Origin of the sequence: Micromonospora sp. NPDC047738, from assembly GCF_040642675.1 — a bacterium.
Taxonomy (GTDB): domain Bacteria; phylum Actinomycetota; class Actinomycetes; order Mycobacteriales; family Micromonosporaceae; genus Micromonospora.
Window position 1 is genome coordinate 1 of the sequence record NZ_JBEYSO010000014.1, and the last position, 54,197, is coordinate 54,197.

A 54,197-nucleotide genomic window follows, 5' to 3' on the forward strand; every position below is an offset into this window, starting at 1 on the left:
CGGGGGAGCAGGTCGGTGCCGGTGACCCGCCAGCGGCGTACGGGTTCGTTGATGACCACGGCGAGGCGGTTCAGCTCGCCGGTCCATTCGACGGCTGGTGGGAGGACTCCGTGTTCGATGACGGTGGTGCGGGTGGCGCCGTTGTCCCAGAACAGTTCGTTGAAGTGGGTGACGTGGGCGATGCTCAGGTCGTCCCGGTCGGCCATCGGGTGGCGGGTGTTCGGCACGTCGCCCTTGGGGGTGTTGTGCTCGACATAGATCGCCGGCACGTCGCGGCCCACCCGGCGGCCCAGCCACTCGCAGGCCAGGTCGAATTCCTCGGGACGCTGGAGCAGCACCAGGTCCACCTCGGACCGGCGCAGCTGCTGGGGAGTCACCTCGACGGCGTTGTCCGGCCACGGGTAGGTCCGCGCCCGCCCGAGGCCGTACGGACCCCGGTCCGGGGTGACCGGCACCAGATAGCGGTGCTTGCCGTGGACGAACGATGTGGTCCACGACCCGTGCACGTGCCACACCAGGATGTTCATCCGACCACCCCGCCGGTTCGGGTGGCGACCGGGCCGGCGAGGACGGACTCCGGCGCGTCGGCGGGTACGCCGAGCAGCCGCAGCGCCTCCAGTACGCGCCCCGGCTCCACGGCGGACAGGCACGGGTGGCCGGGGACCGGGCAGCGGGTGGCCCGGGTGTCCCGACACGGCGCCCCGGCGTCGCCGAGCCGGACGGTCGGCACCCGGTACGGTCCCCACTGACCGAACGGGACGGTGGGGGCGAAGAGGCTGACCACGGGCACGCCGAGCGCGGCGGCCAGGTGCGCCGGCCCGGTGTTGCCGACCACCAGGGCGCCGGCCCGGGCGATGACAGCGGCCAGTTCGCCGAGTCCGGTACGCCCGCCCAGGTCCACGCCGCCGGCGGCGGCGACCCGCGCGGTCAGGTCCCGCTCGTCCGGGCCACCGGTCACCACCACCCGGTAGCCGGCGGCGCTGAGCACCCGGACGATCCGGGTGGCCAGCTCGGGCGGGCAGGCCCGGGTCTCCACGGAGGAGCCCGGGTGCAGCACGACATAGCCCGGCTCGCCGCCCCCGGCCGGGACGGGCGGCAGCCGGTCGGTACGCAGTCGTAGTCCCGGTTCGTCGTCGGTGGGGAGGGTGTATCCGGCGGCGGCGGCGAGGGAGAGGGCTCGTTCGGGTTCGGGTATGCCGGTGGGTACCCGGTGGCGGATGTCGAGCAGGGTGCCGGGGTAGTCGTCGCTGATGGCGCTGATGCGGGGTATGCCGGCGATGCGCAGGAGCAGGGCGAGGGGTAGGGGGGACTGGTGGAAGGAGGTGAAGATGATTGCCTCGTCGGCGTGGATGGTGGTGAGGCGGGTGGTGAGGTGGTGCATGTCCTGTGGGTCGACGGGTTGGGGGTTGCCGTCGATCCAGGGCAGTGGCCATTCGATGATCTCGTCGATGCCGGGTAGCAGGTCGGCGGCTGCGCGGCCGCGTGGCCCGCAGAGCAGTACGACGCGGTCCGCGCCGGCCGCGACCGCGCGGATGCCCGGGCCGGTGACCAGCACATCCCCGGCCGCGTCGCTCCGGGCCACCAGGACGGCGCCCCGCCGTGGCGGGGACCCGGGGGCGGCCACCAGCCGCACCCGGCGCAGGATCTCGGTCGCCGCCTCCGGCAGGTCGCGGGTGACCGTGGGCGCGGCAGCCACCTCAGCCGCCCGGGTGGCCGGGGTGGGGACCAGGATGCCGGCCGCGCCGGCCGCCGCGGCGGCGGTCATGTCGGCGCCGATGTCGCCGACCAGCACGCACCGGGTCGGCGTGGTGCCGAGCGCCCGGGCGGCGGCGTGCACCAGACCCGGCGCCGGCTTGCGGCAGACACAACCGTCCGGCTCGCCATGCGGGCAGATCTGCCAGCTGTCGAAGGGCCCGAGCAGCTCCTCCACCCGGGCGTTGACGGCGCGCATCTGCCGCTCGGTGAAGTAGCCCCGGGCCAGCCCGGACTGGTTGCTGACCACGGCCAGACGCAGCCCGGCCGCGCGCAACCGGTCCAGCGCCTCCCGCGCGCCGGGCACCGGGCGGACCTTCTCCGGGTCGCCGTTGTAGGGCACGTCCTCGACGAGCGTGCCGTCCCGATCCAGCAGCACCGCGTCGTACAGGCCGGACGGGAACCGGTCAGCACCCGGGTCAACCCGGGCTGACCTGCACTGATCCCGCTCGTGGTCCCGTCGCACGGGCGGCGGGTTCCCGACCCCCCGAGGAGTAAACATCAACTTCGGCGGAGCCGCCTCCGCCGGTGCTGCCACGGCCGGTGCGTCCCGCACTCCGCCGGCCCGGTCCGGCGATACCCGCCGCCACCGAGAAGCTAACCCGGAGTCGTCGTTAGCCGTGGCGGAGGCGGGGTACGGGGTTGGCGTGGCGTTTGTGGAGAAAGTGATCGACGCACCCCCGCAGCAGGTCTTCGCCGTGCTCGCCGACGGGTGGACGTACAGCGACTGGGTGGTCGGCACGGCGCACGTGCGGGGGGTGGACGACAGCTGGCCGCAGGTCGGCAGCCGGCTGCACCACCGGGTCGGGCCCTGGCCCTTCTCGCTGCAGGACTGCTCCCACGTGCTGGCCTGCGAACCGGCGCACCGGCTCGTGCTCCGCGCGAGGCTGTGGCCGGCGGGCGAGGCGATCGTCGACTTCACCCTGGAACCGCTCGACGGCGGCCGGACCCAGGTCCGCTTCCGCGAGGATTTCGCCGCCGGGCCGTTGCGCTGGGTCTGGACCGGGCTCAACGGCCTGGTCCTGCGTCAGCGCAACAAGGAGATGTTGAACCGGCTCTCCGACATCGCCACCAGGCAAAAGACGATGCGCTGACGCCACCCGCGGTGACCGCCGGTCGGCACGGTCGGTTCCGCCGGCCCGCAACCCCCGAAACGGCGTTTCCGGCCCGCCGAGCGGGCGTCTGTGCGGACCTGGCGCGGGCGACTGGCTACCCTCTCAGGTGAACCATGTCGGCCGACCGAGGATGTCCGTGATGATCGAACCCGTGCAGTTGCCCGCCCCGTGGCGCGACGCACGCCTGACCGTCGTCGTTCCCACCTACAACGAGGCGGGCAATCTCCCGGTGCTGGTCGAGCGGCTCCTCGCCCTGCCGCTGCCCGGATTGAAGGTGCTCGTCGCGGACGACAACTCACCGGACGGGACCGGCGAGGTGGCCGACAAACTGGCCATCGAGCACCCGGACCGGGTGCTCGTGGTGCACCGCCCGGGCAAGGAGGGACTCGGCCGGGCGTACGTGGACGGGATCGGGCGGGCGCTCGCCGGCGACGCCGAGTTCGTCGCGCAGATGGACGCGGACCTGTCGCACCCGCCGGAGGCCCTGCCCGGCATGCTCGGCGCGCTGCTCTCCACCCAGGCCAGCGTGGTCATCGGCTCCCGGTACGTGCCCGGCGGCGAGTTGGACGAGAACTGGCCGCTCTACCGGCGTGCGCTCAGCGGCTGGGCCAACCTCTACGTGCACACCCTGCTGCGGGTGCGGATCCGCGACCTGACCGCCGGCTTCAAGATCTGGCGGGCCGACGCGCTGCGGGACATCGGGCTGGACCGGGTGCAGTCCAACGGCTACAGCTTCCAGGTGGAGATGCACTACCTGGCCACCAAGCTGGGGCACACCATCCTGGAGGTGCCGATCCGCTTCGAGGAGCGCCGCGACGGCGCCTCGAAGATGACCACCGCCACCAAGATCGAGAGCGCGTTGATGCCGTTCATGCTGCGGGCCCGGCACCGCAACCTGCCGGACTGACGGCAGCGATCCACCATCTCCAGCCTCACGCTGCGTCATCGTGACGTAGCGTGAGGTCTCTGCCGCTGCCCTGCGGTGCCTGTCGCCCGCCTTTGCTCTGCAGCCATCCACGCAACACCGCGATGACCTGGGACATTGGATCAGCGACCACCGTCGCCCGACTTCGCGTCATGTACCGACCGTGACCGCTGCGTATCTGGCTGCAGAGCAAAGGCAACGCGCGGCATGGTGCCGGCGGGCCACATGGCTCACGCACCGTGACCGCGCGCCGTTGCCCGCACACCGCCGCGCCGTTGGCCCGCACACCGCCGCGCCGCTGCCCGCACACCGCCGCGCCGACGAACCGTCGCCGCCGGCAGGCCGAGTGCGCCGTGGGCGGCGAGCGCCACCCGCTTCCGGCCGCCGAACTTCGCGGCCACCGGCACGCTGAGCACGCACGGTGCGCGCCGAGCGTTCCGAACCCCGAGCACGCCGAGCGCCCGGACCGCCGAGCACGCCGAGCACACCGAGCACGGCGGGCGTCAGCGGTAGACCGCCCGGTGCGCCGCGCCGATCGCGCCCGCGTACAGGCCGCCGGTGAGCGCGCGGTCGCGCGCCAGGGCGGCCCGCGCGGCGTTCGCGCCGGGCGCGCCGTGTACGCCGCCGCCGGGATGCGCCGAGGCACTGGCCAGGAAGAGCCGGTCCACCGGAGTGTCCGCGCGCCCCAGGCCGGGGATCGGCCGCAGGAACAGCTGCTGGTACGCGGCCGCGGTGCCGCCGGCGAGCGCGCCGCCGACCAGGCTGGGGTCGCCCGCCTCCAGCTCGGCCGGGCCGGCCACGTGCCGCCCGACGATCAGCGAGCGGAACCCGGGTGCGGCATCCTCCAGCACCCCCTCCATCCGCGCCACCTGTGCGGCGAGTTCCTCGCCCCGCCAGTCGTGCCGGAACGGCAGGTGGGTGTAGGACCACAGCGACTCGGTACCCGGCGGGGAGTGGCTCGGGTCGGCCACCGACATCTGCCCGACCAGCAGGAACGGGTCCCGGGGCACCTCGCCGCGGACCAGCGCCGCCGAGTACGTGGTGAGCCCGTTCAGGTCGGCGCCGAGGTGCACCGTGCCGGCGCCGGCCACCGCCCGGTTGCGCCAGGGCACCGGCGCGGACAGCGCCCAGTCGACTTTGAGTGTGGAGCCGTCCCACCGGAAGTGGGCCAGGTCCTCGACGAGGCGGGGCGGCAGCGCGGCCGGGCCCACCAGGTCCAGGTAGAGCGCCGGGGCGGGCACGTCCGCGAGCACCGCTCGCCGGGCCCGCCAGCTGGCGCCGCCGACCGTGCGGACACCCATGGCCCGCCCCCGGGCGGTGAGCACCCGGTCGACCCGGGCGCCGTAGTCGATCCGGCCGCCCCGTTCGACCAGCCGGGCCACCAGCGCGTCGGTGATCTTCTGGGCGCCGCCGACCGGCACCGGCCAGCCGACCTGCTGGCCGAGCATGGCGAGCAGCCACCCGTACACCCCGGAGCCGGCCTCGTCCGGCGACAGGTCGGTGTGCAGCGCGCAGCCGGCGAGCAGTACCGGCCCGCCCTCGCCGGCGAAGAGCTCGTCGCCGAGCCTGCGGACCGGTACGACGAGCCGCCGGGCCAGCCGCAACGCGCCCGACAGGTGGAGCCGGCGCAGCAGGGTCAGCCCGCCACGGACCGGCGGAAAGGGGCTGGTGATGACGCCGAGCATCGGCTCGGCCACCTCGCACCAGGCCGCGTAGGCCTGCCGCCAGCTGTCCCCGTCGCCGGGGGCGAACGCCGCCAGCGAGGCCGCGGTCACGTCCAGGTCCCGGTTGACCACCGCCGCCCGGCCGTCCGGCAGCAGATGGGCCAGCACGTCCGGGGCGTGCGTCCAGGCCAGCCCGTACCGGTCGAGGCCGAGCCGGCGCAGCACCGGGGAGGCGTAGCCGAGCGGATAGAACGAGCTGTAGAGGTCGCTGAGGTAGCCGGGGGCGGTGACCTGGGCCGAGCGGATCGCTCCGCCCGGCGCCTGGGTGGCCTCCAGCACCAGGACGTCCCAGCCCGCGTCGGCGAGCAGGTTGGCGGCCACCAGACCGTTGTGGCCGGCGCCGATGACGACAGCGTCCGCGCTCTGCGCGCCGGGCGGGCTCATCCGATCCGCCTACCCGGCCGGTTACCGGGCAAAACGCGTTTGCCTCGGCCGGGTCGGGGCATCCACCGCCGCATGTACACGGTTTCGCAACTCATAGGTGGAGTGTGGGGCGCGGGTGGTGAGGGGGGCGAACTGGTCGTACGTGATCCGGCCGACGACTCCCCGGTGGCCACCGTGCCGGTGGCGACGGCGGACGAGGTGGCGAAGGCGGTCGAGGCCGCCCGGGGCGTGGCGGCGGACTGGGCGGTGATCGACCCGGCGGACCGGGCGGCGGCGCTGCACCGGGCGGCGGACGCGGTCGAGGCCGCCGCGGAGGAGCTGGCCCAGGCCACCACGGCCGAGATGGGCAAGCCGCTGGACGACGCCCGCGGCGGCGTGGCGGCCGGCATCGGCACCCTGCGCCAGTACGCGGAGCTCGGCCCGCTGCGCGGCGGGCGGACGCTGCACGGCGGGCACGGCGCCCTCGACTTCATGACCCCCGAACCGCGCGGCGTGGTCGCCGCGATCACCCCCTGGAACGACCCGGTCGCGGTCTCCTGCGGCCTGCTCGGCGCGGCGCTGGTGACCGGGAACGTCGTGCTCTACAAGCCCAGCGAGCGCACCCCGGCCACCGGCTGGCTGCTGGCGCGGGCCCTCGACGCCGCGCTGCCGGCCGGGGTGCTGTCCCTGCTCACCGGCGGGGCCGACGTGGGCGCGGCGCTGGCCGGCCAGGACGTGGACGTGGTGGCCCACGTCGGGTCCACCGCCACCGGCCGGGCGATCGCCGCCGCCGGCGCCCGCACCGGCGCCAAGGTGCTGCTGGAGAACGGCGGCAGCGACCCGCTGGTGATCGACAATGGGGTGGATCCGGTCTGGGCGGCCGATCAGGCCGCGCTGGGCTGCTTCGCGAACGCCGGGCAGATCTGCGTCGCCGTGGAACGCATCTACGTGCACCGGGACGTGGCCGAGGACTTCGTCGACGCGCTGATCCAGCGGGCGGAGGCGCTGACCGTGGGCCCCGGCCGGGAACCCGGTACGCAGCTCGGGCCGCTGGTGGACCGGCGGCACCGGGACCACGTGCACGGGCAGGTCACCGCGGCGGTGGCCGAGGGGGCGCGGCTCCGCACCGGCGGAGAGCTCCCGGACGGCCCGGGGGCGTTCTACCCGGCCACGGTGGTGTCGGACTGCCGGCACGAGATGGTTCTGGTGCGGGAGGAGACGTTCGGCCCGGTCGCCCCGGTGGTCGTGGTCGACTCGTTCAGCGAGGGGCTGCGCTGCGCCGCCGACTCGCCGTACGGACTGGCCGCCACGGTGCTGACCGGCTCGATGAGCCACGCCCACCGGGCCTGGCGGGAGCTGCCGGTGGGCACCGTCAAGGTGAACGCGGTCTTCGGGGGCGCGCCGGGCGGCGCCGCGCAGCCGCGCCGCGGCAGCGGCCAGGGCTTCGGGTACGGCCCGGAACTGTTGGACGAGTTCAGCACGGTGAAGACGGTGCACATCGAGGCGCCGGGCGGCGGCCACTGGTGACCGACCTGGAAAGGGTGGCTGTCCGAGGGACAGCCACCCTTTCCGGTGGTGCGGTCAGCGGCCGCGGGACTTGGCGCTCTCGCGGGCCTTGGTGGTCTCGCGGGCGTTCGCCTTCTGGATCGCCTTGACCAGTTCCGGCTTGGTCATCCGGGACCGGCCGGGCACCTCCAGCTTCTTGGCGACCTCCATGAGGTGCTCCTTGGGCGCGTTGGCGTCCACTCCGGCGGCGGTGGGTGCCCGCCGCGCCGGGCCACCTCCGGCGGCCTGGCGGTCGCTCGGGCCCTTGCGTCCCTTGGGCTCCCAGTGGTCGCCGACCTTCTCGAACTCGTGCTTCACCGCGGCGAACGCGGTGCGATGCGCCCGCTGTCCCTCGCCGTACGTCTCCACGGCCGAGTCGTGCGTCTTCTCCCAGGTCCGCTGCGCCTTCGCCGGGGAGCGCCGCAGCGTGCTGGGCAGTACCTCGCGCCCGGGCATCTCGTCCTCCTCCGTCTCGATGGGTTCCTATGACCGTTCCCCCGCGTTCCGGCCGCAAACCGCCACCCGGTTTGTCGATTTCCGCGCCGGGGTACCGCCGGGCCACGCGCGACGGGCGCGCCCGGGTCGAGGAGGCGGTCATGGCGGCGACGACGGAGCGGGCGGTCCCGGCCCGGAAGCGGGCCCGGATGCCCCGCCGGGTACGCCAGCTGAGCTGGGCGACCTGGTGCGGGGTGCTGGTCCGCAGCGGGCGGAACTTCGTCCAGGACAACTGCGCCGACTGGGCCGCGGCGTTGACGTACTACGGAGTGCTGGCGCTCTTCCCCGCGGCCGTCGTGGTGGTCGCCCTGGTCGGGCTGGTTTCCGACGGCGAGCGGACCGTCGACACGGTGATCGGCCTGGCGCGGGAGATCGGCGCCGGGTCGGTGGTCGGCAACGACGGCTTCGTCAGCGTGGTCCGCAGCGTGGTGGAGCAGCAGGGCTCGGCGAAGGTGCTGCTCAGCTTCGGTCTGCTCGGCGCACTCTGGTCGGCGTCCGGGTTCATCGGCGCGTTCACCCGGGCGTCCAACGCCGTCTACGGCGTCGCGGAGGGGCGGCCGTTCTACCGGCTGCGCCCGCTGCAGATCGGCCTGGCCGGGTTGTCGCTGGTGCTGCTCGCGGTGGTCGCCACCGGGCTGATCGTCAGCGGCCCGGTCACCGACGCGGTCGGCGACCGGCTGCACGCCGGCGGCCTGACCCGCACGGTGTGGACGGTGGCGAAGTGGCCGCTGCTCGCCCTGGTGGCGATGACCCTGCTGTCGCTGCTGTTCTGGATCGCCCCGAACGTCCGGCAGCCCCGGTTCCGCTGGCTCACCCCGGGCGGCGCCCTCGCCCTGCTGGCCTGGGTGCTCGCCTCCGCCGGCTTCGGCCTCTACGTCGCCAACTTCGGCTCGTACGACGTCACGTACGGCAGCCTCGGCGCGGTCATCGCCTTCCTGGTCTGGCTCTACCTGTCCAACTGCGCCCTGCTGCTGGGCGTGCAGGTCAACGCGGAGCTGCAGCGCGGCCGGGTGCTGCAGACCGGCGCCACCGACCCGGGCGAGCCGGTGCTGCCGCCCCGCGCGCCGGCCGATTCGTGACCGGATGACCGGCTCTGCCGACCACCCCGGTTTACCGGCGGTCCCCTCGGGCATGTCTGTCGGCATGGAACGTGGCAGCAGCAAGCACTCACCCAGGGTCGACGACAACATGAGCCAGGACGTCAGCGGCCTCATCCAGGGTCCGGGGGCCGGTGGCTCGCGCGTCGAGGAGTCCCGCCAGCCGGAGCCGGCGGGTGAGGACCAGCCGGAGCCGAAGACGCTCACGGCCGGCGCGAGCCGCGGCGGCAACCCGCAGGGGATGAGCATGGACGATGTCGAGGCGCGCAGCCGCCTCGGCCGGTTCATCACCATGAGCGCGCTGCCTGGGGACCGCGACGCGCTGGTGGCCAACGCGCGGGAGAACCAGGCGCCGGCGGACATCGTGGCCGCCCTGGAACGCCTGCCTGACGACACGCGTTACCAGACGATTTCCGAGGTGTGGGCCGCACTCGGGCACAAGAACGAGACGACGCGCTGGTGAGCGGATCGGCCCACGTTCCGTGCGACGACACCGGCGGGAACAGGAGGATTCGACGATGAGCGGCGTGATGGAACACGTGGACGTTTCCGTTCCGATCCGCACCGCCTACGACCAGTGGACGCAGTTCGAGGAGTTTCCGCACTTCATGGAGGGCGTCCAGGAGGTCCGGCAGCTCTCCGACACGCTGACGCACTGGACGGTCGAGATCGGCGGCGTGAAGCGCGAGTTCGACGCCGAGATCACCGAGCAGTTGCCGGACGAGCGGGTGGCCTGGCGGTCCACCGGGGGCACCCAGCAGGCCGGCGTGGTGACCTTCCACCGCCTCGACGAGGGGAACACGCGGGTCACCTTGCAGATGGAGTTCGAGCCGCACGGCGTGGTCGAGCAGGCCGGCGCCAAGCTCGGCGCGGTGGACCGCCGGGCCAGGGGCGACCTGGAGCGGTTCAAGCAGTTCATCGAGCGGCGCGGCCAGGAGACCGGCGCCTGGCGCGGCACGGTCGAGCGACCCACCCCCTGACGTCGCGCTCCCCGGACACGACAGCTCCGATGGCCGCCGGTACGTTCCGGCGGCCATCGCCGTGCCCGCCGCCCGCCACCCGGGCCGTTTGCGATCACCGGGTCCGGGTACCGCTGGAGAATGACCGAAAAAGACAGGCACGTGTGGCGCGACGAGGATCGCACCTCCCTGCACGAACTGGACCGGGCGATCGCCCGGTCGACCGTCGACGGGCAGGCCGACGACGTCACCGGCAACGACGCCGGCGAGGAGTCCGCGTTCGGCCACGGGCCCGAGGCGGTGGACCGGGGTGCCGGCCCGGAGGCCGAGCGCCAGGAGATGACCGACGCCGACCGGGCGTACCGGCCGTCGACCACCGGCCGGACCGGCCCCGACGCGTGAGCCCGCCTCCGGGCGTCGCGAGGCGCCCGGAGGCCGACCCGTGCGGCGATGACGCGCGGTTCGCCCGAAACGACAAGAAGTGAGGTACGGACGGTCGGAAAAACGGACAGCCCATCCAGAATCGGCCGAACGGGGGACGGCGATCTTCCCGTCCCACGTAAGACTTTTCGGATGCAACAGGGCACCGGCTTCCTCACCACCCGTCAGCGTCGCTTGGCCTGGCTGGGCTTCCTGCTCGTCGCCGCCCAGGCGCCCGTCGCCGCCAAACTGGTGGCCGACAGCTCGTGGCTGTTCAGCCTCGTGGTGGCGCTCATGGTGGCGACCGTGATCATCGCCGACGACGCCATGCGGCGCCGGCCGGCGGACGCCCGCTCGTCCGACTAGCCGTCCGCGCCGGGCCGCGCCTCGTGACCCGGCCGCCCCCGGGTGCGCCGGCGTTCCTTCATCTCCGCCTCGTAGAGGTGCCGCCGGCCGCCGACCAACTCGTCGCGGGCCCGGCGGTCCAGCTCCCGGAACAGCGCGTAGTACCCGTCGTCGAAGTCCTCGACGAGCTGGAAGGTCCAGCGCCCGGCGATCACGTTGCGGCCGAGCAGGTCCTGCTCGATCCGGTCGGCGATCCCGTCGTGACCGGCGGACCGGAACAGCGCCACCGCGTCGTCCAGCATCAGGTCGGCGTGGCCGATCAGCTGGTGCACCGAGTAGAAGTGCCCCCGGGCCCGCTCCACGCACTCCAGGGCCTCGCTGAGCTTGCCGAGCGCCTCGACCGTGGTGTCACTCACGCCCGCCGGCCGCCGGTGCGCCTCGTCCGGTCCGTCCGCCTGCTGTGCCAATTCCAGCTCCTCCACGGGTCCGCCGCACGGTTCGCCCCTTTCCCATCTGCCCCCTAGCGGTCGGCTCAATCCCGGCGGGCGGGACCGGACCGCGCCCGGTGGACCCCGGCATCGGCCGGTCGGCCGAGGCCGCCGCGCTCGCCGCGCGGTTAGCCTCGGTCACCATGCGCGTGCCGAACAACCGGGTGGTGTCCCGCTCCGCGGCGGAATCCGCGCGGTCCACCCTCGTCAGGCTCACCGCCTCCGTCGGCGCCACGGGGCTCACCGCGGCCGCCGCCAACCCCGGCCTGCTCGCCGCGGTCGACCAGCACGCCGCCGCCGTACGCGACAGCCTGCAGGGCGACAGTCGGGCGCTGACCGTGGCCGCGCTGGCCGGGTACGCCGAGGGGGTCCTCGCCGCGGCGCTGGAGCACGGCTGGCGGCCACCGGTCGAGCCGATCGACTGGGCGCAGCCGGACTGGCTGCTCACCCGCCTGCTCGCCGTCTGTGCCCTGGCCCGCTCGCTGGACCCCCGGCACCTGGCCTGAGACACGGCGGAGCCGCCCTCCCCCGTCTTGGCCTGTGGCTCTGACCTGCGCGAGCCTCCGTACCGGGCGATTCGGCGACCCGGCCCGCCGCGCGTGATCGAAACCGGTACGACACTCTCCGGATAGGCTGCGGTCATGCCAGGCACGGTCGGGCGGGTTCCCACGCCATCAGCCCCCACCTCGGGGGCGCCCATGGGCTCGGGCGCCGCCGCGTCCCCCGCCGGGGCGGCGCACTCATGGGCCGGCATGCCGCTCGGCGCACCCGAGCAGTGGGACCCGGCCGTCCGCGCGGTGGTCGACCTCGTGCTCGCCTCGCCCGTGCCGATGGCCCTGCTCTACGGCGAGGACCTGGTCCTGCTCTACAACGAGGGGTACGCCGAACTGATCGGCGCGCGGCATCCGGAGGCGCTCGGGCGGCCGGCGGCGGAGGTGTTCGCCGACATCTGGCACGAACCGGACGCCGGGGAGGTGATCGGGCGGGCGTACCGGCAGGGCGAGCCGTTCCTGGAACGGGAGGCCGTGCTGCCGGTCGACCGGCACCGGGCCGGGGCCGCCGAGCCACCGGTGTTCACCCGCGGCTATTCGCCCGTCCGGGACAGCGCCGGCCAGATCATCGGCGTGCTCAGCGTGGCCGCGCAGACCACCCACGTCACCCAGCAGTTGCAGAGCCTCAGCGACTTCGCCGCCGCGCTCTCCGGCACCCTCACCCTGGACGACGTCGCCCGGGTCACCCTCCGCTACTGCCTCGACTCGTTCGACGCCGACCGGGTCTCCTTCATGGTCGACGACGGGTCGGCCTGGCGGATGGTCCGCCGGGTCCGCGGCGAGTTGCTGGACGAGGCCGACGAGCGGCTGCCGCCGCTGTGGCGCCGGATACCGGCCGAGTCGCCCGTCCCGATCGTGGTGACGTCCCGCAGTGGCGTGCCCGTGTTCACCACCGACGGGCAGCCGCTGCGGGACACCGCGGCTGACCGGCACGACCAGAAGATCCGGTCGCTCGCTTCGCTGCCGCTGCGCTCGGCGGTGATCCGCGGCGCGGTCACCGTGGGCTACCAGTCCCCGCACCCCTGGTCGCCGGCGGAGCGCGCGCTGCTCGCCGCGTCTGCGGAGCTGGTCGGCCAGGCCGCCGAGCGGGCCCGCCGCTTCGAGACCCAGCACGGCACGGCCCAGCTGCTCCAACGCAGCATGCTCCCCGAGCAGCTACCGGACCTGCCCCGGCTGCGGATCGCCGCGCGGTACGACCCCGGCGTGGACGGCAACGCCGCCGGGGGTGACTTCTACGACGCGTTCCTGCTGCCCAGCGGCGCGCTCGGGGTGGTCCTCGGCGACGTGGCCGGACACGACGTGCAGGCCGCCGCCCGGATGGGGCAGGTCCGCGCCGCGCTGCGCGCGCTGGCGCTCACCGACCCGCGGCCGGACGCCGTGCTCGCCGGCCTGGACCGGCTCGTTGCCAGCCTGGGCGCCGAGCGCGGGACGCAGGAGCTGTTCGTCACCGTAGTGTTCGGGGTCATCGACACCGACCGGGAACGGATCACCCTGGCCAGCGCCGGCCATCCCGCCCCGCTGATCCGGCGCTGCCCGCCGGTGGGCGGTCCGGCGGCCGAGTACGTCGAGGTACCTCCCAGCCCGCCGCTGGGGCTGGGCCACCAGTCGGGGACGGCCACCGTGGCGTTCCACCCCGGCGACACCCTGCTGCTGTACAGCGACGGGGTGGTGGAGCGGCGCGGTCAGGACCTCGGTGCCGGGCTGGCCGGGCTGGCCGCGGCGGTGACGGCGGCGACCAGCGGTGACCCCCGGGCGCTCTGCGCGGTGGCCACCGCCGCCGTGCCCGGCACGACGGAGGACGACGTGGCGGTGCTCGCCGTGGAGCACGCGGTCAAGCCGAGCCGCTCGGCCAGCATGGCGGTGCCGGCGGAGCCGACCGCGCCGAGCCGGGTCCGGCACTGGTTGACCGCCCAGCTCGTCGAGTGGCAGGTGCCCGAGTCGGTGGTCGGCGCCGCCGTGCTCTGCACGAGCGAGCTGACCACGAACGCCCTGCTGCACGCCGGGACCGCCGCCCGGGTGGAGATCGACCTGACCGCGGAACGGCTGCTGGTCTCGGTGGCCGACTCGGGCACCCGGGGTCAGGTGACGCGGGCCCAGACCGACACCCTGAGCAGCCGGGGGCGCGGGCTGGGGCTGATCGAGGAGCTGAGCGACGCCTGGGGCACCGACCCGACGGTGCGCGGGTCCACCGTCTGGTTCGAGATCCTTATTCCCGCGACCTGAGTCGCGCGTCGGCGACGGCGCGGGCGGGTAGGAGGGGAGCCATGCCGAGCGACAACCGCCGAGGTGTCCTCTTCGACGTGGACGGCACCCTGGTCGACACCACGTACCTGCACACGGTGAGCTGGTGGGAGGCGCTGCGACAGGCGGGCCACCGGGTACCGTTGGCCACCATCCACCGGTCCATCGGCATGGGCTCGGACAAGCTCCTCGACCACCTGCTCGGGCCGGAGCGCGACCGGGACGCCGACGGCAAGCTGCGCGACGGGCACGACGTCAGCTACGCCGAGTACTGGGAGCGGCTGACACCGCTGCCACGGGCGGTGGACCTGCTGCGCGCCTGCGCGGCGCGCGGGCTGCGGGTGGTGCTGGCCACCTCGGCGGCCGAACCCGAGGTGGCCGCGCTGAGGGCCGCGCTCGACGCGGACGACGTGATCGACACCGTCACGTCCTCGGCCGACGCGCGGGAGAGCAAGCCGGCTCCGGACATCCTGGTCGCCGCACTGGACCAGTCCGGGCTGGCCGCCGAACGCGTGGTGTTCGTCGGCGACTCGGTCTGGGACGTCGTGGCGGCCGGCCGCCTGGGCATCCCCTGTATCGGCCTGACCTGCGGCGGCACCAGCCGGGCGGAGCTGGCGGCGGCCGGCGCGGTGGCGGTGTACGACGACCCGGCGGCGCTGCTCGACGGGCTCGGTGAGAGCACCCTCGCGGCCCTGGGCTGAGACCGGCGGGACGGTGGCGGGTCGCACCCGGGACAAGCCGGACCCGGAGGCATGGCGGACCGGATTACGGGGCACTGGTGACCACCTGGCCGCCGCGGGCGGCGGGAGGGTGGTGCCGTGGAACCGGTGGATGTCGCGATCGCGCTGCTGGGCGCCGGTGCGCTGCTCGCGGGGGTGCTGCCGCGGGTCCTGGAACGCCGGCCGCTGTCCATGCCGATCGCCTTCCTCGGGCTCGGCATGCTGGTGTTCCTCCTGCCCACCGGGCTGCCGACGCCGGACCCGCTGCGCTGGCCGGAGGTAACCACCCACCTCACCGAGATCGGCGTGATCGTGGCGCTGATGGGCGCCGGACTGAAAATCGACCGGCCGCTGAGCCCGGTCCGCTGGGCGTCGACTTGGCGACTGCTGGCGATCGCCATGCCGTTGTGCATCGCGGCGGTGGCGCTGCTCGGCTGGTGGTGGGCGGGCCTGGTGCCGGCGGCGGCGCTGCTGCTGGGCGCCGTGCTCGCCCCGACCGACCCGGTGCTCGCCGCCGATGTGCAGGTGGGCGAGCCGACCGACGTGGAGGATTCCGAGGACGAGGTCCGCTTCGCCCTCACCTGCGAGGCCGGGCTGAATGACGGCCTGGCCTTTCCCTTCGTGTACGCGGCCATCGCCATCGCCACCACCAGCCTCGCCCCGGCGGACTGGCTGGCCCGCTGGTTCACCGTGCACGTGCTCTATCAGATCGCTGTCGGGTTCGCCGGTGGGCTGCTGATCGGCTGGCTGCTCGGCAAGCTCTTCTTCCGGGCGCCGAGCCAGCTGCGGCTCGCCCGGCACGCCGAGGGCTTCCTGGTGCTGGCCGCCACCTTCCTGGCGTACGGGCTGGTGGAGGTGGCCGGCGGATACGGCTTCCTGGCCGTGTTCGTGGCCGCCCGGGCGATCCGGGCCGCCGAGCGGACCCACGAGTTCCACTCCGTGTTGCACGACTTCGCCGAGCAGGTCGAGCGCCTGCTGACCGTGCTGTTGTTGCTGCTCTTCGGCGGTGCGGTGGTCGGCGGCCTGCTCGCCCCGCTGACCTGGCCGGCGGCCGTGGTCGGGCTGGCCCTGCTCCTCGTGATCCGGCCGCTGTCCGGGTGGCTGTCGCTGCGCGGCGCCCCCGGCCGGCCGGCCGAGCACTGGGTGATCGCCCTGTTCGGCATCCGCGGCGTCGGCTCGTTCTACTACCTGGCCTACGCGACCAGCCAGATCGACTTCCCGCAGGCCGAGCTGCTCTGGGCGACGGTCGGCCTGGTGGTGATCGTCTCGGTGGTGGGGCACGGCATCGCGGCCACCCCGGTCATGCAGCTGCTCGACCGGGCGGGCGAACGGAGCCACGACGCCGCGGCGCGCGACCGCGCGCCCGAACCCACGCTGGACGGCGTCCCCGCTGGCCGGGGGCTGCCAGCAACTTCGGGGAGGTTGCCGCCTCAGCGCGCCGGGACGCAGCAACCTCCCCGGAGGTAGGCGGATCTTGACCGGGCCCGGTCAGCGGCGGTCGGTGCGCAGCCGGGTCGCGAGCGCTCGGCCGAGGTCGCGGCCGGAGCGCCAGGCGCTCTGCACCCGGGGCCGCCCGAACGCGTCCCCGGCAACGCCGATCCCGTCGTCGTCCAGGTGGTAGGCGCCGTCACCGCCGTCGGTGGGGGTGGCGTACGTCCAGCGGTGCACGTGCACCAGCTCGGCCGGCTCGGGCAGGCCGAGCAGGTCGCGGACCGCCTCCTCGATCGACGGGCCGGCGGCGGTGGGCTGCAGCAGGTGCGCCGCGGCGAACTCGGGGGTGGTGTGCGCGACCAGCACCGGCGCGGCGTCGCCCCGCCGGTCGCCGTCGTCGCAGACCAGACGCAGCAGCGGGTGGCCGTTGACGAAGGCGCCCCGAAAGTCGGGCCAGCGGCGGGCCGGGAAGCGCAGCACCGCGGCCAGCGCCGACGACCAGCGCTGCGCGGCCACCGCCCGGGTCGCCGCCGCGAGTGCGGGGTCGAGCAGCAGGGCTGCCTGTGGGCCCGGCATGGCCAGCACCGCCGCCTCGCACGCCCGGCCGTCCACCCGCGGCCCCGGTGCCACGGTCATCACCAGCCGGTCGTGCACCACGGTGAGGTCCCGGGCCAGGTGTTCGACCAGCGAGCGCAGCCCGTGCGGGGCCGCCCAGCGCACCGGCCCGGCGACCTCGCACCGCCCCTCTGGGCCGTACGCGATCAGGGTGTCGGTCCACGGCCGGATCAGGCCGGCGGCCCGCCAGCCGTCGACGACGTCGGCGAAGTCCGGGTCGTCGACGGTGAGGTACGCAGCCCCCAGGTCGGCGGGGCGGCCGTCGAAGCGTTTGCTGGCCATCCGCCCGCCGGTGACCCGGGCCCGCTCGCGGACCTCCACCGGAATGCCGGCCCGAGTCAGCTCGTTCGCGCAGGCCACCCCGGCGATGCCCGCGCCGACCACCACCACACCCGCCCGGTCCGCCGCCACCGCATGATCGTAAGCGGCGGGCGGCGTGCCGGCCTCCGGACCGGAGGGCTGGCCGAGGCGCCATCCCGGCGGATCGACGAGCTCCCCCGGTCGCGGCCGGTGCGAGTCAGCGCGGGGGCAGGCGGTGCAGCTCCACCCGGTCGAGCCGCCCCGCCGCCACCCGCGCGGTCAGGTACGTCGCGTACGGCTGGGCCCGACGGTCGGTGGGTGAGCCGGGGTTGAGCAGGCGCAGTCCGTTCGGGGCGACGCTGTCCCACGGGATGTGGGAGTGCCCGAAGACGAGCAGGTCGCAGTCGGGGTAGGCGGCCGCGCAGCGCTCCTCCCGGCGGGTCTTCGGCCCGGTCTCGTGCACCACCGCCACCCGCAGCCCGGCCAGTTCGACCCGGGCCACCTCGGGCAGCCGGGCCCGCAGCGGCGGCCCGTCGTTGTTGCCGTAGACGCCGATCAGTCGGCGGGCCCGGGCCGCCATCGCGTCCAGCAGCGACACGTCCACCCAGTCCCCCGCGTGCAGCACCACGTCGGCGGCGTCGATCGCCGCCCAGAGCGTCGACGGCAGATCCCGCGCCCGCTTAGGCACATGCGTATCCGCGGTAACCACCAACTCCACCCCCCGATCCTCCCCCACCCCGCCCGTCTCCGCGTCGATCATGAGGTTGGCGGCACTCGGGGAGATCCACTCCGCCGCCAACCTCATGATCGCCGGCGCGGGCGGGGCGACGGGCGGGGCGGGGCGGCGGACGGGGTCAGGCGCCCTGGCCCTGGTTCTGCATGAGGCCACCGTCGATGAAGTACGTCGACCCGGTCACGTAGTCGGCGTCGTCGCTGGCCAGGAAGACCGCCACCTTGGCGATCTCCTCCGGCTTCGCGGCCCGCTTCCAGGGGATGCTCTGCACCTGTTCCTCCAGGTACTTCGGGTCGTCGATGGCCCGCTGGTTGAACGGGGTGAGCACCATCCCGGGGCCGATGTTGTTGACGTTCATGTGCATCGGCGCCACCTCGAGGGCCAGGCTCTTGGCCAGTTCCAGCATGCCGCCCTTGCTGGCGTCGTAGTCGGAGCCGCCGGCCCGGGCCACCTCCTGGTGGATCGAGGTGATGTTGATGATCTTCCCGTGCCCGCCCTGGTCACGCCGGTGCCGGACGAACCGGCGGCAGCAGAAGAACATCCCGTACAGGTTGGTCCGGATGCACCGGTCCCAGGTCTCGGTGTCCAGGTCCGCAACCGGAATGCCGGAGGCGTCGACGCCCGCGTCGTTCATCAACACGTCCAGGGTGTCGAACTCGGCCAGCGCCTCTTCAAACATCGCCTCCACCTGGTGCTCCACGCTGATGTCGCCCTGCACCACCACGGCCCGCCGGCCGGCCTTCTCGATCTCCGCCTTGGTGTGGTTCGCCCCGGCGTGGTCGTGGAGATAGTGCACCACCACGTCGGCGCCCTCCCGGCCGAACTCGATGGCGGTGGCCTGGCCGATGCCCGAGTCCGAGCCGGTGATCAGGGCGGTCTTGCCCGCCAGTCGTCCCGTCATCCGCGTGCTCCCTCCGTGGTCGCCGTACCGGTCGGCACGGCCTCCCGCTCGAACCGTTCGGCGGCCTCGGTGATGTGGCCCGCGGCGTTGATCAGGCCGATGTGCGAGAAGGCCTGCGGGAAGTTGCCGAGCTGCTCGCCGGTGGCCTGGTCGATCTGCTCGGCGTACAGGCCGAGGTCGTTGAGCCGGGCGGCGAGCTGCTCGAACAGCCGCCGCGCCCGGTCCAGCTCGCCGGCCTCGGCGAGGCAGCTGACCAGCCAGAACGAGCAGATCACGAAGCCCGCCGGGTCGGTGTCCCAGCGCCGCAGCAGGCCATCCCGGGAGAGCCGGCGCTCCACCGCGTCCATCGTCGACCGCATCCGCGGGTCGTCGGCCGGCAGGAAACCGACCAGCGGCATGATCAGCACGGAGGCGTCCAACTCGTCCGAGTCGAACGCCCCGGTGTACGCGCCGAGCCGGTCGTTCCAGCCCCGGGTAAGCACCGCCTGGCGCACCTCGTCCCGGGCCGCCGCCCAGCGGGCCACGTCGGCGTCGTCGCCAATCCGCCGCCCGAAGCGGACCGCCCGGTCCAGCGCGGTCCAGCACTGCACCTTGGACGACAGGTAGTGCCGCTCGGCGTCGCGCGCCTCCCACATCCCGGCGTCCGGCCGGTGCCAGTCCCGGACCGCTCGGACCGCCAGGGCGTGCAGCAACTGGCGGACCTCGGGGGACATCGGGTCCAGGTAGTGCCGCATCAACCAGGCGGCGTCGAGGATCTCGCCGAGCACGTCCGTCTGCCGCTGCCGCCACGCGTCGTTCCCGATGAAGACCGGCCGACTGCCGGCGTATCCGGAGAGATGGTCCAACTGGTGTTCGGTGAGGTCCCGCTCCCCGTGCACGCCGTACATGATCGGCACCGGCTCGTCGCCGATCCGGCCCATGGCCCGGGACACCCAGGCGAACTGCCGGTTGGCCTCGTCCGGACAGGCGGCCCGCCAGAGCGCCTGGAGGGTGAGGCTGAAGTCGCGTACCCAGACGAAGCGGTAGTCGTAGTTGCGGTCACCGCCCAACTCCTCGGGGAGCGAGGTGGTGGCCGCGGCGACCACCGCGCCGCTGGGCTGGTAGATCATCCCCTGCACCACTATCGCGCTGCGCTGCACCTGCTCGCGATACTCGCCCTGGTACTGGTCGCGATGCAGGTCGGCCCAGGACCGCCACCCGGCGACCGTGTCGGCCACCACCCGGTCGGCGTCGGGCACGTCGGGTGGACGGCCGGAGTAGGTGTCGGCGTGGCCGAGCGTGAAATGGTGGCGGCTGCCGGCACGAGCGGTGAACCGCCCGGTGGCCTCACCGTCCCCGAGGTCCAGCGGAACGTTGGCCCGCAGGTTCAACCGGCAGGTGCCGGCGGTGGCCTGGATCTGCCCGTCGGATTCGGTGAGGTACGCGCTGACCCGCCCGTACTCGAAGCGGGGCTGGTACTGCACCCGCATCGGGACCTCGCCGGTGAGTCCCTCGACCAGCCGCGCGAGAACACGCGGTGAACGCAGTCCGATCTCGTGGCCGCACGCCCCGGACTCCAGCGCCAACGCGTCGGTCACCGCCACGGAGCCGGTCCGGGTGGTGAAGACGGTACGCAGCACGAGCGTGTCGTCCAGGTAGGACCGTTCCGTGGTGAAGTCGTCCTCGGGGCGAATGGTCCAGTGCCCGGCGCGGTCGTCCAGCAGCCGCCCGAAGACGGAGGGCCCGTCGAAGCGCGGTGGGCACCACCAGTTGACCGCACCGGCCCGGTCGACCAGTGCCGCGCTGAGACCGTCCGCCAGGAACCCGTGCTCGGCTATCCGCCCGCTCTCCACGACCCTGCCTACCCGGCTGGACCGGCGGCATGTGCGGCGACGGCCCCGGCGTTACCGCCCGTCATGGGTGGGAAACCGGGCGGTCGACGAAGGAGGACGCTCATGACCAGACCCTCGACTCCGTCCCCCGCCTGGCGGCCCGGGATGCCGGGCGGCTCCAACCTCCCGTCCGGCCCGGGCGGACAACCGGCCGCGCCGAGCGGGGACGGCCACGGGCCGGAGCCGGGTCCGCCGACCGTCACGATCGGCACGTACCCGGACTATCCGTCCGCCCAGCGCGTGGTGGACTATCTGGCCGACAACCGGTTCCCGGTGGAACACGCGGCGATCATCGGCACCAACCTCACCCTGGTGGAGACGGTGATGGGCCGGATGACCACGGGCCGGGCCGCGCTGATCGGCGCGGGGACCGGCGCCTGGTTCGGGCTCTTCATCGGCCTGCTGTTCGGCATCTTCACCGCCGGGAACTGGCTCGCGGTGATCGTGGTCGGGTTGGTGATCGGCGCGATCTGGGGTGCCGTGTTCGGCGCGGTGGTCCACGCGATGACCGGGGGCCAGCGGGACTTCACCTCGGCCAGTTCGCTGCGCGCCAGCCAGTACGCCGTGACCGTGCACGCCGACCTGGCCGACCAGGCCCGACAGTTGCTCGGCCGGATGCACCTGACGCCGACCGGCGCGACCGCCCGTTAGCCGACCGGCACCAGCCGAGAGGGCCCCGCGCGGGGCCCTCTCCTCAGTCTGTCGACAGATCCGGCCGGTGCTCCCGGATCCACTGCTCCACGTCCGACTTCCGCCACACCTTGCCCATCGCCAAAACGGCGACCGGCTCGGGGAAGTTCCGCTGGTTGGCGATCACCGAGGCGCGCTGCCGGGAGACACCGCCGAGCATCACCCGGATCTCCGACACGCCGACAAGCTCCACATGTTGACGATGACAGCGGCGATGTGCCTAGACGACGACAACTACGCAGGCCGTTGACGTAGTCAACACCTTGCATCACCATGAGCAGGTGACCGTCCCCCTGCACGACCGCCAGCGTCGGGCCGTGCGCCCGCACCTGCCCATGCGGCCCCGGTGGCTGTGCCGGATCTGCGCCGCACCCTGGCCGTGCCAGCCAGCCCGGCTGTTGCTGCTGATGGAGTACCGGCGGGATCGGGTGGCCCTCTCGGTCTACCTGGCGGGCCTGCTCTTCGACGCCACCGGAGACCTGGTGAAGCTCAACCCGAATGCCACCCCGTCCCCGGCGGAACTCTTCGACCGCTTCCTCGCCTGGGCCGCCCCCGAAACCCGCAACCGCCGCCAGGTTGATCATGAGGTTAGCGGCACTCCTAGAGATCAAACTCCCCGCCAACCTCATGATCACCGCTAGAAATGGACAGCGGGCCAGGTCTCAGGGGCGGTACGCCAGTTCGCCTGCCCGGATCGGGACGTCGAGGCGGTTCTCCGGCGGGGCGAGGGGGCAGGCCCAGCGGTCGTCGTACGCACAGCTCGGGTTGTAGAGGTAGTTGGCGTCGAGGCGGACCCGCCCGCCGGGCAGCACGGTCAGGCCGCGCCCGAAGGTGCCCTTCACCGTGTCGGTCAGGTAGCGCCCACCGCCGTAGGTCTCGGCGCCGCAGGTGGCGTCGCGCAGGGGCGCGAACAGCCCGCCCCCGTACGCCTCGATCCACCACACGGTGAGCGGGCCCCACGGGGTCTCGGCCACCGCGACCCGGCGGTACCGGACGACCCCGTCGGGCCCGCCGGTGTCGATGGTCTCCGCGCCTGAGGCGGGCCGCAGCGGCGCCTCGACCACGGCCGCCGGATCGGGCGGAAACCAGCGCAGCCCGGGGAAGCCGGCCCGGTCGGCGGCCGGCAGCGGGCTGCACGGGTGCGAGCGGAACAGGTCGTCGCGGGCGGCCCGGAACCCGGCCAGGTCCAGGTCGGAGAGGTAGAGCCGGGCCACCCGCTCCCGCCAGTCGAGCAGGTCGAGATCATCCACCCCCCGACCCTAGCCCGGGCAGCGGCGTTCGGATCTGTTTCAAATTCCAAACTCCTTCCCAGCACCACTCGCTGTCGCGCCGCTCACACGCACTCCACGGCACTTGTTTAAATTTGAAGTAGTGCTACTCTCGTAGCCGTGACCGAGAGCCTGAGCCCCGAGCGGATGAACGCCTGGCGCGCCTACATCGAGGCGAGCCAGCGGCTCTTCACCCAGCTCGAGGACGACCTGCGCGCCGACAGCGAGCTGAGCTTCGCCGACTACCACGTGCTGGTCCTACTCTCCGAGGCGCCGGGGCAGCGGCTGCGGATGGGCGAGCTGGCCAGCCGGTTGGTGTTCTCGCCGAGCCGGCTGACGTACCAGATCTCCTCGATGCAGAAGCGCGGCCTGGTCGCCCGGCAGTCCTGCCCGGAGGACCGACGCGGCAGCGAGGCCGTGCTGACCGCGGCCGGCCTGCTGGCGCTGCGCGGGGCCGCGCCGGACCACCTGCGTTCCGTGCGCACCCACCTGATCGACGACCTCGACGACGCCGAGGTCGCCTGCCTCACCCGGGTCTTCGAGCGGCTCGGCCGGCGCCTGCGCGCCGACCGCGACGCGTCGTCCACCCCGGCCGACAAGTAAGGAGCCCGCGATGCCCGCCATCACCGTCGACGACGTCCTCGTCCTGCCTCGCCTGCCGCGGCTGGACGAGTCCACCACATTCCGTCCGGTCCGCCGGCTGACCACCGCCCCGAGCGGGTACGAGGGCGAGGGCTTCCCGGTCCGCCGGGCCTTCGCCGGCGTGCCGCTGACCGAACTGGACCCGTTCATCCACCTCGACCAGATGGGCGAGGTCGACTACGCACCGGGCGAGCCGAAAGGGACCGCCTGGCACCCGCACCGCGGCTTCGAGACGGTGACCTACATGATCGACGGGATCATGGACCACCAGGACTCGCAGGGCGGCGGCGGGACCATCACCGACGGCGACACCCAGTGGATGACGGCCGGCAGCGGCCTGCTTCACATCGAGGCGCCACCGGAGCACCTGGTGATGAGCGGCGGCCTCTTCCACGGCCTCCAGCTCTGGGTCAACCTGCCTCGGGTGGCGAAGATGAACCCGCCGCGCTACCAGGACATCCGCGGCCGGGAATCGGCGCTGCTGACCACGCCCGACGGCGGCGCGCTGATCCGGGTGATCGCCGGGGAGATCGCCGGGCACAAGGGCCCGGGCTCGACCCACACCCCGATCACCATCGCGCACGTGACGCTGCAGCCCGGCGCGGAGCTGAGCCTGCCCTGGCGGCCGGACTTCAACGCGCTGGTCTACGTGCTGGCCGGCCGGGGCACGGTGGGCAGCGACCGCCGCCCGATCCACCTCGGCCAGCTCGCGGTGCACGGCCCGGGCGACGCGCTGCGGGTCACCGCCGACGCGAAGCAGGACGGCAACACCCCGGCCCTGGAGCTCTACATCATGGGCGGGCAGCCGATCCGGGAGCCGGTCGCGCACTACGGCCCGTTCGTGATGAACACCCGGGACGAGCTGGTCCAGGCATTCGAGGACTTCCAGGCCGGCCGGCTCGGCGTGATCCCGGCCGGGCGGATGCCGCACACCGACGGCGAGGGCTCCCGGCCCTGACGGATCCGCGCCGCACGGGCGTCCCGGGGCAACCCGGGGCGCCCGCCGGCGCTCAGGAGACGGCGAAGATGCCGGCCACGCCGAGGATCACCATCACCAAGACCGCCACCAGCGCACCCCGCTCCCCCTCCACCGCCGGCGCGCGGTGCTCGGTCACGGTGTTCGTCGTCTCGGCGGACATGGTGCGGCCTCCTCCGTGGGGCGGTACAGGGTCGCGGCGGGACCCACGGGAGGGGCGGCCGACCAGGGGCGGTCAGCGCGCGGGGCCGTCTCGGGGGGCCTACCGTGAGGTCGGGGTCGACCTCGGGAGGCTGGAACGTGGCGCTGCGGGACTGGTTCCTCACCGCACCGGAACGCGCCAACCCGGGATCTGTGTTACCCGTCTGGACGAGCGGAAACCTCGCCGAGCCGCTCATTCACGGCGCTGCCCACTTTGATCGGCTGGTCCGCGAGGCGGCCACGCTAAAGGCCGGTGACCACCTGTTCTTCACCGACTGGCACCGGCCGGAGGCCGGTGGCGGCCGGCGGCTGGTCCAGCGCGACCGGCAGCGCCGGGTACGCGAACGACACCCGGGGCGAGTACAGGCCGCCGCAGATGGTGAGCGGGTTGGCCGGGCGTAACGGATAGACCGGGTGTGCCGGGACGAGGAACTCCACCGACTCGACCTCGAACGGGGTCACCGGTTCGGCCACGTACGGGAATTCGGCGCTGAGCAGCCCGCCGCCCCAGGCGGTCAGGTAGCGGTGGTGCCCGCTGAACACCTGGCAGCCGGTGTCGCCGACGCGGGCGATCGTGCGGATGAGCGCAGCCCCATCCGCGTGGGTCTCCGCGGTCAACTGCTCGCCCCGCAGGTCGAGCCGGGTCTCCCCGGGTGTGGCCGGGACGCCCCGGGCGGCGGCGTAGTCGCGGACCCGGGGGCTGGAGGCGAAGTAGTGAATCCACAGGCCGCCGGGGGTGTCCCCCGCGGCCGGCGGCTCGATGCCGTCAAGCGCGACGCCGAGGTAGGTGAGGGAGTACGCGCCGAGGCCGGAGGTCTGCGCCGCGTCGTCCACCACGTACTGACAGAAGAACACCTGGCGGTCGGGGCTCGGACACACCCCGGCGGGCAGTACCGCCGCGACCGCGTCGGGGTCCGCCGGGAGCCAGCTGAACTGCAGCATCCGGGCGTTGAGGACGAGTTGCGGAGCGGCGGGGTCGAGCACGGGGTGCCTCCGTATACGGCTACCCCGTGACGCTACGGGCGGTCTCGTCAGCGGGACAACGACCGAAAGTCGGCAATGCGAGCTGATTGTCGGCTTCTCCATTGACCCATCGGTTGAGCTGCACTGACGAAGCGGACACCCGAAACGGACTCGGACTGCGGGCCGCCGCCGGCCCGCTATGTCCGGTGCCGCCGGATAGGATAATCAAAATCCCATAAGCACATCGTACTTTCGGCTAGATTTCTTCCGGACGATCGGGTTACGGTGGCTCCCGAACGTACGAACTGAAGCTGAACCCATGCGTCACGCCTTTCCTCCGCGGACGAGGTGCAGGGAGGACCACCATGACCGCGCACACGATCAGCGAGCAGGCGACCACACCGTCCACCACCGGAAAGCTCGACCCGGGCGCGCTCACCGACAGCGCCGCCGACCTGCTCAACGCGATGGCGGCGCTGCCCGTCAACCACCCGTCGCGCCCCGCGCTGCGCGACCGGGCGATCGAGGCCTGGCTGCCGCTCGCAAACCACCTCGCCCACCGCTACAGCGGTCGGGGCGAGCCCACCGACGACCTGGCGCAGACCGCCGCCGTCGGGCTGATCAAGGCGATCGACAAGTTCGACCCCTCCCGGGGCGTCGACTTCGCCGGCTACGCCATCCCGACCATCATCGGCGAGCTCAAGCGGCACTTCCGCGACCGGACCTGGGACATCCGGGTGCCCCGGCGCCTCCAGGAGCTGCGGCTGGCCATCTCCGACGCCAACAGCGCGCTGCTGCAGACCCTCGGCCGCTCGCCGACGGTCGCCGACATCGCCGCCCACCTCAACCTCACCGAGGAAGAGGTGCTGGAGGGCCTGGAAGGCGCCCGCGCCTACAACGCGGTGTCGCTGTCCACCCCGACCGGCGACGGCGACCGGGCCACCGAGCTGGGCGACATGCTCGGTGGCGAGGACGGCGAATTCGAGCTGGCCGAGCTGCGGGTCGCCCTGGGCCCGGCGCTCGCCACGCTCGACGAGCGGGAGCAGAAGATCCTCACCCTGCGGTTCTACGGCAACCTGACCCAGTCCCAGATCGCCGAGCAGATCGGCGTGTCACAGATGCACGTGTCCCGGCTGCTGGCCCGGGCGCTGACGAGGCTGCGCGGGCAGCTCGACGGAGCGTACTGACGGGGTGGACGACGGTGGTCGGGCCGGCGGGCCCGACCACCGTCGCGTCCACGCGGCCCGGTCGGCGGTTCGCCGACCGGGCCGTACCCGGTTTCCCGCCCGTCGCCCCGGGCCGCGTGGCCAGCCGCGCATCGGCGGCGCGCACCGCTCAGCCGACCGGGTCGCGCCACATCGGATAGAAGGGGGCGCCGTCGGGAACGCGGAACGGCTCGGCGGCCCGGTAGCCGTGCCGGGCGTACAGGTCGCGGCTGCGCTCGCTGCTCGCCTCCAGATATGCGGGCACGCCGTCGGCGTCGAGCAGGCCGTGATGGTGCCGCAGCAGCGCGTTGCCCAGGCCCCGCCCCTGGCGTTCCGGCGCGACCGCCAGAAACGCCAGATGGTGGTGGTCGGCGTGCGGGTGGTGTGCCTCGAACAGCTCGTCGAGATGCTGGAACCGCGGCGTCCACTCGCCGCAGGCGGCGGCGAGCCGGGCGTCGTAGTCGGCCGGCGGCGGGGCCGGCTCGCCGGCCTGCGGGAACCAGACCGCGACGCCCGCCCGGTCCGCGGTGCCGTGCACGATCCCGTGCAGCATCGCGTGGTCGACCAGGATCTCGAAGTTGTCGGCGAGCACCGCCTCCCGCTTCGCCTCGTCCGGCACGAGCCACCGGGTGACGGCCAGCAGCCGGAAGGCCCGGGCGATCCGCTCGGCGACCGACCGGGTCTCCGCCGGGCCGAGCCGCTCGATCGGCACCTCGCTCATGCCGTCACCTCGCTCCGCTCGGCGCCGCCATGAGGCACCACAGCACCGCACTGACGATTCACTCGCTGACGCTCGCTCATGCCGTCACCTCCGCCGCCGGCGGCGTCACCTCGTCGGCCGTCCGCGGCGCGGCGACGACGGCGCTCTCCGCGCCCAGCCCGATCCGGGCGTACACGGCCGGCCGGGTGCGGCGCAGCACCAGCCCCCAGAGCAGGCCGAGCAGCGCCGCCACCGGGTAGACCGCCGGGATCACCCAGCGCAGCGGCGAGTCCGGGGCGACCCCGAGCAGGATGGCGAAGTTGTCCACCGCGACCACGATGACGGCGACCAGCGCGATCGCCGCGAGGGCGGGGGCGACGACCCGCCGCCACAACGTCTCCTCGGTGCGGGTTCGGGCGAAGAAGGCGATCACCGCGACCGCGGTGGCGGTGATCAGCAGCAACACCCCGAACCCGCCGCCGGTGCCGCCCCAGAAGAACAGCTGCACCAGCGGGTCCCAGCCGGCGGCCGCGTAGAGGACGATCACGACCAGGCCGAGGGCGCTCTGCGCCAGGGAGGCGGCCCGCGGCGCCCCGGTGAGCGGCGAGGTCTGCCCGAACAGTGCCGGCAGCACCCGCTCCCGGCCGAGCGCGAAGGCGTACCGGGCGGTGGTGTTGTGGAACGAGATCATCGCCGCCAGCAGCGAGGTGAGGAAGAGCGCCTGGCCGATGGTCACCGCGGTGTCGCCGAGGTGCGCGCCGGCGAGGTTGAAGATGAGCCCCGTGCTCTGTTCCCGGGACGCGTCGACGATCCGGTCCGGTCCGGTGGCGACGGTCATCGTCCAGGCCGAGAAGGCGTACAGACCGGCGATGATGGCCACCGACAGGTAGGTGGCCATCGGGACGGTCCGCTTCGGGTCCTTGCTCTCCTCGCTGAACACCACCGCCGACTCGAAGCCGGTGAAGCCGGTCGTGGCCAGCACCAGGATCGCGCCGACCCCCGGCACCAGCAGATTGTCCGGCGACAGGGTGGCGAAGCTGACCGAACCGCCGGCCGGGTGGGTGACCTGCGCCAGGTCGAAGACGAGGATGACTGCGATCTCGGCCAGCAGCAGCACGGCGAGCACCAGGCCGTTCACGTCCACCCGGAGCACGCCCAGCACCGCGACCAGCGCCCAGGCGACCAGGGCCACCACCCACCAGGCGGGTGAACCGCCGAAGAGCTGGTCCAGCACCGGCTCGGCGGCCGCGCCGATCGCGCCGTAGAGCCCGACCTGCAGCGCGTTGTACGCGATCAGCGCGACCCACGCCGCACCGACCCCGGCGGGCCGACCGAGCCCACGGGCGATGTACGCGTAGAACGCGCCGGCGTTAGTCAGCCGGCGGGCCATCGCCACGTAGCCGACCGCGAAGAGGGTGAGCACCACCGCGACCGCCAGGAACGCCAGCGGGATGCCGGTGACGCCGGTGACGGCGTACCCCGTGGTGACCACGCCGGCCACCACGGTCAGCGGGGCGGCGGCGGAGAGGACGAAGAAGACGACCGACGGTATGCCGAGCCGGCCGCGGGCCAGGGCCTCGGAGACGTTGCTGGGACGCTCGACGGTGGCTGCAGGGGGCATGGGGGCTGCTCCGGTGGAGGGGGAGGAATGGGGGCGGTGACCCGGAGGTCAGGGGATGCCGCGCAGCACCGCGGCACCGACGGCGGCCTCGGTGTGCCCGACCAGTTCCTTCAGCGGCGCGGGCAGCGTGGGGATGAGCCCGCTCAGCCGGTGGTGGGCCTGCGGTCCGGCGCTGAACAGCACCTCGCGGGTCAACCCGGTGGCGGCGATCAGGCCGAGCAGCAGGGCGTCCGGCACGGCGATGGGCTCCGGGCGTTCCAGCAGGGTCCACAGCCGGGCCGCCGGCCAGGCGGCCGCGTTCAGATCGACCGGAACGTAGCTGAGGCTCGTCCGCAGGAGACGCCGGTTCTCCTGGCGGCGCAGCACCCCGGCGCGGGCCAGCCGCTCGCCGACCGTGGTCACGCCGGTCTGGGCCAGGAAACTGAGCCAGGTGCGGACTGCCCGGTGCTGGGCCTCGCCGATCAGCTGGTCGAGCACGGTGTGCGCGAGCGCGTCGGCCGGCGGCCGGCGGTCGAGCACGGTGATCAGTCCGGAGGCGACGGTGATCCGTCGAAAAAGGATCAACTCGCCGAGGAGGCCGGCGGCGAGGCCGAGCCCCGTCGCGGCCGGGTGCAGTCTGGCCTTGCCCCGGCTGTCGTTGTGCGCGATCAGGAAGAACTCGTCAGCGATGAGCAAACGAGCCTCCCGGCTGTCCACAGATGACGGCTGATACCGGGAAGAGAATGCACCGCGAAGCTCCGGGGATGCAACTCCCGAATTTCACGGTTGCAATCCGCGCCCGGCGTGAGCTGCGGATCTTGGCGTGCCAAACTCGACGGCGTGACCGCCAGTCCCACCGTTCGTCGCCGCCGCATCGCCCGGGAACTCCGCCAACTGCGCGAACGCGCGGGGATGACCCTCGACGTGGCCGCGCGCCAGCTCGACATGTCGAAGAGCAACCTCTCCCGCATTGAGAACGCGCAGATCGGCATCAAACCGCGGGACGTCCGGGCCGCGCTCGCGCTCTACCAGGTGACCGGCGCGGACGCCGAGGCGCTGATCGAGATCGCCCGGGGGGCGCAGCAGCGCGGCTGGTGGCAGAACTACAGCGACGTCCTGCCGGAGTGGTTCGAGTTCTACGTCGGGCTGGAGGCCGAGGCGGCGACGCTGCGCACGTACGAGGCTGAGGCGGTGCCGGGGCTGCTGCAGACCGAGGCGTACGCCCGGGAGATCTACCGGGTCACGGCGGGCGAGGAGGGCGTCGAGCGCAAGGTCGCCGCCCGGCTGCGCCGGCAGGAGGTGCTGCACCGGGAGGCACCGGTACGGCTGTCGGTGGTGCTCAACGAGGCGGTGCTGCTGCGCGCCGTCGGCGGGCCGGCGGTGATGGCCGATCAACTCACCCACATGGCACGACTCGCTCAACTACCCAATGTAACCATCCACGTACTTCCATTCAGTGCCGGTGGTCACCCGGCGATGAGCACCTCCTACGTCATCCTCGGCTTCGCCGACGCGGCCGACGCCTCCGTGGTCTACCTGGACAATCTCACTATGGGACTGGCTCTGGAGGAGCTTGCGCAGGTGCAACGGTATAGCCTGCTGCATGAGGAGCTGTGCCGGATGGCACTGGATCCGGCGGCGTCTTTGGCCCGTCTGGAGGACGCTTCTCGTAACTTTGCGTGACCGCTCGGCGGCACGCCGGCGGAAGAAGAGGTAACGGGGATGGGGCTCGACCTGTCGGGGGCGGGCTGGCGCACCAGCACGCGTAGCAGTGGCAACGGCAACTGCGTGGAGGTCGCCGCCGTGGGCGGTCGGATCGCCGTGCGGGACAGCAAGGACCGCCCTGGTCCCGTCCTGGTATTCGGGCCGGCGGCGTGGGCGGCCTTCGTCGCCGGCGTGGACGGGGTGCGCCCGGCCTGAGGCGCCGGATGCGAGAGTGGATCGGTGCTCTCCGACGTAGCCCTCGACCTGCCGGTCCGGGCGGTGCTGCCGGCGCTGGTCGAGGCGCTGCGCGCGGCCGGCACGGCGGTCCTGGTGGCGCCGCCCGGCACCGGCAAGACCACCCTCGCCCCGCTCGCGGTGGCCGACGCGGTCCCGGGCCGGGTGGTGATCGCCCAGCCCCGCCGGGTGGCCGCCCGGGCCGCCGCGCACCGGATGGCCGCCCTGCTCGGCGAGCACGTCGGCGGCCGGATCGGGTACGCCGTCCGGGGCGAGCGCCGAGTCGGTCCGCAGACCCGGGTCGAGGTGGTCACCACCGGCCTGCTGGTCCGACGGCTGCACCACGATCCGGAACTACCCGGCGTCGGCGCGGTGCTGCTCGACGAGGTCCACGAGCGACAGCTCGACGCCGACCTGGCCCTGGCCTTCGGCGTCGAGGCCCGGGGCGCGCTCCGGCCCGAGCTGTGGTTGGTGGCGATGTCGGCCACCCCGCAGGCGGAGCGGTTCGCCGCGCTGCTGGGCGGTTCCGACCGGCCCGCGCCGGTGGTCCGGGCCGAGGCGGCCCTGCACCCGGTGACCCGGGTCTGGGCGCCCCCGCCCCGGCCGGTCGCCGCGCCGGGCGCGGGCCGGGTCGCGCCGGCGCTGCTGGACCACGTGGCCGCCACGGTGTGCCGGGCGCTGCGTGAGCAGGCCGGGGACGTGCTGGTCTTCCTGCCCGGCGCCGGTGAGATCGCTGCCGTCGGCACCCGCCTGGCCGACCTGCCCGACTCGGTGGCGGTCCTGCCGCTGCACGGCCGGCTGCCCGGGGCGGCGCAGGACGCCGCGCTGCGGCTGCCGGCGGCCCAGCCCGGGGACATCCTGCCGCCAAGCGCAACGGCGGCGGACCGCGCAGCCCGGCCGGACGCCGCGACACGCCCCGGAACGGTCGACCGGCGGCGGGTGGTGCTGGCCACTGCCGTGGCGGAGAGCAGCCTGACCGTGCCCGGAGTACGGGTGGTGGTGGACGCCGGCCTGAGCCGGGTGCCCCGCACCGACCTGGCCCGGGGCTTGGGCGCGCTGGTCACCGTGCCGGTGTCCCGCGCGGCGGCCACCCAGCGGGCCGGCCGGGCCGGGCGGGAGGGCCCGGGCGCGGTCTACCGGTGCTGGTCCGAGGCCACCCACGCCCGGCTCGCCCCGCAGCCGGAGCCGGAGATCGCCACCGCCGACCTGACCGGGTTCGCGCTGGAGCTGGCCGCGTGGGGTGACCCGGACGGGGCCGGGCTGGCGCTGCCCGACCCGCCACCGCCCGCCGCCCTCACGGTCGCCCGGGAGACCCTGACCACGCTGGGCGCGGTCGACGCGGACGGCCGGATCACCGACCGAGGGCGGGCCATCGCGGCGGCGGGCGCGCACCCGCGGCTGGCCCGGGCGCTGCTCGACGGTGCGGAGCGGGTCGGCGCCGACCGGGCCGCCGAGGTGGTCGCCCTGCTCGCCGACGAGACGCTCGCCGGCGCGGGGGACGATCTGACCGCGCTGTGGCGGCGGGTGCGGGGCGGCACGGACCAGGCCGCCACCGCCCGCTGGCGCGCCGAGGTACGCCGGCTCCGCGCCACCCTGCCGCCGGGCAGCGCGCCAGCCGATCGCCCCCGGGTTGCGGCCGCCCGTGTGGACCGGGATCACCGCCGGCCGGCCGTGGACGCCACCGGGGAGCACCTCCCCGACGACCTGGCGGCCGGGCTGCTGGTGGGGCTGGCGTACCCGGAGCGGCTGGCCCGGGCGCGCCGGGCCGGCGGGTCCGCGTACCTGATGGCGGGCGGAACCGCGGCGGAGTTGGCGGCCGGGTCGGGGCTGGCCGGCTCGGCCTGGCTGGCGATCGCGGTGGCCGACCGCTCCCCCGGCGCGCCGACCGCCCGGGTGCGGCTCGCCACCCCCGTCGACGAGGCGACCGCGCGGGAGGCCGGCGGACCCCTGCTCCGCGCCGACCGGGAGGTCGGCTGGTCCGGCGGGGACGTGATGGCCCGGGAGGTCGTCCGGCTCGGCGCGATCGAGCTGGTCGACCGGCCCCTCGCGGCGCCCGACCCGGAGCTGGTGGCCGAGGCGGTGCTCACCGGGCTGCGCCAGGCCGGGCTGGGCCTGCTGACCTGGACGCCGGAGGCGACCGCGCTGCGCCGGCGGCTGGCGTTCTGCCGGCAGGCGCTCGGCGTCGAGTGGCCGGACGTGTCCGACGAGGCGCTGCTCGCCGGCGCGGCCACCTGGCTGGCCCCGGAGCTGGCCGGCGCCCGGCGCCGGGCGGACCTGGCCCGCATCGACGTCGCGGCGGCGCTGCGCCGGCTGCTCGACTGGCGGCAGGCGGCCCGGCTCGACGAGCTGGCGCCGGAACGGCTGCCGGTGCCCAGCGGCTCCCGGATCCGGGTGGACTACGCCGACTCGGCCGCCCCCGTGCTGGCGGTCAAGCTGCAGGAGACCTTCGGCTGGCAGGACGCGCCGCGGATCGCCGACGGCCGGGTGCCGGTGCTGCTGCACCTGCTCTCCCCGGCCGGCCGGCCGGTCGCGGTCACCGCCGACCTGGCCTCGTTCTGGCGGGTGGGCTACCCGCAGGTGCGGGCGGAGCTGCGCGGACGCTACCCGCGGCACCCGTGGCCGGAGGATCCGACCACCGCCGAGCCGACCCGGCGGGCCGCGCCGCGCCGAGGCTGACCGCGGCTACTCGTCCACCACGTCGGCGATCACCACGGTCACGTTGTCCGGGCCGCCGGCCCGCAGCGCCAGGTCGATCAGCTTGCGGGCGCACGCCTCCCGGTCGGGGTACTCGCGGAGCACCTCGGCGAGGGTGTCCGGACGGACCACGTTGGAGAGGCCGTCGCTGCACAGCAGCCAGCGATCGCCGGCCCGGGGGACCATCGTCGCGTACGCCGGGGAGACCTCGTCACCCTGCAACGCCTGGGTCACCACGGCCCGGCGGGGGTGGCTGCTCGCCTGATCCGGGGTGATCACGCCCTGGTCGACCAGCATCTGCACGAACGTGTCGTCCCGGGTGACCTGCTTGAGCACGCCCTCGCGGAACAGATACGCCCGGGAGTCGCCGACGTGGGCCAGGGCCAGGCAGCTTCCGGTGCGGGCGAAGAGCAGCGCGGTGAGTGTGGTGCCCATGCCCTGGCGTTCCGGGTCCTCCACGACGGCTTGACGTATCCGCGTGGTGGCCAGCTCGATGCCGCTCTGGAGGGCGGCGACCAACGCGTCCTCAGGGGTCTCCACGTCCAGCGGGCCGAACGCGTCGATGGCGATCTGGCTGGCCAGGTCACCGGCCGCCATGCCGCCCATGCCGTCGGCCACGGCGACCAGCCAGTTGCCGGCGTGCTGGGCGTCCTGGTTGCCACTACGGATCAGCCCACGGTCGCTCGCCCCCACGGAACGAAGCTTCAGGGTCATGGGAGGCAGCCTGCCAGGCGAAGGCGGCAGTTGTCTCTAGGAGATCAGGATGATGCCGGCGTGGCGCGGCGAATCTCACTGTCGCGCGGGGCTGGCGCGCATCGGGCCGGATCAATTGACAGTGGGCGAAGGTGCTGGAAACATCGGACAGCAGGTGGGAGCGCTCCCAACCGTTAGTGCCTCACTCCACTCCCCCAGCGCGGAAGGAACCTCCGTGATCCCACACCGACGCCGCCTCGCGGCGCTCGCCGCGGCCACCACCCTGGTACTCACCGGCGCCACCGCCGGCGTGGCTTACGCCGAGGTGCCCCCGGACGCCCCCGAACAGCTCCGCAACGGCGACTTCAGCGCCGGCACCAGCCCCTGGTTCTCCTACGGCACCGGGGACCTCACGGTCGTCGACGGGCGGCTCTGCACCACCGTCCCCGGCGGCCTGGCCAACCCGTGGGACGCCGGCATCGGCCAGGACGCCGTGCCGCTCATCGCGGGCGCCGAGTACGAACTCTCCTTCGACGTCTCCGCCACGCCGGGGGCGGCCCTCAAGGCGGTGCTCCAGCTCGGCAGCGCGCCCTACACCACGTACGCCAGCGTCGACGCCACCGCGACCGGCACCGCGCAGCACGTCGCCAGGACGTTCACCGCCCCGGCCGACAACCCCGGCGCCCAGCTCGTCTTCCAGGTCGGCGGCAGCCCCGTTGCGCAGACCTTCTGCCTGGACAACGTCTCGCTGCGCGGCGGCGAGGCGGCCCCGCCGTACGAGCCGGACACCGGGCCGCGGGTCCGGGTCAACCAGGTCGGCTACCTGCCCGGCGGCCCGAAGAACGCCACCGTGGTCACCGACGCCACCGACCCGCTGCCCTGGCAGCTCAGGTCGGCCGCCGGAGCCGTGGTGGCCAGTGGCGCGTCCACCCCGCGCGGGGTGGACGCGGCCTCCCAGCAGCGCGTACACACCGTCGACTTCTCGTCGTTCCGCACCCCGGGCACCGGCTACACACTGGTCGCCGACGGGGAGGCCAGCCACCCGTTCGACATCTCCGGCACCCTCTACGACCGGCTGCGGGTCGACTCGCTCCAGTTCTTCTACGCCCAGCGCAGCGGCACCCCGATCGACGGCGGCCTGATCGGCGCCGGGTACGCCCGCCCGGCCGGGCACCTGGGCGTCGCGCCCAACCAGGGCGACACCGACGTGCCCTGCCAGCCCGGCGTCTGCGACCACCGACTGGACGTGCGCGGCGGCTGGTACGACGCCGGGGACCACGGCAAGTACGTGGTCAACGGCGGGATCGCCACCTACCAGCTGCTGAGCGCGTTCGAGCGCACCAAGACCGCGGAGACCGCGGCGGGCGGCGGGGCGCTCGGCGACGGGACGGTGTGGGTGCCCGAGCGGGGCAACACGGTGCCCGACATCCTCGACGAGGCCCGCTGGGAGCTGGAGTTCCTGCTGCGCATGCAGGTGCCCGCCGGCCAGCCGCTCGCCGGGATGGCCCACCACAAGATCCACGACCAGAACTGGACCGGACTGCCGCTGGCCCCGCAGGACGACCCGCAGCCGCGTGAGCTGCACCCGCCGTCTACCGCGGCCACCCTCAACCTGGCCGCCGTAGCCTCCCAGTGCGCCCGGCTCTTCGCCCCGTACGACGCCGCCTTCGCGGCCCGGTGCGGCAGCGCCGCGAAGACGGCGTACGCGGCGGCGAAGGCGCACCCGGCGCGCTACGCGTCGCCGGCCGACGGCAACGGCGGCGGCGCGTACGACGACTCGAACGTCACCGACGAGTTCTACTGGGCGGCCGTCGAGCTCTGGCTGACCACCGGGGAGCAGGCGTACCTGACCGACCTCACCGCGTCGCCGCTGCACACCGCCGACGTCTTCGCCGCCGGAGGCGCGTTCGGCTGGCAGAGCGTGGCCGCGCTGGGTCGGCTCGACCTGGCCACCGTGCCGAACGCACTGCCGGCCGCCGAGCAGTCCCGGATCCGCACCTCGGTGACCGCCGCCGCCGACCGCTACCTGGCGACCCTGGGCGGCCAGGCGTACGGGCTGCCGCTGCCCGGCGAGGCCGGCGCGTACGTCTGGGGCGGCAACAGCAACATCATCAACAACGCGATCGTGCTCGCCACCGCCTTCGACCTGACCCGGGACGCGAGGTATCGGGACGGTGCGGTGCAGGCGGCCGACTACCTGCTCGGCCGCAACGCGCTGAACATGTCCTACGTGACCGGCTGGGGCGAGCAGAACGCACACCACCAGCACAGCCGGATCTTCGCCCACCAGCTCGACCCGGACCTGCCGAACCCGCCGGACGGCTCCCTCGCCGGCGGCCCGAACGCCGCCCTCCAGGACCCGTACGCGGCCAACCTGCTGGCCGGCTGCCAGCCGATGCTCTGCTACGTCGACGACATCAACTCGTACTCGACCAACGAGGTGGCGATCAACTGGAACTCCGCGCTGGCCTGGCTGGCATCCTTCCTGGCCGACCAGCGCGACGCGGCCGCGGTGGCGGCCCCGACCTGCGCCGTCACGTACACCACGCACGGCAGCTGGCCGGACGGCTTCAACACCCAGGTCATCGTACGGAACACCGGCACGTCCGCCGTCGACGGCTGGAGCCTGCGGTGGGCGTTCACCGGCGACCAGCAGGTGCAGAGCTTCTGGTCGGCCCGGGTCAGCCAGTCCGGGGCCACGGTGACCGCGAAGAACGAGGCGTGGAACGCGAAGATCGCCCCAGGCGGCGCGGTGACCTTCGGCCTGATCGGCACCACCGCCGGCGGCCCCAACCCCGCCCCCAACCTGATCACCCTCAACGGAACGGCCTGCGCCCGGTCCTGAACCGCCGCCGGGTGGTGGCACCAACCTCGGGAAGGTGCCACCACCCCGCGTGGACCGCGCAACTCCCGAAATTGCCGCCCGGTCCGCGGATCAGAAGAAGTTGTTGTAAAGGGCCTGCAGGAACACCGCCTGCCCGACCGAGAGCAGCACCAGGCCCGCGACCACGGCGCCCCGCCGCCAGCGCGGGACGAACGCGGCGGTCCAGCGGTCCACCACCACACCGGCCGCGCCCGCCACCATCGGGTAGAGGAACATCCACGTCCGCTCCACCTCGCCCGGACGCAGCTTGGTCAGCTCCGACGGCAACCCCGCCCAGACGACCAGCACGAGCACGAGCACGAGCACGAGCACCGGCCGCCCGGCCCCCGGCACCTTCCGGAACACGCCGTAGATCCCGAGGGCGGCCAGCGGCAGACCCGCGTAGATCAGCCAGGCCGCCGGGCTGCCCACGAACCAGTACCAGTTGTAGGGAACCGAAACCGTCGGTGACACCAGGTAGGAGGCGAGGACGTCGAAGCCCAGGACGAGCCAGGCCAGGGCCAGCACCGCCGCTCCGCCGGCCGCCGCGGCGGCCAGCAGCCGCACCGCCGTCCGCCACCCGGTCTGGACCACCAGCGCGATGGTCGCCGAGAGCACGACGAAGGACGTGGCGAAGGTCATCAGGGTGCCCAGCCCCAACACGGCGCCCGCGGCCGCCGACAGCCGCCACGACCGACGGTCGGCGGCGAGCAGGAAGAGCGCGACGCTCATGCTCAGCGGCACGGCGAAGGTCGTGTCGAGGGTGCTGTACGCCATCATCAACGGCGCCGGCGCCGCCGCGAAGAGCACGGCGCCGATCCGGCCGGCCCGCTCCCCACCCAGGGTGCGACCGATCAGCCAGGCGGAGACCGCCGAGCAGAACGCCACCACCGCGATCACACCGGCGACGCGCAGGCTGTGCGACGCGCCGAAGGTACGGAACAACAGGTAGAGAAAGACCATCACCCCGGCCGGGTGGGTCCGGCCGTTGTACGACTGGAACCGCTCGCTCAGCTCGGCGTGCCGCTCGACGAACTCGCGCAGCCCGAGCTCGTACACGAAGTGCAGGTCGGCGGTGTAGTAGGCCGGCTTCGAGCCGGTCGAGAGGCCCCGGGTGAGCTCGCCCAGCTGGCCCCGGACCAGGTTCACCGCGGTGGCGGTGAGCACCCCGGCGACCACCACCAGCGCCAGGGCGAGCCAGGTCGGCAGGCGACGCCAGGAGGTGACGATCCAGCCGATGCCGGCCAGCAGCACGCCGGCCGGGATCACGGTCAACGCCAGCTCGTCCCGGACCAGGATCAGCTGGCCGTAGATCGGTGGACGGGCGAAGTAGCCGTAGCCGATGGGTGGGAGCGTCTGACTCCACCGCCAGAACGCGTAGAGGGCGACTCCGGTGACGGCCATCGCCACCAGGGGCCAGAAGCGCCAGCGCGGCCACGAGTCGGCCTCGAGCTGCGCCGCGGGCGGGTCGAGGACGGCCATGGCCGCGCCACCGCTGTCGACCACATCGTCTCCCCGCCGCCCGTGCACCGTGCTTCCCCCACTCGTGGCTACGAACGCCCTGGTTCACAATCCCATCGGCGACCGACACTGTAGGGGACGACAGAACCCAGCCGGTACCGTCCCCGCATGGCGTACCTGTTTCTGCTGGCCGCGATCACCGCCGAGGTGATCGGCACCAGCCTGCTCAAGGCCACCGACGGCTTCACCCGGCTCTGGCCCACGCTCGGCCTGGCGGTGGCGTACGTGTCGTCGTTCGGGCTGCTCGCCCTGGCGGTGAAGGAGATCCCGGTCGGCGTCGCGTACGCCATCTGGTCCGGCCTCGGCACCGCGGCGATCATGGCGATCGGCGCGACCTTCCTGGGTGAGCCGCTCAGCGTCGCCAAGGTGGCCGGCGCCGGTCTCGTGATCGCCGGCGTGGTGGTGCTCAACCTGGGCGGCGCCCACTGAACAAACCCGGTGGACGCGCCACGGCACGTACGCGATGGTGGCGGTCATGGACCCGGACGAGCTTGCCGGCGCGGAACGCCGGGTGTGGGCGGCGCTGCCCGCTGGGACGCGGGCCGCGCTGGCCGGCCTGCCCGCGGCGGACCTGCGGACGCTGCTGCTGACCGTGGCCCGCGACCGCGCGGCGGCGGTGCGCCCGGCGGATGTGCTGCGGCGCTGGCGGGAGGACCGGCTGGTCCGCCCGTCCGAGGTGGACCCGCGCGTGCTCGCCCGACTGGAGACGCGGCTGTGGGAGCTGCTGCCGGCCGACGTGGCCGGCGTCGAACTGTCGCCGGTCGTCCCGCTGGGCAGCTGCTCCGCCGTCGCGCCCGTCAGCCAGAACCGGATCGTCACCACCATGCGCGGCGCGGAGGTGGTCAGCGACCCGACCAACGCCCTAGCCGTCGAGGCGGCGGCGCGCCGGCAACGGCAGCCCCGGACCGGTGAGGTGCACCTGGCCGCCGTGCACCGGGTGCTCCGGGCACAGGACTTCGGCCCCGGCGCCGCCGCGCACTTCCGGCTCTTCACGCTGGTGTCCAGCGCCCGGGACACCGGTTCGGGGCGGACCGAGGCGCGGCTGCTGGTCCGGCACCTGGCCTGGTGGCGGGCGGTTCTTGCCGAGCTGGCCCGGTCGGCCGCGCCCGGGCTGCACGTCACGGTCCTGGACGACGCGGTCCTCGGCGAACGGCTGGCCGACACCGTCCGCCCGGCCCTCGCCGCCGACGGCATCCCGCTGCGCGACGAGCCGGAGCGGCGGCGCGGGCGGGGCTACTACCGCGGCTGCGCGCTGCGACTCACCCTCGACGACGGCGCGTGGGAGGTCGGCGACGGCGGCCTCACCGACTGGACCGCCCGGCTGACCGGCGACGCCAAGGAACGCTGCCTGGTCTCCTGCCTGGCCACCGAACGCCTCGTCACCGGGGCGCCCGGCTGACGCCGACTAGGCGACGGGCCGACGCATGGCGATCCGCTCGGCCGGGTCCAGCCCCAGCGCCGCCTCGGCCGCCAGCAGCCCGGCCAGTCCCGGCGTGACCTCCGCGCCGGTCAGCTCCCGGAACCCGCAGCGCGTGTAGTACGGCCCGTTCCACGGCACACTCCGGAAGGTGGTCAGGGTCAACGCCGGCAGCCCACGCGCGGCGGCCCACCCGGCGACGTGGTCGAGCAGTCCCCGCCCGATCCCCCGCCGGGCGTACGCCGGGTCGACGCTGAGCTGCTCGACGTGCGCGCAGCCGTCCACCAGATCGACCACCACGAAGGCGACCGGCCGGTCCCCCGTGTTCACCGCCACCCAGACCCGGCCGGCCCGCTGGCGGTCGGCGAGCACGTCCAGCGGCAGCGGTGGCATGTCGGCCACGTCGGCCATCCCGACCTTCCGGAACGGCGCACCGGAGGCCACCTCGATCCGCTGCACCTCGGTCAACTCGTCGGCCCGGGCCATCCTGGTTCGTTCCACAGCGCCGGAGCCAACCAGAGCGCAGGCCGCCCCGGCCAGCGCTTTTCCACCTCCGCGCCGTAGGCTGCGGCCATGCTGCTGCCCCTGCCGCCCGGCGACTTCCGCGCGTACCTGTTCGACTGCGACGGCACCATCGCCGACTCGATGCCGCTGCACTACGCGGCGTGGTGTGCGGCGCTGGACGAGTGGGGCTGCGAGTTCCCCGAGGAGCTGTTCTACGCCTGGGGCGGCCGGCCCATCGCCGACATCGTCGCCACGCTCAACGAGCGGCACGGGCTGGCCATGCCGGTCGAGACGGTCGTGCGGCGCCAGGAGGAGCTGTACGAGCGGTCGCTGCCCGACCTGACCGCCGTGCCGGAGGTGCTGGCGCACATCGAGGCCGACCACGGGCGGATCCCGTTCGCGGTGGTGTCCGGCAGCACCCGGGCAGGGGTCACCGCCTCGCTCGCGACGCTGGGTCTGCTCGACCGGTTCGAGGAGCTCGTGTGCGCCGGGGACTACGCGCGGCCCAAGCCCGACCCGGAGGCGTTCCTGCTCGCCGCGCAGCGGCTCGGCGTGGCCCCGGCGGACTGCCTGGTCTTCGAGGACACCGAGCTGGGCATCCGGGCCGCGACGGCGGCGGGCATGGCGGCGGTCCGGGTGCCGGCGCCCTGGGAGCGGGCCGGGAGGATAGCCGCCCGTCCGATGTGACCGGTGTCGCGCATTTCGGGGCCACCGGTCCCACCCGGCCCTGCCTAGGGTCGGCCTCATGACCGTCAACGGGGACATCACCATCGATCCGGACGCCGTGCGCGCCGCCGCACCCCGGTCCGGGCGGGTGACCAAGGGCATCGACGACATGCTGTCCGTGGTTGTGCCGGGGACGGACCTGCGCTGATGGGTGCCGGGGTCTCGCCGATCCCGCCGCCGGGGCCGCTGCGCACCCTCTCGCTGGCCACCCTGGCCAACACCGTCGGCTCGGGGTTGTGGCTGGCCGGCGCCGCGCTCTACCTGACCCGCGACGTCGGGCTCTCCCCCGCCTCGGTCGGCGCCGGGCTCACCGTCGCCGGGCTGGTCGGGCTCACCGCCAGCGTGCCGCTCGGCGCGCTGGCCGACCGGTGGGATCCGCGTACGCTGCGCGCGGTCCTGCAGCTGGGCCAGGCCGCCGTCGCCGCCGCGTACCTGCTGGTCGGCTCGTTTCCGGTGTTCCTCGCGGTGGCGGTACTCGACGCGCTGCTCACCTCCGGCAACCTGGCAGTCCGCGCCGCGCTGGTCGCCGCGGTGGCCGGGCCACAGGGCCGGGTACGCGCCTTCGCCACCCTGCGCGCGGTCGCGAACCTGGGCATCGCCGTGGGGGCCGGGCTGGCCGGGCTCGCGCTGGCCGCGGACACCCACCGGGCGTACCAACTGCTTGTGGTCGGCGACGCGGTCACCTATCTGCTGTCGGCGGCGCTGTTGCTGCGGCTGCCGGCCTGCCCGCCGGCGGCCGGTGACCGGGCGGGCGGGCGGCCGCGCCGGGGGCGGGCGCTGCGCGACGGGCGGTTCCTCGCGGTGAGCGGGGCGTCGGCCGTACTCAGCCTGCACTGGACGGTGCTCACCCTGGTGGTGCCGCTGTGGACGGTGAGCCGGGCCGGCGCCCCGCCGCCGGTGGTGTCGGCGGTGCTGCTGACCAACACGGCGCTGTCCGTGCTGCTCGCGGTGCGGCTGGCCCGCGGCGCGGACGACGCCGTCGGGGCGGCCCGGTCGATGCGCCGCGCCGGGCTGGTGCTGGCCGTGGCCATGTTGCTGTACGCGGTGACCGCCGGCCTGCCGCCCGCCGCGTCGGTCGCGCTGCTGCTGGTCGCCACCGCGGTCTACACCGCCGGTGACCTGTGGCACGGCAGCGCCGGGGCGGGCCTGGCGTACGGGCTGGCCCCGCCGGACGCGATCGGCGCCTACCAGGGGGCGGACGGGCTGCTCGCCGGGCTGTCCCGGGCGCTCGGTCCGGCGTTGCTGGCGCTGCTGGTGCTCGATGGTGGGCCGCCCGGCTGGGTGGCGGTCGCCGCGCTCTTCGCCGTGGTCGGCCTGGCCACCCCGGCGCTGACCCGGTGGGCCCTGGTCACCCGACCGGCCCCCGACGCGGCGGGCGCGGCCCGCACCCCGGCCGGTCATGCCGGCTGACCGGTGTAGCAGCATGGCCGGCATGACGGACCAGCCGACCCTCACCATCCGCCCGGGCGGGCCCGGCGACGCCCGCACCGTGCTGCGGCTGCTCGACAGCGCCACGGCCTGGCTGGCGGCGCGCGGCCGGACCGGCCAGTGGGGCACCGAGCCCGCGTCGCGCGATCCGCGCCGGATCGCCCAGGCCGACGCGTGGGCGACCAGCGGCGGGCTCTACCTGGCCGGACTCGGCGACACCCCGGTGGGTGCCCTGGTGGTGGGGGCGGCCACCGAGTACGTGCCACCGGCCACCGAGCCGGAGCTGTACGTCAACCTGCTGGTCTCGGACCGGGCGTACGCGGGCCACGGGATCGGGGCCCGGCTGCTGGCGTACGCGGCGGAACTGGCCCGCGACCGTGGCCTGGGGCTGCTGCGGGTGGACTGCTACGGCGGCGACGACCGGGCGCTGGTCGGCTTCTACGAGAGCTGCGGCTTCACCGCCACCGACCCGTTCACGGTCGACCGGCCGGGCCGCCCGCCGTGGCCGGGCCAGGTGCTGGAACGCCGGCTCGGCTGACGAGCTCGCTCAGCCGATCTCCTCGTCCACGAAGCACCAGCGCCACGACTCCCCGGGCTGGACCGAGCGCATCACCGGGTGCCCGCTGCCCTCGAAGTGCTTCGTGGCGTGCTGGTACGGCGAGGAGTCGCAGCAGCCGACGTGCCCGCAGGCCAGGCAGGATCGCAGGTGTACCCAGTCGGCGTTGCCGATGGCCACGCAGTCCGGGCACTCGGTCGTGGTCGCCGGCGCCGCGTCGCCCGCCTCGGCCAGGTGCGCACAGCTCATCAGTCAGTCTCCCGTCGCAGCAACGACTCCTCCAGGTCCAGGTCGCGATAGGCGCGGACCAGCACCTCCTGGGGGATCTTCCCGGTGTCGCGGGCAGCCCGGAAGACCTCCCGCTCGGCATCGATCATCTCCTGCCGCAGCCGACCGTACGCCTCGGACGGGGTCTCCTTCGCGGTGCCGCCCAGCTGTTCCCAGGCCAGATTGGTGCGGCTCTGCACCAGCCCGCGCAGCCGCTCGACGACCGCCGCGGGCGCCCCCTCGGCCAGCTTGTCCAGGCGTTCCCGGGCGGCCCGGCCGGCCTGCTGCTGCACGGCGGCGGCGGAGAGGGCGTCCTGCACCGGGTCGTCCGGCGGCAGCTTGGCCCGGCGGGCCACCGCCGGCAGGGTGGCGCCCTGCGCGACCAGGGTCACCACGATCACCGCGAAGGCGAGCCAGATGAACAGCTGTCGCGGGTAGGCGCGCCCGCCGGCCAGGGTGAGCGGCAGGGCGAGGGCGGCGGCGAGGGTGACCACACCGCGCATCCCGGCCCAGCCGATGACGATCGGGAATTGCACCGGCGGCGCCGGGTCCCGTTGGCGGGCCCGGGGCACCAGCCGGCCCAGATAGGTGGCCGGGAAGATCCAGACGAACCGGGCCAGGAAGACGGCGAGCAGCACCGCGGCCGTGATCCCGACCAGGAAGCCGAGCGGCTCGTCCAGGCCGCGCACCACCTCGCGCAACTGGAGCCCGACCAGCAGGAAGACCAGCCCCTCCAGCAGGAACCGGATCAGCCGCCAGAACGCGTCGACCTGGAGCCGGGAGGCGGCGGACATCAGCAGCGGCATCTTGTGACCGATGCCCAGCCCGGTCACCACCACCGCCATGACGCCGGAGGCGTGGATCTCCTCGGCGGCGAAGACCACCGCGAACGGCACGATCAGCGACAGCGCGTTGTCCAGCACCGGGTCGGTGATCCGCTTGTGCAGGAAGCCGAAGACCACCACGCCGAGCAGCCCGACCAGGACCCCGCCGCCGGCGGCCACCAGCACCTCCCGGGCCACGTCCCCGACGCCGATCCCGCCGGTCGCCGTGGTGGCCGCGACGATCGCCACCCGCAGCAGCACCAGCGCGGTGGCGTCGTTGACCAGGCTCTCCCCCTCGAGAATGGTCACGATGCGGCGGGGCAGGCCGACCCGGCGCGCCACCGCGGTGGCGGCCACCGCGTCGGGCGGCGCCACCACCGCGCCGAGGGCCAGGCAGATCGAGTACGGCAGGTCGGGCCGGAACAGGTGCACCACGGTGCCCACCACGAACGCGGAGAAGATGACCAGCCCGACCGCGAGCAGCAGGATCGGCCGCAGGTTGAGCCGGAACGCGGGCACCGACGTCTCCAGGGCCGCCACGTAGAGCAGCGGCGGCAGGATGCCCACCAGCACCAGGTTCGGGTCGAGCCGGACGTGCGGGAAGCCCGGCACGAAGGAGAGCACGAGGCCGAGCACGACCAGCAGGATCGGCGCGAGCAGACCCAGCCGTCGGGCCAGCGCCGCGCCGAACGTCGCGATCGCGAGGAAGAGCACGACCTCGATGAGCGGTTCCATGAGGTAGGAGCCTAGGCGGCCCCGGTTACCGGCGTGATCACGCCGAAGTCCGGAATTCCACGGCGGGGGCGATACCGGCACCCCATCGCGGTCCCGGCTACTCGGAGTGCGCGCCCGCGCCGGGGCCGGCCTCGCCCTCGCCGAGCCAGACCGTCTTGATGTTGCAGAACTCCCGCATGCCCAGCGCCGAGAGCTCCCGGCCGTAGCCGGAGTTCTTCACCCCGCCGAACGGCAGCTGGGGGTAGGAGGTGGTCATCCCGTTGATGAACACGTTGCCGGCGTCCAGGTCGGTGGCGAAGCGCTCCTGCTCGGCCGGGTCGGTGGTCCAGGCGTTCGAGCCGAGGCCGAAGTGGGTGCCGTTGGCGACCTCGATCGCCTCCTCGTACGACGACACCCGGAAGAGGCCGGCGACCGGCCCGAAGACCTCCTCGGACCACATCCGCATCTCCGGCCGCAGGTCGGTGACCACGGTCGGGGGGTAGTACCAGCCGTCCCCGGAGGGCAGCTCGCCGCCGCACAGGACGCGCGCGCCCTTGTCCATCGCGTCCCGCACCTGGGCGTGCACCTCGTCCCGGCCGCGGTCGGTGGCCAGCGGGCCGACGTCGGTGCCCTCGTCCATCGGGTCGCCGACCGTCAACGCCGCCATCCGCGTGGTGAACTTCTCGGCGAAGGCGTCGAAGACGTCGGTGTGCACGATGAACCGCTTGGCGGCGATGCAGGACTGGCCGTTGTTCTGACAGCGGGCGGTGGTGGCCACCTCGGCGGCGCGGTCCAGGTCGGCCGAGGGCATCACCACGAACGGGTCGCTGCCGCCCAGCTCCAGCACGGTCTTCTTCAGCTCCCGACCGGCGATCCGGGCGATCGAGCGGCCGGCGACCTCGCTGCCGGTGAGGGTGGCCGCGCGGACCCGCGGGTCGCTGAGGATCCGGTCCACCGCCTCCGAGCCGACCAGCAGGGTGGTGAACGCGCCCTCGGGAAAGCCGGCCCGGCGGAACAGGTCCTCCAGGTAGAGGGCGGCCTGTGGCACGTTGGAGGCGTGCTTGAGCAGGCCGGTGTTGCCGGCCATCAGGGCCGGCGCGGCGAACCTCATCACCTGCCACAGCGGGAAGTTCCACGGCATCACCGCGAGCACCGGCCCGATCGGCTGGTAGCGGACGTAGGCCCGCTTCGCCTTGACCGCGCCGGCGTCGGCCGGCTCGTCGGCGAGCATCTCGGGGGCCTTGGCGGCGTAGAACCGGCAGGCCGCGGCGCACTTGGTCACCTCGGCCCGGGCCGCGGCGTACGTCTTGCCCATCTCGGTGGTCATCAGCCGGGCGGTCTCGTCCCGCTCGGCCTCGAGCAGCTCGGCTGCGGCGATGAGCCACCGGCCGCGCTCCGCGATGGTGGTGCCGTGCAGCTGCCGGAAGGCCAGGTCGGCCCGCTCGATGGCGGCGTCGACCTGTTCGTCCGACATCGGGTCGTACGTCTTGAGCACCTGTCCGGTGGCGGGATTGGTGGTGGCGATGGACATGGCGGGCTCCTGTCACTCGAACAGTGAGTGCCGCACGCCCGGTTCCTCACGGCGGCGGGCGGCGCGACGGCGCTGGATGACGACCAGGTCGACCACGGCCACGACGGCGAGGAGCGCGCAGACGACGCCCAGCCAGGCCACGTGGGCCCAGAACGCCACCACTGCGAAGAAGGTCATGATCACCAACCCGAAGGTGGCGAGCACGAGCCGCAGGTTCAACGCGCTGTACGCGGCGTTGATCCGGCGGCGCGGCTGTGATCGCGTCATTCCTTCGGGCTACCCCGGCACGGACGGGGCTAACCGACCCGCCGCCGCCCGCCGGATGCCGGTTCTGCGAGTTTCCCGGTCCCGAGCGGAGATGACGCGGTGATGCCGGCCACCGGACGGGCATGCCGCGGATGCGAGCGCCGGTGGGTTGCGTTACACCCCTACGCCGTGACCGGGCCGATCCGGACGGCGGTGGGAAGGATGGGGGGCATGACCATGATCCAGGCGGTGCCGGTGACCGTCGCCGTCGCCCGACGCGCCGATCCCGCGCGTACCGGCGAGATGGTGGCGTGGATGCGGGCCGGCACGGCGCTGGCGGAGGGCTTCCCCGGCTTCCTCGGCGCGGGTTTCGTGCAGAGCGCGCCCGGGTCGCCCGAGTGGCATGTGATGTACCGGTTCGCCGACGACGAGACGCTGCGCCGCTGGGAGGAGTCGCCGCAGCGGCACTGGTGGCTGAGTTCGGCGCAGGGCATCGTCGAGCACACCCGGGTCGAGCGCCGCACCGGCATCGAGGGCTGGTTCGATCCGCCGGTGGACCACGTGGTGGAGACGATCACCGGGGCCGAGGCCGCGCCGGCCGGGCCGCCCAGCCCGCCCCGGTGGAAGCAGGCGGTGACCATCTGGCTGGCGTTCTTCCCGCTGAGCCTCACCGCGACCCTGCTCACCGCCCGGTTCGTCGCCGACGTGCCGCTCGCGGTGCGGACGCTGCTGATGACGCTCTGCCTGACCCCGCTCATGACCTATCTGGTGTTGCCCCGGATCACCCGGGTCCTGCACTGGTGGCTGCACGGCCACCCCGCTCCGTGGCGGCGGTAGCACGCTGCCGTGAACGAGGCGTCCCGGTCAGGGTTGGCGCTGCTCCGGCAGGCGCCGCGCGCCGCCCCGGTAGAGGGCCCGGGACCGGTCGGCGAGGTCCTTGGTGGCCGACGAGTTGGCCCAGGTGCCGAGGATGATCGCGGCACCGGGGACGAGCTTGGCGAAGAACCGCTTGGCCGCGCGTACCCCGGCCATCCGGGCCAGCCGTACGCCCAGCTGGAGCATCACCTTGCCGAGCGGGCGCTCCCCGGCCATGCCGAACAGTGCCCCGGCGCGCTCCCGCCCCGCGGCCACCCCGAGCGCGAGCCGGGCGCTCTCGGCGACCTTGTGCACCTTCTGCAGCACGAGCAGGTCGGCGGCCCGGTCGGGATGCGTCGGATCGACGCCGTGCGCGGCCGCCACGTGCAGGACCAGCCGGGCCTGGGTCCAGGCCAGCACCCCGACGTCGATCACCGCGCCGGGGAGCCCGGCCGCCCCGGAGACCGCGCCGGAGAGCCGGGCCCGGTTGACGAACCTGCGGATCGCCTGGTCGGCCAGCTCGTCGGCGACGATGTCGGGGCGCAGCGCGCGCTCCCGGGCGGCCCACTGCGCCGCCTCCGGCCCGAGCCGGCGGACGGCCTCCAGGGCCAGGTGCTCGGGGGCGTACTGCGGGTCGTCCCGCATCCGGTCCCAGAGCGTGGCCGGCAGCGCGTCGGGGGCGTCCTGCGGCGCGGCCGGCGGCGTGGGAACGGTGGACCCGCCGTCGACGGGTGAGTCGGTCACGAGGGGCTCCCGGTGGTCGAGCTTGGGGGCGTACGGGTCAGCGACGGCGGGACAGCCGGGTGAGCAGCTGCCTGAGCCGATGCTGGTTCTCCGGCTTGGCCAGCTCGCGCCGGCCACGCTCGACCAGTTGCTGACCGCGGGGCGACCGCAGGAAGGTGGCGATCCGTTGCAACGGTGACATGGCGTCCTCCTGTCCGCGGTCCCCACATCATGTGTACCCGGGACCGACAAGTCACCGGTACCCGGGCCGACCCTCCGGCACGCGTCCACAGTGGTCGGCGACCGGCCCGGTCAGTTCAGGATCGCGTCGACGACCTCGGTGGCCCGCCACTCGTGCTGGGCGTACGCCCAGGGGAACGCGGAGACCTGCACGGCCTGGGCGGCATCGGTGAGCGCCATGTTCTGCCAGCCGGGGATCTGCACCAGCGCGGTGAGGAACTGCCTCGTGGCGTACGCGGGCTGCATCAGGTCGCGCACCGCCCCCCAGCCGCTGCTGGGGCGCTGCTGGAACAGCCCGACCGAGTCGTGGTCCCAGCCGATGGCCTGGTGCGGGTAGTTCTGCGACTCGGGCAGCACCCCGCTGGCGTAGTTGTAGAGGTTGCTCTCCTGCATGGCCGTGGCCACCGCGATGATCAGGCCCCGGCGGGGCACGCCCATGTCCCGGCCGGCCTGGACGATGGCCTTGGCGTTGTCCATCTGGTCCTGGTCCAGTCCGGCCACCGGCACGATCCGCTTGGGCTTGGGCTTGGGCTTCGGCTTCTTGGTGGCCGGGGTGGTGTCCGGGTTGGCGGTCGAGGCGACCGGGGTGGGGGTCGAGGCGGCGGGGGTGGGGGTCGGGGCGGCGGGGGTCTCGCGGGTCAGGCCGCGGGAGGCGGCGTCGGCGGCCGCCCGCTGGGCGACCTCCTCGGATGGCGCGGGGGTGGCCGAGCCGTCGACCGCGTCGGCGCCGACCTGGCTGACGCCGAGCAGGCCGAGGCAGCAGACCGCGCCGGTGGCGACCGCCAGCTTGGTGCGGCCGGGTCGGGGGGCGAGGGGGTTAGCGGCGTCCCCGAAGCGGGTACGCAGGAAGCCGAAGGGGAAGCGTCGGGGGGCGGCCGGCTCCAGGGAACCGGTTGACCGAACGGTGGAATGGGTATCGTCCGAACGGTCAGCCGAACCGCCGAGGCCGTGATGGTCGTCGAAGGTGCCGTCGTCACGCATTCGACGAGGCTAGGCAGAAGGACCGCTGATCACCCACGGTGATCTCGTGGCCCTCGCCACACTTTGCCCCGCCCAAATCCGACGTGCGGCCCGGGCCGACATCAGGACGGGCCAACCCTCGCAGAACGGTAGAACCTCCGGCCGGCGACGAGGCGGGTGGCCCCGGGCAGGAACCTCGCCGACGCCCGCAGGCCCGCCCACGATCGACTAACTCGTACTTTCGGCCGACCGTCCATTCGGCCGTTTCCCGGACGATGGAGCAAGATCAGCGGATTCGCCCCGATCTGCTCCCCGCCGTCGCCGAATCGTGATCATTATTTCGGGGTGCAGCCGGCCCGTAACGGAATGGACCACGCCAGCCGGTACGTTTTGCCGAACGGGATGGTCGTGCCCGCACGGCACCCGTACGCGCGTTCCCAGGGAGGTCCGAACCGGTGCTCGACCCACACGAGCTCTACGAACTCAGCGACGATCTGGCCGACCTCGGTCAACCCGTGCTGATCCAGGCGCTCACCGGCTTCGTCGACGCCGGCAGCGCCACCCGGCTGGCCCGGGAGCAGCTGCTCACCTCCCTCGAGGCGCGGCCGGTGGCCCGCTTCGACATCGACCAGATGTTCGACTACCGCTCCCGCCGGCCGGTGATGACCTTCGCCGAGGACCACTGGGCCGACTACGACGCCCCGGCGCTGGAGCTGCACCTGCTGCGCGACGACGACGAGACCCCGTTCCTGCTGCTCACCGGCCCGGAGCCGGACCTGCAGTGGGAGCGCTTCGTGGCCGCGGTCGCCGGCCTGGCCACCCGGCTCGACGTCCGGCTCACCGTCGGGCTCAACTCCATCCCGATGGCGGTGCCGCACACCCGGCCCAGCGGCGTCACCGCGCACGCCACCCGACGTGAGCTGATCGCCGGCTACGAGCCGTGGCTCCAGCGGGTCCAGGTGCCCGGCAGCGTCGGCCACCTGCTGGAATACCGCCTCGGCGAGCAGGGTCGCGATGCCCTCGGCTTCGCCGCGCACGTGCCGCACTACGTCGCCCAGACCGAGTATCCGGCCGCCGCCGAGGCGCTGCTCGCCGCAGTGTCCCGCAGCACCGGCCTGCTGCTGCCCCGGGACGGCCTGCGGGCCGCCGCGGAGGTGGTCCGGGTGGAGATCGACCGCCAGGTCGCCCAGACCGAGGAGGCGGCGACCCTGGTCCAGGCCCTGGAGGAGCAGTACGACACGTTCGCCCGGGGCCGCGGCCAGAAGAACCTGCTGGCCGCCGAGACCGGCCCACTGCCCACGGCCGACGAGCTCGGCGCCGAACTGGAGCGTTTCCTCGCCGAGCAGACCCGCCCAGGAGATACGCCCGAACGCTGACCCGGCGGCCGAACAGACCCGACCACGAACCAGCGAGACACGCCCGAACGCTGACTCGGCAGCCGAACAGACCCGACCCACGAACCAGCGAGACACCCCGGAACGCTGACCCGGCGCGGCGGCCGGTGATACGGCAGGCTGGACCCATGCGCCTGGCGACCTGGAACGTCAATTCGGTGAAGGCCCGGCTGCCCCGGCTGCTGGACTGGTTGGCCACCACCAAGCCCGACGTCGTCTGCCTGCAGGAGACCAAATGCCCCGACGGGGCGTTCCCGGTCGCCGAGGTGGGCGAGCTGGGCTACGAGGCGGCCAGCCACAGCGACGGCCGGTGGAACGGGGTGGCCATCCTGTCCCGGGTCGGGCTGGCCGACGTCGCGGTCGGCTTCCCCGGCGAGCCGGGGTTCCCCCTGCCCGAGGCCCGGGCCCTCTCGGCCACCTGCGACGGGCTGCGGGTCTGGTCGGTGTACGTGCCCAACGGCCGGTCCCCCGACGACCCGCACTACGCCTACAAGCTGGCCTGGCTGGCGGCGCTGCGGGACGCGTTGGAGTCCGAGCTGGTCGGCGCCCTGCCGCTGGCGGTCTGCGGCGACTTCAACGTCGCCCCGACCGACGCCGACGTCTGGGATCCGACGCTCTTCGTCACCTCCACTCACGTCACCCCGGCCGAGCGGGCCGCCCTGGCCGCGCTGCGCGACCTCGGGCTCAGCGACGTGGTGCCCACCCCGATGAAGGGGCCGCACCCGTTCACCTACTGGGACTACCGGGCCGGCATGTTCCACCAGAACAAGGGCATGCGGATCGACCTGGTGTACGCCTCCGCGCCATTCGTCCGCGCGGTCCGCTCCGCGTACGTGGATCGGGAGGCGCGCAAGGGCAAGGGCCCCTCCGACCACGCGCCGATCGTGGTCGACGCGGACCTGGTGCCGGCCGTCGAGACGTTCTGAATTCGGCGCCCCGGCCAGCCCGGCGCTGCCCGGCCAGGCGCTGCCCGGCCAGCCCGGCGCTGCCGCCCAGGTCGGCGAGGTTGCGGTGACGGCGGTCCGGGATGCCGCCACATCCCCGAAGTGGTGTCCGACGGCCCGCGCGGCGCGGTCAGGCGGCACCCGGCTGGTTAGGGTGAAGTCATGGCAGTGGTGAAGATCAACGCGATCGACGTCCCGCCGGGCGCGGGCGAGGAGCTGGAGAAGCGGTTCGCCGCCCGGGCCGGCGCGGTGGAGAACTCCCCCGGTTTCCTCGGCTTCGAGCTGCTCCGCCCGGTCGCCGGAGAGAACCGCTACTTCGTCTACACCCGTTGGGAGTCCGAGGAGGCGTACCAGGCTTGGGCGCAAGGACCGTCCCGGGCCGCGCACGCCGGTGGCGCGGGCGGCGAGCCGCGCAAGCCGGTCGCCACGGGGGCCACGCTGCTGGAGTTCGAGGTGGTCCAGCAGGTCCCCGGCAAGGGCTGACCCCGGCAGCTCCGCGGGTGTCGAGGCCGGTGATGTCGCCGGGTCCGTAGAGGCGGGCGGTCAGCGGTACCCGACGTCCTACCGGGCCCCTGCCCCGGCGGCGGCGAGCCGGCGATCGTCGTCCGGGTCGACGCGGCGGCCGTACGGGATCATGGCAGCCGACACCAACCACCAACTCCCGGCGTGACCGTCGTGTCGCTGCGCCCGTGGCGGCCGGTGGTCGGAACCGGTTGACCGGGCACGGCATGATGCCGGCATGACGCGTCCACCGGTGCGCAGTCGCCTGCTCGGCTGGCTGGTCGGCTCGGCCGTGGGTGGCCTGCTGCTCGCGCTGCCGGACACCGGGCCCCGGGTGTTCTCGTTCAGCCGTACGCACGGGCCCTCCGCGGCGGACCTCGTCGGGATGGTCGTCGTGGTGGTCGCGTGGCTGCCGGTCGGCTGGCTGATCTGGCGGCACCGGCGGGCCCTGCGCGGCCGGACCGGTCGGCTGGCGGCCGGCCTGGCGCTGGTCGGCGTCGCGCTGCTGGCCGTCACGATCCGCGCCGATCTCGGGCTGTGGTGGCTGCTCGCGGTCACGCTGCTGGTGGCCGCCCAACTGTTCGCGCTCGCGTCGATCGCCCGCCGGTCCCGCGGCGGTGGCGGCGACGCGTCCGGTGCCCCGGCACCGGGCTGATCGGGCGACGGTCAGGTTTCGCGGGTGCCGGCAAGCGAGGCGAAGGCGATGACGTTGTCCGCGTAGCCGGACCGCCCGCCGAGCCACTCGCCGCCGCAGGTGATCAGGCGCAGCCCGGGCGGGCCGTCGTCGCCGTAGACCCGGTCGGCGGGGAGGTTGGCCTTGTCGAAGTGCTCGACGGTGTCGACGGTGAAGGTGACGACGCTGTGGTCGGCGCGGGTCACCTCGATCCGGTCCCCCGGCTTGAGCTCGCGCAGGTGGTAGAAGACCGCCGGGCCGCGCTTCGTGTCCACGTGCCCGACGATGATCGCCCGGCCCGGCTCGCCCGGGACCGGGCCGCGGTCGTACCAGCCGGTCTGGTTGTGCTGGCTCAGCGGCGGTACGTCCACCGAGCCGTCCTTCGCCTGCCCGACCGGGGTGATCGGTGCGGTCACCTTGATCGCCGGCACGGCGAGGCTCACCGGCCGGCTGGCCGTCGCCGGCGCCCGCGCCGATTCGTCGGCGCGCTGCGTCGGCCCGGCGGTCGCGTCCACCCAGTCGAACGGCGCGGCCGTGCGGCCCAGCCCGGCCCCGGTGGCGAAGACCCCGACCAGCACCAGCACCACGGCGAGCGGCGTGGACCACGGTCTACGCCCCGTGCCGGTCGCCGACCGGGCGGCCGGCTGGGGGGCGGGGTGCGCGGTCATGGCGAGCGTCAGCGGCGGGCCATCCGGGGCCGGCGGGCGGCCGCCACGCCGACCACCGCACCGGCGACGGTCAACGCCAGCCCGACCGGCACCAGCAGCCCACCGAGCCCGATCCCGGCCGTGCCGCCGAACCCGGTCGCCGGCCCGCGGCTGGGCGGCGCGGCGGTACGGCTGGGCGTGGCCTTGACCACCTGGAGCATGGTCGACGCGGTCTGCCCGCTGGGACACTCCAGCTTGACCCGGTAGTTGCCCGGACGGGTGCGCTCCCGGACCATCGGCGAGGCGGTGAGCAGCCCGCGCTGCGGCTGCACCTGGACCCGGCCGAAGGCGTCGGAGACCACGATCGCCGGCACCGAGTTGTCCCGGCAGCTCGCGCGGATGCCGACCAGGAAACCGGGCTGCACCGTGCTCGGGGTGACCTCGACGAAGACCAGGTCGACCGGCTCCGGTTGCCGCTGGCCCTGATCCGGCGGATCGGTCGG

At 73.9% G+C, this 54,197-nt stretch carries 59 protein-coding genes and 1 pseudogene (1 of these 60 running past the window's edge); 32 read left to right on the top strand and 28 right to left on the bottom strand.

The genetic code is table 11. The annotated features are described in order from the left end of the window. Both ABZ783_RS21740 and ABZ783_RS21745 read right to left on the bottom strand, forming a co-directional pair. Positions 1-527: pseudogene (locus ABZ783_RS21740) on the bottom strand (glycosyltransferase family 1 protein); the annotation flags it as partial. After that, positions 524-2,131 carry an HAD-IIIA family hydrolase gene (locus tag ABZ783_RS21745; RefSeq protein ID WP_357441425.1) on the bottom strand — a complete coding sequence of 536 codons (1,608 nt, stop codon included), beginning with the start codon at positions 2,129-2,131 and terminating at the stop codon, positions 524-526. The gene ABZ783_RS21745 and the pseudogene ABZ783_RS21740, both read right to left, overlap by 4 nt. A 268-nt stretch (positions 2,132-2,399) precedes the next feature. On the opposite strand from ABZ783_RS21745, the gene ABZ783_RS21750 reads away from it, so the two are divergent. Further along, a complete protein-coding gene (locus ABZ783_RS21750; protein WP_357441123.1) occupies positions 2,400-2,846 on the top strand; it encodes an SRPBCC family protein in 447 nt (148 codons plus the stop codon). Between the two features lie 160 nt (positions 2,847-3,006). Then, positions 3,007-3,774, top strand: coding sequence for a polyprenol monophosphomannose synthase (locus tag ABZ783_RS21755; protein ID WP_357441126.1), 768 nt, complete (start codon positions 3,007-3,009; stop codon positions 3,772-3,774). A gap of 521 nt (positions 3,775-4,295) precedes the next feature. On the opposite strand, the gene ABZ783_RS21760 is transcribed toward ABZ783_RS21755, so the two are convergent. Next, positions 4,296-5,900: an NAD(P)/FAD-dependent oxidoreductase gene (locus ABZ783_RS21760; RefSeq protein ID WP_357441129.1), complete on the bottom strand. Its 1,605-nt coding sequence runs from the start codon at positions 5,898-5,900 to the stop codon at positions 4,296-4,298. A gap of 72 nt (positions 5,901-5,972) precedes the next feature. On the opposite strand from ABZ783_RS21760, the gene ABZ783_RS21765 reads away from it, so the two are divergent. After that, positions 5,973-7,406: an aldehyde dehydrogenase family protein gene (locus ABZ783_RS21765; protein WP_357441132.1), complete on the top strand. Its 1,434-nt coding sequence runs from the start codon at positions 5,973-5,975 to the stop codon at positions 7,404-7,406. Positions 7,407-7,460: 54 nt separating this feature from the next. Here the strand turns inward: ABZ783_RS21765 and ABZ783_RS21770 are convergent, their stop codons facing one another. Next, on the bottom strand, positions 7,461-7,880 hold the full coding sequence (locus ABZ783_RS21770; RefSeq protein WP_357441135.1) for a ChaB family protein: 420 nt from the start codon (positions 7,878-7,880) through the stop codon (positions 7,461-7,463). Positions 7,881-8,020: 140 nt separating this feature from the next. Here ABZ783_RS21770 and ABZ783_RS21775 point away from each other — a divergent pair, with 140 nt between their 5' ends. From ABZ783_RS21775 to ABZ783_RS21795, 5 genes are all read left to right on the top strand, one after another. After that, positions 8,021-8,998 carry a YihY/virulence factor BrkB family protein gene (locus tag ABZ783_RS21775; RefSeq protein ID WP_357441138.1) on the top strand — a complete coding sequence of 326 codons (978 nt, stop codon included), beginning with the start codon at positions 8,021-8,023 and terminating at the stop codon, positions 8,996-8,998. A 64-nt stretch (positions 8,999-9,062) separates the two neighbouring features. Next, positions 9,063-9,479: a DUF2795 domain-containing protein gene (locus ABZ783_RS21780; RefSeq protein ID WP_357441141.1), complete on the top strand. Its 417-nt coding sequence runs from the start codon at positions 9,063-9,065 to the stop codon at positions 9,477-9,479. A gap of 55 nt (positions 9,480-9,534) precedes the next feature. Next, a complete protein-coding gene (locus tag ABZ783_RS21785; protein WP_357441144.1) occupies positions 9,535-9,996 on the top strand; it encodes an SRPBCC family protein in 462 nt (153 codons plus the stop codon). A 120-nt stretch (positions 9,997-10,116) separates the two neighbouring features. After that, a complete protein-coding gene (locus ABZ783_RS21790) occupies positions 10,117-10,377 on the top strand; it encodes a hypothetical protein (RefSeq protein WP_357441147.1) in 261 nt (86 codons plus the stop codon). Between the two features lie 171 nt (positions 10,378-10,548). Continuing rightward, entirely contained in the window at positions 10,549-10,761 is a 213-nt protein-coding gene (locus ABZ783_RS21795; protein WP_073839517.1) for a hypothetical protein, read from the top strand. On the opposite strand, the gene ABZ783_RS21800 is transcribed toward ABZ783_RS21795, so the two are convergent. Then, positions 10,758-11,207: a hypothetical protein gene (locus ABZ783_RS21800; protein ID WP_357441150.1), complete on the bottom strand. Its 450-nt coding sequence runs from the start codon at positions 11,205-11,207 to the stop codon at positions 10,758-10,760. The genes ABZ783_RS21795 and ABZ783_RS21800 overlap by 4 nt on opposite strands. 164 nt (positions 11,208-11,371) lie before the next feature. Between ABZ783_RS21800 and ABZ783_RS21805 the strand changes: the two genes are divergently transcribed. From ABZ783_RS21805 to ABZ783_RS21820, 4 genes are all read left to right on the top strand, one after another. Next, the gene (locus ABZ783_RS21805; protein WP_357441153.1) at positions 11,372-11,734 is read left to right on the top strand and encodes a DUF6401 family natural product biosynthesis protein; all 363 of its coding nucleotides are present in this window, start codon (positions 11,372-11,374) and stop codon (positions 11,732-11,734) included. 135 nt (positions 11,735-11,869) lie between these two features. Further along, complete coding sequence (locus tag ABZ783_RS21810) at positions 11,870-14,002, top strand: SpoIIE family protein phosphatase (protein WP_357441156.1); 2,133 nt, start codon at positions 11,870-11,872, stop codon at positions 14,000-14,002. A 41-nt stretch (positions 14,003-14,043) separates the two neighbouring features. Then, positions 14,044-14,721 (top strand): HAD family hydrolase, encoded by a 678-nt coding sequence (locus ABZ783_RS21815; RefSeq protein ID WP_357441159.1) that lies wholly within the window; start codon positions 14,044-14,046, stop codon positions 14,719-14,721. Positions 14,722-14,838: 117 nt separating this feature from the next. Next, on the top strand, positions 14,839-16,206 hold the full coding sequence (locus tag ABZ783_RS21820; protein WP_357441162.1) for a cation:proton antiporter: 1,368 nt from the start codon (positions 14,839-14,841) through the stop codon (positions 16,204-16,206). A gap of 21 nt (positions 16,207-16,227) precedes the next feature. On the opposite strand, the gene ABZ783_RS21825 is transcribed toward ABZ783_RS21820, so the two are convergent. The 4 genes from ABZ783_RS21825 to ABZ783_RS21840 all read right to left on the bottom strand — a co-directional run bounded on the left by ABZ783_RS21825 (position 16,228) and on the right by ABZ783_RS21840 (position 20,551). Next, positions 16,228-17,175 carry an FAD-dependent oxidoreductase gene (locus tag ABZ783_RS21825; RefSeq protein ID WP_357441427.1) on the bottom strand — a complete coding sequence of 316 codons (948 nt, stop codon included), beginning with the start codon at positions 17,173-17,175 and terminating at the stop codon, positions 16,228-16,230. Positions 17,176-17,302: 127 nt separating this feature from the next. After that, positions 17,303-17,803: a YfcE family phosphodiesterase gene (locus tag ABZ783_RS21830; RefSeq protein ID WP_357441165.1), complete on the bottom strand. Its 501-nt coding sequence runs from the start codon at positions 17,801-17,803 to the stop codon at positions 17,303-17,305. 136 nt (positions 17,804-17,939) lie between these two features. Beyond that, positions 17,940-18,719, bottom strand: coding sequence for a glucose 1-dehydrogenase (locus ABZ783_RS21835; protein WP_357441168.1), 780 nt, complete (start codon positions 18,717-18,719; stop codon positions 17,940-17,942). Next, positions 18,716-20,551 (bottom strand): glycoside hydrolase family 15 protein, encoded by a 1,836-nt coding sequence (locus ABZ783_RS21840; RefSeq protein ID WP_357441171.1) that lies wholly within the window; start codon positions 20,549-20,551, stop codon positions 18,716-18,718. Before ABZ783_RS21840 ends, ABZ783_RS21835 begins: the two co-directional genes overlap by 4 nt. A gap of 102 nt (positions 20,552-20,653) precedes the next feature. Between ABZ783_RS21840 and ABZ783_RS21845 the strand changes: the two genes are divergently transcribed. Next, the gene (locus tag ABZ783_RS21845; RefSeq protein WP_357441174.1) at positions 20,654-21,241 is read left to right on the top strand and encodes a general stress protein; all 588 of its coding nucleotides are present in this window, start codon (positions 20,654-20,656) and stop codon (positions 21,239-21,241) included. A gap of 43 nt (positions 21,242-21,284) precedes the next feature. On the opposite strand, the gene ABZ783_RS21850 is transcribed toward ABZ783_RS21845, so the two are convergent. Next, positions 21,285-21,473: a hypothetical protein gene (locus ABZ783_RS21850; RefSeq protein ID WP_357441177.1), complete on the bottom strand. Its 189-nt coding sequence runs from the start codon at positions 21,471-21,473 to the stop codon at positions 21,285-21,287. Between the two features lie 142 nt (positions 21,474-21,615). Here ABZ783_RS21850 and ABZ783_RS21855 point away from each other — a divergent pair, with 142 nt between their 5' ends. Continuing rightward, positions 21,616-21,921, top strand: coding sequence for a hypothetical protein (locus tag ABZ783_RS21855; protein WP_357441429.1), 306 nt, complete (start codon positions 21,616-21,618; stop codon positions 21,919-21,921). Positions 21,922-21,942: 21 nt separating this feature from the next. Here ABZ783_RS21855 and ABZ783_RS21860 read toward each other — a convergent pair whose 3' ends face one another. Beyond that, positions 21,943-22,530, bottom strand: coding sequence for a DUF1684 domain-containing protein (locus tag ABZ783_RS21860; RefSeq protein ID WP_357441179.1), 588 nt, complete (start codon positions 22,528-22,530; stop codon positions 21,943-21,945). 138 nt (positions 22,531-22,668) lie between these two features. On the opposite strand from ABZ783_RS21860, the gene ABZ783_RS21865 reads away from it, so the two are divergent. Next, positions 22,669-23,151, top strand: coding sequence for a MarR family transcriptional regulator (locus ABZ783_RS21865; RefSeq protein ID WP_357441182.1), 483 nt, complete (start codon positions 22,669-22,671; stop codon positions 23,149-23,151). 10 nt (positions 23,152-23,161) lie between these two features. Then, positions 23,162-24,148 (top strand): pirin family protein, encoded by a 987-nt coding sequence (locus tag ABZ783_RS21870; protein ID WP_357441184.1) that lies wholly within the window; start codon positions 23,162-23,164, stop codon positions 24,146-24,148. 52 nt (positions 24,149-24,200) lie between these two features. On the opposite strand, the gene ABZ783_RS21875 is transcribed toward ABZ783_RS21870, so the two are convergent. After that, a complete protein-coding gene (locus ABZ783_RS21875) occupies positions 24,201-24,329 on the bottom strand; it encodes a hypothetical protein (RefSeq protein WP_357441187.1) in 129 nt (42 codons plus the stop codon). A 281-nt stretch (positions 24,330-24,610) separates the two neighbouring features. Further along, complete coding sequence (locus tag ABZ783_RS21880) at positions 24,611-25,351, bottom strand: hypothetical protein (RefSeq protein ID WP_357441190.1); 741 nt, start codon at positions 25,349-25,351, stop codon at positions 24,611-24,613. Between the two features lie 344 nt (positions 25,352-25,695). Between ABZ783_RS21880 and ABZ783_RS21885 the strand changes: the two genes are divergently transcribed. After that, the gene (locus ABZ783_RS21885) at positions 25,696-26,517 is read left to right on the top strand and encodes a SigB/SigF/SigG family RNA polymerase sigma factor (protein WP_357441193.1); all 822 of its coding nucleotides are present in this window, start codon (positions 25,696-25,698) and stop codon (positions 26,515-26,517) included. 148 nt (positions 26,518-26,665) lie between these two features. Here ABZ783_RS21885 and ABZ783_RS21890 read toward each other — a convergent pair whose 3' ends face one another. The 3 genes from ABZ783_RS21890 to ABZ783_RS21900 form a co-directional block, all read right to left on the bottom strand. Beyond that, a complete protein-coding gene (locus ABZ783_RS21890) occupies positions 26,666-27,256 on the bottom strand; it encodes a GNAT family N-acetyltransferase (RefSeq protein WP_357441195.1) in 591 nt (196 codons plus the stop codon). 76 nt (positions 27,257-27,332) lie between these two features. Next, entirely contained in the window at positions 27,333-28,856 is a 1,524-nt protein-coding gene (locus ABZ783_RS21895; RefSeq protein WP_357441198.1) for an APC family permease, read from the bottom strand. A gap of 48 nt (positions 28,857-28,904) precedes the next feature. After that, positions 28,905-29,531: a GPP34 family phosphoprotein gene (locus ABZ783_RS21900; RefSeq protein ID WP_357441200.1), complete on the bottom strand. Its 627-nt coding sequence runs from the start codon at positions 29,529-29,531 to the stop codon at positions 28,905-28,907. Positions 29,532-29,675: 144 nt separating this feature from the next. On the opposite strand from ABZ783_RS21900, the gene ABZ783_RS21905 reads away from it, so the two are divergent. From ABZ783_RS21905 to ABZ783_RS21915, 3 genes are read left to right on the top strand one after another with little or no spacing between them, the layout of a single operon-like run. Then, positions 29,676-30,518 (top strand): helix-turn-helix transcriptional regulator, encoded by an 843-nt coding sequence (locus ABZ783_RS21905; protein ID WP_357441202.1) that lies wholly within the window; start codon positions 29,676-29,678, stop codon positions 30,516-30,518. 39 nt (positions 30,519-30,557) lie between these two features. Continuing rightward, a complete protein-coding gene (locus ABZ783_RS21910; RefSeq protein WP_357441204.1) occupies positions 30,558-30,755 on the top strand; it encodes a DUF397 domain-containing protein in 198 nt (65 codons plus the stop codon). A gap of 24 nt (positions 30,756-30,779) precedes the next feature. Next, entirely contained in the window at positions 30,780-33,449 is a 2,670-nt protein-coding gene (locus ABZ783_RS21915) for an ATP-dependent helicase C-terminal domain-containing protein (protein WP_357441205.1), read from the top strand. A gap of 6 nt (positions 33,450-33,455) precedes the next feature. Here the strand turns inward: ABZ783_RS21915 and ABZ783_RS21920 are convergent, their stop codons facing one another. Beyond that, positions 33,456-34,181 carry a protein phosphatase 2C domain-containing protein gene (locus tag ABZ783_RS21920; protein ID WP_357441207.1) on the bottom strand — a complete coding sequence of 242 codons (726 nt, stop codon included), beginning with the start codon at positions 34,179-34,181 and terminating at the stop codon, positions 33,456-33,458. A 214-nt stretch (positions 34,182-34,395) separates the two neighbouring features. Here ABZ783_RS21920 and ABZ783_RS21925 point away from each other — a divergent pair, with 214 nt between their 5' ends. Beyond that, complete coding sequence (locus ABZ783_RS21925) at positions 34,396-37,005, top strand: glycoside hydrolase family 9 protein (protein WP_357441210.1); 2,610 nt, start codon at positions 34,396-34,398, stop codon at positions 37,003-37,005. 90 nt (positions 37,006-37,095) lie between these two features. On the opposite strand, the gene ABZ783_RS21930 is transcribed toward ABZ783_RS21925, so the two are convergent. After that, positions 37,096-38,529, bottom strand: a complete 1,434-nt coding sequence (locus tag ABZ783_RS21930) for a glycosyltransferase family 39 protein (RefSeq protein ID WP_357441212.1) — start codon at positions 38,527-38,529, stop codon at positions 37,096-37,098. Positions 38,530-38,652: 123 nt separating this feature from the next. Here ABZ783_RS21930 and ABZ783_RS21935 point away from each other — a divergent pair, with 123 nt between their 5' ends. After that, positions 38,653-38,973, top strand: coding sequence for a multidrug efflux SMR transporter (locus ABZ783_RS21935; protein ID WP_073839592.1), 321 nt, complete (start codon positions 38,653-38,655; stop codon positions 38,971-38,973). Positions 38,974-39,019: 46 nt separating this feature from the next. Then, positions 39,020-39,943: a hypothetical protein gene (locus ABZ783_RS21940; protein ID WP_357441214.1), complete on the top strand. Its 924-nt coding sequence runs from the start codon at positions 39,020-39,022 to the stop codon at positions 39,941-39,943. Between the two features lie 6 nt (positions 39,944-39,949). Here the strand turns inward: ABZ783_RS21940 and ABZ783_RS21945 are convergent, their stop codons facing one another. Then, positions 39,950-40,462, bottom strand: coding sequence for a GNAT family N-acetyltransferase (locus tag ABZ783_RS21945; RefSeq protein WP_357441216.1), 513 nt, complete (start codon positions 40,460-40,462; stop codon positions 39,950-39,952). 72 nt (positions 40,463-40,534) lie between these two features. Here ABZ783_RS21945 and ABZ783_RS21950 point away from each other — a divergent pair, with 72 nt between their 5' ends. Genes ABZ783_RS21950 through ABZ783_RS21965 form a run of 4 tightly spaced genes read left to right on the top strand, consistent with a single transcriptional unit; the run spans position 40,535 to position 43,157 of the window. Further along, positions 40,535-41,152 carry an HAD family phosphatase gene (locus tag ABZ783_RS21950; protein WP_357441218.1) on the top strand — a complete coding sequence of 206 codons (618 nt, stop codon included), beginning with the start codon at positions 40,535-40,537 and terminating at the stop codon, positions 41,150-41,152. A gap of 58 nt (positions 41,153-41,210) precedes the next feature. After that, the gene (locus ABZ783_RS21955; protein WP_357441220.1) at positions 41,211-41,339 is read left to right on the top strand and encodes a hypothetical protein; all 129 of its coding nucleotides are present in this window, start codon (positions 41,211-41,213) and stop codon (positions 41,337-41,339) included. Beyond that, positions 41,339-42,601 (top strand): MFS transporter, encoded by a 1,263-nt coding sequence (locus ABZ783_RS21960; RefSeq protein WP_357441222.1) that lies wholly within the window; start codon positions 41,339-41,341, stop codon positions 42,599-42,601. The genes ABZ783_RS21955 and ABZ783_RS21960 overlap by 1 nt, the downstream gene beginning before the upstream one ends. Before the next feature lie 22 nt (positions 42,602-42,623). Then, the gene (locus ABZ783_RS21965) at positions 42,624-43,157 is read left to right on the top strand and encodes a GNAT family N-acetyltransferase (protein WP_357441225.1); all 534 of its coding nucleotides are present in this window, start codon (positions 42,624-42,626) and stop codon (positions 43,155-43,157) included. Positions 43,158-43,166: 9 nt separating this feature from the next. Here ABZ783_RS21965 and ABZ783_RS21970 read toward each other — a convergent pair whose 3' ends face one another. The 4 genes from ABZ783_RS21970 to ABZ783_RS21985 all read right to left on the bottom strand — a co-directional run bounded on the left by ABZ783_RS21970 (position 43,167) and on the right by ABZ783_RS21985 (position 46,778). Further along, positions 43,167-43,424 carry a UBP-type zinc finger domain-containing protein gene (locus tag ABZ783_RS21970; protein ID WP_357441227.1) on the bottom strand — a complete coding sequence of 86 codons (258 nt, stop codon included), beginning with the start codon at positions 43,422-43,424 and terminating at the stop codon, positions 43,167-43,169. Continuing rightward, a complete protein-coding gene (locus ABZ783_RS21975; protein ID WP_357441229.1) occupies positions 43,424-45,001 on the bottom strand; it encodes a Na+/H+ antiporter in 1,578 nt (525 codons plus the stop codon). Before ABZ783_RS21975 ends, ABZ783_RS21970 begins: the two co-directional genes overlap by 1 nt. 97 nt (positions 45,002-45,098) lie before the next feature. Continuing rightward, positions 45,099-46,511, bottom strand: a complete 1,413-nt coding sequence (locus ABZ783_RS21980) for an NADP-dependent succinic semialdehyde dehydrogenase (RefSeq protein WP_357441231.1) — start codon at positions 46,509-46,511, stop codon at positions 45,099-45,101. A gap of 12 nt (positions 46,512-46,523) precedes the next feature. Continuing rightward, positions 46,524-46,778 carry a DUF6343 family protein gene (locus ABZ783_RS21985; RefSeq protein WP_357441233.1) on the bottom strand — a complete coding sequence of 85 codons (255 nt, stop codon included), beginning with the start codon at positions 46,776-46,778 and terminating at the stop codon, positions 46,524-46,526. Between the two features lie 210 nt (positions 46,779-46,988). Between ABZ783_RS21985 and ABZ783_RS21990 the strand changes: the two genes are divergently transcribed. After that, on the top strand, positions 46,989-47,594 hold the full coding sequence (locus ABZ783_RS21990) for an antibiotic biosynthesis monooxygenase (RefSeq protein WP_357441235.1): 606 nt from the start codon (positions 46,989-46,991) through the stop codon (positions 47,592-47,594). A gap of 27 nt (positions 47,595-47,621) precedes the next feature. Here ABZ783_RS21990 and ABZ783_RS21995 read toward each other — a convergent pair whose 3' ends face one another. The 3 genes from ABZ783_RS21995 to ABZ783_RS22005 all read right to left on the bottom strand — a co-directional run bounded on the left by ABZ783_RS21995 (position 47,622) and on the right by ABZ783_RS22005 (position 49,556). Then, positions 47,622-48,356, bottom strand: coding sequence for an EcsC family protein (locus ABZ783_RS21995; RefSeq protein ID WP_357441238.1), 735 nt, complete (start codon positions 48,354-48,356; stop codon positions 47,622-47,624). A gap of 37 nt (positions 48,357-48,393) precedes the next feature. Beyond that, a complete protein-coding gene (locus tag ABZ783_RS22000; protein WP_357441241.1) occupies positions 48,394-48,537 on the bottom strand; it encodes a hypothetical protein in 144 nt (47 codons plus the stop codon). A gap of 110 nt (positions 48,538-48,647) precedes the next feature. After that, positions 48,648-49,556 carry a peptidase M23 gene (locus tag ABZ783_RS22005; protein ID WP_357441243.1) on the bottom strand — a complete coding sequence of 303 codons (909 nt, stop codon included), beginning with the start codon at positions 49,554-49,556 and terminating at the stop codon, positions 48,648-48,650. A gap of 434 nt (positions 49,557-49,990) precedes the next feature. Here ABZ783_RS22005 and ABZ783_RS22010 point away from each other — a divergent pair, with 434 nt between their 5' ends. The 4 genes from ABZ783_RS22010 (at position 49,991) to ABZ783_RS22025 (ending at position 53,029) form a co-directional block, all read left to right on the top strand. After that, complete coding sequence (locus tag ABZ783_RS22010) at positions 49,991-50,911, top strand: PAC2 family protein (RefSeq protein WP_357441245.1); 921 nt, start codon at positions 49,991-49,993, stop codon at positions 50,909-50,911. A gap of 146 nt (positions 50,912-51,057) precedes the next feature. Then, entirely contained in the window at positions 51,058-51,855 is a 798-nt protein-coding gene (locus ABZ783_RS22015; protein WP_357441247.1) for an exodeoxyribonuclease III, read from the top strand. Between the two features lie 180 nt (positions 51,856-52,035). Beyond that, on the top strand, positions 52,036-52,356 hold the full coding sequence (locus tag ABZ783_RS22020; protein WP_357441249.1) for an antibiotic biosynthesis monooxygenase: 321 nt from the start codon (positions 52,036-52,038) through the stop codon (positions 52,354-52,356). Between the two features lie 256 nt (positions 52,357-52,612). After that, positions 52,613-53,029 (top strand): hypothetical protein, encoded by a 417-nt coding sequence (locus tag ABZ783_RS22025; RefSeq protein WP_357441251.1) that lies wholly within the window; start codon positions 52,613-52,615, stop codon positions 53,027-53,029. Positions 53,030-53,040: 11 nt separating this feature from the next. Here ABZ783_RS22025 and ABZ783_RS22030 read toward each other — a convergent pair whose 3' ends face one another. After that, positions 53,041-53,715 carry a class F sortase gene (locus ABZ783_RS22030; RefSeq protein ID WP_357441253.1) on the bottom strand — a complete coding sequence of 225 codons (675 nt, stop codon included), beginning with the start codon at positions 53,713-53,715 and terminating at the stop codon, positions 53,041-53,043. 8 nt (positions 53,716-53,723) lie between these two features. Continuing rightward, a protein-coding gene (locus tag ABZ783_RS22035; RefSeq protein WP_357441255.1) for a hypothetical protein crosses the window boundary here: on the bottom strand, positions 53,724-54,197 show its 3' portion. The gene runs 120 nt beyond the window's last position; only the last 474 of its 594 coding nucleotides appear in the window; its start codon lies off the right edge, out of view; its stop codon occupies positions 53,724-53,726.

Bases quoted from the DNA above. Each gene is read 5' to 3' on its own strand.
- ABZ783_RS21875 (WP_357441187.1), bottom strand. From the start codon at position 24,329: ATGTCCGCCGAGACGACGAACACCGTGACCGAGCACCGCGCGCCGGCG.
- ABZ783_RS21790 (WP_357441147.1), top strand. From the start codon at position 10,117: ATGACCGAAAAAGACAGGCACGTGTGGCGCGACGAGGATCGCACCTCC.
- ABZ783_RS21910 (WP_357441204.1), top strand. From the start codon at position 30,558: ATGGGGCTCGACCTGTCGGGGGCGGGCTGGCGCACCAGCACGCGTAGC.
- ABZ783_RS21780 (WP_357441141.1), top strand. From the start codon at position 9,063: ATGGAACGTGGCAGCAGCAAGCACTCACCCAGGGTCGACGACAACATG.
- ABZ783_RS21955 (WP_357441220.1), top strand. From the start codon at position 41,211: ATGACCGTCAACGGGGACATCACCATCGATCCGGACGCCGTGCGCGCC.
- ABZ783_RS21845 (WP_357441174.1), top strand. From the start codon at position 20,654: ATGACCAGACCCTCGACTCCGTCCCCCGCCTGGCGGCCCGGGATGCCG.
- ABZ783_RS22000 (WP_357441241.1), bottom strand. From the start codon at position 48,537: ATGTCACCGTTGCAACGGATCGCCACCTTCCTGCGGTCGCCCCGCGGT.
- ABZ783_RS21890 (WP_357441195.1), bottom strand. From the start codon at position 27,256: ATGAGCGAGGTGCCGATCGAGCGGCTCGGCCCGGCGGAGACCCGGTCG.
- ABZ783_RS21885 (WP_357441193.1), top strand. From the start codon at position 25,696: ATGACCGCGCACACGATCAGCGAGCAGGCGACCACACCGTCCACCACC.
- ABZ783_RS21775 (WP_357441138.1), top strand. From the start codon at position 8,021: ATGGCGGCGACGACGGAGCGGGCGGTCCCGGCCCGGAAGCGGGCCCGG.
- ABZ783_RS21755 (WP_357441126.1), top strand. From the start codon at position 3,007: ATGATCGAACCCGTGCAGTTGCCCGCCCCGTGGCGCGACGCACGCCTG.
- ABZ783_RS21895 (WP_357441198.1), bottom strand. From the start codon at position 28,856: ATGCCCCCTGCAGCCACCGTCGAGCGTCCCAGCAACGTCTCCGAGGCC.
- ABZ783_RS21985 (WP_357441233.1), bottom strand. From the start codon at position 46,778: ATGACGCGATCACAGCCGCGCCGCCGGATCAACGCCGCGTACAGCGCG.
- ABZ783_RS21765 (WP_357441132.1), top strand. From the start codon at position 5,973: ATGTACACGGTTTCGCAACTCATAGGTGGAGTGTGGGGCGCGGGTGGT.
- ABZ783_RS22020 (WP_357441249.1), top strand. From the start codon at position 52,036: ATGGCAGTGGTGAAGATCAACGCGATCGACGTCCCGCCGGGCGCGGGC.
- ABZ783_RS21975 (WP_357441229.1), bottom strand. From the start codon at position 45,001: ATGGAACCGCTCATCGAGGTCGTGCTCTTCCTCGCGATCGCGACGTTC.
- ABZ783_RS21990 (WP_357441235.1), top strand. From the start codon at position 46,989: ATGACCATGATCCAGGCGGTGCCGGTGACCGTCGCCGTCGCCCGACGC.
- ABZ783_RS21920 (WP_357441207.1), bottom strand. From the start codon at position 34,181: ATGACCCTGAAGCTTCGTTCCGTGGGGGCGAGCGACCGTGGGCTGATC.
- ABZ783_RS22005 (WP_357441243.1), bottom strand. From the start codon at position 49,556: ATGCGTGACGACGGCACCTTCGACGACCATCACGGCCTCGGCGGTTCG.
- ABZ783_RS21810 (WP_357441156.1), top strand. From the start codon at position 11,870: ATGCCAGGCACGGTCGGGCGGGTTCCCACGCCATCAGCCCCCACCTCG.
- ABZ783_RS21980 (WP_357441231.1), bottom strand. From the start codon at position 46,511: ATGTCCATCGCCACCACCAATCCCGCCACCGGACAGGTGCTCAAGACG.
- ABZ783_RS21935 (WP_073839592.1), top strand. From the start codon at position 38,653: ATGGCGTACCTGTTTCTGCTGGCCGCGATCACCGCCGAGGTGATCGGC.
- ABZ783_RS22030 (WP_357441253.1), bottom strand. From the start codon at position 53,715: ATGACCGCGCACCCCGCCCCCCAGCCGGCCGCCCGGTCGGCGACCGGC.
- ABZ783_RS21795 (WP_073839517.1), top strand. From the start codon at position 10,549: ATGCAACAGGGCACCGGCTTCCTCACCACCCGTCAGCGTCGCTTGGCC.
- ABZ783_RS21940 (WP_357441214.1), top strand. From the start codon at position 39,020: ATGGACCCGGACGAGCTTGCCGGCGCGGAACGCCGGGTGTGGGCGGCG.
- ABZ783_RS22025 (WP_357441251.1), top strand. From the start codon at position 52,613: ATGACGCGTCCACCGGTGCGCAGTCGCCTGCTCGGCTGGCTGGTCGGC.
- ABZ783_RS21770 (WP_357441135.1), bottom strand. From the start codon at position 7,880: ATGCCCGGGCGCGAGGTACTGCCCAGCACGCTGCGGCGCTCCCCGGCG.
- ABZ783_RS21970 (WP_357441227.1), bottom strand. From the start codon at position 43,424: ATGAGCTGTGCGCACCTGGCCGAGGCGGGCGACGCGGCGCCGGCGACC.
- ABZ783_RS21960 (WP_357441222.1), top strand. From the start codon at position 41,339: ATGGGTGCCGGGGTCTCGCCGATCCCGCCGCCGGGGCCGCTGCGCACC.
- ABZ783_RS21835 (WP_357441168.1), bottom strand. From the start codon at position 18,719: ATGACGGGACGACTGGCGGGCAAGACCGCCCTGATCACCGGCTCGGAC.
- ABZ783_RS21870 (WP_357441184.1), top strand. From the start codon at position 23,162: ATGCCCGCCATCACCGTCGACGACGTCCTCGTCCTGCCTCGCCTGCCG.
- ABZ783_RS21855 (WP_357441429.1), top strand. From the start codon at position 21,616: ATGCGGCCCCGGTGGCTGTGCCGGATCTGCGCCGCACCCTGGCCGTGC.
- ABZ783_RS21760 (WP_357441129.1), bottom strand. From the start codon at position 5,900: ATGAGCCCGCCCGGCGCGCAGAGCGCGGACGCTGTCGTCATCGGCGCC.
- ABZ783_RS21805 (WP_357441153.1), top strand. From the start codon at position 11,372: ATGCGCGTGCCGAACAACCGGGTGGTGTCCCGCTCCGCGGCGGAATCC.
- ABZ783_RS21950 (WP_357441218.1), top strand. From the start codon at position 40,535: ATGCTGCTGCCCCTGCCGCCCGGCGACTTCCGCGCGTACCTGTTCGAC.
- ABZ783_RS21815 (WP_357441159.1), top strand. From the start codon at position 14,044: ATGCCGAGCGACAACCGCCGAGGTGTCCTCTTCGACGTGGACGGCACC.
- ABZ783_RS21965 (WP_357441225.1), top strand. From the start codon at position 42,624: ATGACGGACCAGCCGACCCTCACCATCCGCCCGGGCGGGCCCGGCGAC.
- ABZ783_RS22015 (WP_357441247.1), top strand. From the start codon at position 51,058: ATGCGCCTGGCGACCTGGAACGTCAATTCGGTGAAGGCCCGGCTGCCC.
- ABZ783_RS21785 (WP_357441144.1), top strand. From the start codon at position 9,535: ATGAGCGGCGTGATGGAACACGTGGACGTTTCCGTTCCGATCCGCACC.